Raw genomic sequence first — 48,393 nt, forward strand, 5'->3', positions numbered from 1 at the left:
GTCAACGTCATCTGGGCACTCATCCGTGACCGACGGTGCTACCAAGTGGTACCGCCCGTCACCTCCATGGCTTGACTTCAGCATTGGGAAGCGGTCGGCGGCCGCCCGCTCAGGGGCCGGATTCCCTCGCACCCCGCGCCCCGGAGTGCGACCGTGGTGATGAGGCCTTTACGGCGATCGCGGAGAGTGGTGGGAATCATGGAGATTCCGGTGGTCGTAGGGGTGGACGGGTCGGAAACCGGACTGCGGGCGGTGGACTGGGCCGGGGAGGAGGCGCTGCGCCTGGGCCTGCCCCTGCGCATGGTCTATGCCTGTTTGTGGGAGCGCTACGAGGGAGGCGGCCCCCCGGACCCCGAGCGCCCCTCCGAACGCGTCCTCGCCGATCACATCGTCTCGGCCGCGATGGACCGCGCCCGTCGCCAGGCCCCCGAGATACGGATCTCCTCGCTGATCCGGCCGCAGGACGCCGTGACGGCCCTCCTGGAGGAAGCCCGCTCGGCCACGATGGTCGTCGTCGGCTCGCGGGGCCGGGGCGGGCTCACGGGGCTGCTCCTGGGCTCGGTGAGCCTGTCGCTGGCGGGCCGGTCCCCCTGCCCGGTGGTGGTGGTGCGCACCGCACGGCCCGACCCCGCCGCACAACCGCACGGGGTGGTGGTCGGGATCGGCGGCGCCGCCGAGAGCGGGCAGGCCCTCCGGTTCGCCTTCCGCGAGGCGGAGACGCGCCGATGCCGACTGGTGGCCATCCGGGCCTGGCGGTCCCCGATGCACCGCCCGATGGGCAACCCCCTCTTCACGGGCGACCCGGTGACCGCGCACCGGCGACAGGCCGCGGACATCCTGGACGACGCCCTCGCGGGCTTCCGGCGCAGCCATCCCGACGTGGACGTGTGTCGCGAGACCGTGGAGGGATCAGCGCACCACGCACTGCTGGCGGCGGCCGCCACCGCGGAGCTTCTGGTCGTCGGCGGGCGGCGGCTGTCCGGGCACGGCGGCCTTCAGCTCGGCCGCAGCAACCACGCCGTACTGCATCACGCGCCCTGCCCCGTCGCCCTCGTCCCCGAGAGGGTGTGACGGGCGTCGGCCGTGGGGGCACCGCCCGGTGACGGGGTGCCGTATCCGCCGCCGCCCGGCGTCCGGACCACCAGCACATCGTCCGGCCCCACCTCGACGGAGTCGCACCCGGCCAACGGCACCGTGCTGCCGTCCGCGCGCTCCACGCGGCTCGCGCCCAGGGCGCCCGGGGAGCCGCCGGCCATGCCGTAGGGCGGCACCCGGCGGTGACCCGCGAGCGTGCTCACCGTCATCGGCCGGCGGAAGCGGATCCTGCGCACGGCGCCCTCGCCGCCGCGCCACCGTCCCGCACCACCACTGCCGTGCCGCACGGCGAACTCCTCCAGCAGTACGGGGAGGCGCCATTCGAGGACCTCGGGGTCGGTCAGCCGTGAGTTGGTCATATGGGTCTGCACCACGGACGCGCCGTCGAACCCCTCGCCCGCGCCGGAGCCGGAGGCGACGGTCTCGTAGTACTGATGGTGCTCGTCGCCGAAGGTGACGTTGTTCATGGTGCCGGAGCCCTCGGCCTGCACACCCATGGCGGCGTAGAGCGCCCCGGTGATGGCCTGGGACGTCTCGACATTGCCCGCGACCACGGCGGCCGGGTGGACCGGTGCCAGCATCGAACCCGGCGGGATCACGATCCGCAAAGGGCGCAGACAGCCGTCGTTGAGCGGGATGTCGTCGGCGACGAGGGTCCGGAAGACGTAGAGCACGGCGGCCGTCACCACGGAACTCGGTGCGTTGAGGTTCGTGTCCAGCTGAGGTGACGTACCCGTGAAGTCCACCGTCGCCGTGCGGTGTTCGCGGTCCACCGAGACGCGCACGGCGATGACCGCCCCCGAATCCGTCTCGTAGCGGTACGCGCCGTCCTCGAGCGCGTCGACGACCCGGCGCACGGCCTCCTCCGCGTGGTCCTGGACGTGGCGCATATAGGCCCGCACCACGTCCAGGCCGAAGTGGTCGATCATCTTGCCGACCTCCTCCACGCCCTTGCGGTTGGCGGCGATCTGGGCGCGCAGGTCGGCGAGGTTGGTGGCCGGGTCGCGGGACGGGTAGGGCGCCCGGGTCAGCAGCCGCAGTGTCTCGGCCTCCCGGAGCCTGCCGTTCTCGACGAGCAGCCAATTGTCGAACAACACCCCCTCCTCGTGGATCTCACGGCTGTGCGCCGGCATGGAACCGGGGGTCAGCCCGCCGATCTCCGCGTGGTGACCACGGGAGGCGACGAAGAACAGGATCCGCGCGCCCCCGGCCCCCGTCCGGCCGGTCCCGTCGTCGAAGACCGGGGTCACCACGGTCACGTCCGGCAGGTGGGTACCGCCGTGGTACGGATCGTTGACCGCGTAGGCGTCACCGGGCTTCATGGCCCCTTCACGGCGCCGGATGACTTCCTTCACGGTGGTGCCCATCGAACCGAGGTGCACCGGGATGTGCGGGGCGTTGGCGATGAGACTGCCGTCAGGATCGAAGAGGGCACACGAGAAGTCGAGCCGCTCCTTGATGTTGACGGACTGCGCCGTCGACTCCAGCCGTGCGCCCATCTGTTCGGCGATGGACATGAAGAGATTGTTGAAGATCTCCAGGAGGACCGGATCGGCCGTGATCCCGACGTCGGCCTCGGCGGGGGCCGCCACGCGCTCGACGAGCAGGTGCCCCGCCGGGACGGCGGCCGCGTGCCAGCCCGTGTCCACGACCGTGGTGGCGTTGGCCTCCGTGATGACGGCCGGGCCGGTCACGGACGTGCCGGGCCGCAGGCGTTCCCGGCGGTGGAGGGGGACTTCACGCCAGGCACCGTCCGTGTAGAGCGACGCGGTGTCCTCGGCAGTCTCCTCGCCATCGAGCCCGTCGAGCCCACCGAGGTCGGGCTGTGGTGTGAGGCCGGTCGCCTCGACCGACAGGGACTCGACGACGACCGGGCGGTCCATGAGGAAGGAATACATCGCCCGGTGGCTCGCCTCGAATGCCGCGGTCATGCCGGCCGGGTCGGTGAGCTCGACCGGCACGGTGGTGTCGGTTCCGTCGTAGCGCAGTAGCGCGCGCCGCGCGATCCGGATGTGCGCCGCGGGGACGTCCTCGTCGAGGAGTTCGGCGCGCGCCGCCGACTCCAGCTCACCGGCGACCGCGCCGATGCGCTCCATGTGTGCCTCGTCGAGCGGTACCTCCACCGACTGCTCGCGCATCGCCGTGGTGTCGGCGAGGCCGATGCCGAGCGCGGAGAGCACCCCGGCCATCGGCGGTACCAGCACGGTGCGGATACCGAGCGAGTCGGCCACCGCGCACGCGTGCTGGCCGCCCGCGCCACCGAAGGTGGTCAGCGCGTACCCGGTGACGTCATGGCCCTTCTGGACGGAGATGCGTTTGATCGCGCTGCCGATGTTCGCCACGGCGATCCGCAGATACCCCTCGGCGACCTGCTCCGGCGAACGACGGTCGCCGGTACGCGCGCGGATGTCCTCGGCCAGCTCGGTGAACCGCCGCCGCACGATCTCACCGTCCAGGGAACGGTCGCCGTCCGGCCCGAACACATGGGGGAAGTGCGCGGGCTGGATCCGGCCGAGCATCACATTGGCGTCGGTGACGGTCAGCGAGCCGCCACCGCGGTAGCAGGCGGGCCCCGGGGCGGCGCCGGCCGAGTCCGGGCCCACCCGGTAGCGGCTGCCGTCGAAGCGCAGGACCGAACCGCCGCCGGCCGCTACGGTGTGGATGTCCAGCATGGGGGCCCGCAGCCGGACACCCGCCACCTGGGTGGTGAACACCCGCTCGTACTCGCCCGCGAAGTGCGACACGTCGGTGGACGTGCCGCCCATGTCGAAGCCGATCACCTTCTCGAACCCCGCCAGCCGCGACATGCGCACCATTCCGACGATGCCGCCGGCCGGGCCGGACAGGACCGCGTCCTTGCCGCGGAAGTGCCCCGCTTCGGCGAGACCGCCGTTGGACTGCATGAACATCAGCCGCACGCCCCGCAACCGGTCGGCGACCCGCTCCACATAGCGCCGCAGGACCGGCGAGAGATAGGCGTCGACGACCGCCGTGTCCCCCCGGGGCACCAGCTTCATGAGCGGGCTGACCTCGCTTGAGAGCGACACCTGCGGGAACCCGATCCGCTCGGCGAGAGCACCGATCGCCCTCTCGTGCGCCGGGTGCAGATGGCTGTGCAGACACACCACCGCCACCGCGCGGATGCCGTCGTCGTAGGCGCGCCGCAGCTCCGTGGCCAGGGGGCCGAGCTCCGGGGGACGCAGGACCGTGCCGTCTGCGGTGATGCGTTCCGCGACCTCGATCACCCGCTCGTACAGGGCCTGGGGGAGGGTGATCGCACGGTCGAAGATCCGGGGCCGGTTCTGGTAGCCGATGCGCAGCGCGTCACCGAAGCCGCGGGTGATGACCAGTGCCGTCCGCTCGCCCCCGCGCTCCAGAAGGGCGTTGGTCGCCACGGTGGTGCCCATCCGTACGGCCTCCACCGTGCCGCTCGTGACGGCCTGGCCCTCTCGCAGGCCCAGCAGCGTGCGGATCCCGGCCACGGCGGCGTCCTGGTAGCGGGCGGGGTCCTCCGACAGGAGCTTGTGCGTCAGCAGCCCGCCGTCGGGGCGGCGCGCCACGATGTCGGTGAACGTACCGCCCCGGTCGACCCAGAACTGCCACTTCCCACCGGCGCCGTCCGTCAACGTCCGCTCCCTTCACCGCCGGTCGTGACGCGGCCCGCCACGACTCCTACCGCAGGGTGATCTCCTCGCCGATGCCCCGCTCGCGGGCGGCGGCGAGGACCAGCGCCGCGGCGGCCGCGTCCTGCACCGCCACACCCACCGATTTGTAGAGGGTGATCTGCTCCGGCGAGGTGCGCCCCGGCTTGTCGCCCGCGACGAGCTCGCCGAGTTCGGTGTGGACGTGCCCGGCGGTGATGACGCCGTCGCGGATCGGCTCCAGAAGGTCGTTGCTGCCGGTGGGGAAGGGGGCCAGCGCGGTCCGCCGCGACTCGACGCACACCAGGGCGTCGGCGACGGTGGCATCGTCGATCTCCCGGCCCTTCGGGTTGTACCCGACCGAGGTGATGTGCACTCCGGGTGCCAGCCAGGGCCGGCGGACCACCGGATCCGTGGTGTGGGTGGCCGCGGCGGCGATGTCGGCGCCGTCGAGTGCCTCGGCGTAGGTCGGCACCGCCCGTACCTCGGCGTCGAGTACGGACGACAGCTCCTCGGCCAGAGCGGCCGCCTTCGCCGGGTTACGGCCCGCCACCCGGATCTGCCGGATCGGGCGGACCCGGCACATGGCGCGGGCGTGCGAACGGGCCTGCACCCCGGTGCCCAGGACGGCCAGCACGGAAGCGTCCTCGCGGGCCAGGAGCCGCGCCGACAGCGCGGAGCAGGCACCGGTGCGTTCCGCGGTGATGGCCGTACCGTCCAGCAGGCCCACGGGCTCGCCCGTCTCCGGGTCGAACACGACGATCAGTGCCTGGTGGGTGGGCAGCGGCGTTCCCGTGTTGTGGGGAAAGAGGGAGACCAACTTGCTCATGAGCACCCCGGCCGAGGGCACATGGCCGGGCATGGCGGCCAGCAGCGCCTCGCGCTCGGGCACCTGCGCGGCGACCCGGTCCGGCGCCGAGGCGCGGCCCGCACTGAGATCTGCCATCGCCGTCGCCAAGGTGTCGATCAAGTCGTCCAGGTCGAGAAGGGTCTCGACCTGGGTGGGCCCCAGAACCAGCACACGCCTCAGCCTCCCGATTCGCCGTCCCGCCGCGCGGTCGGGGCGTCGGCCCGCAGGCGGGGCCGGTTCGGCCACGAACACACCACGCCGACGGGCACGTTCACCGTTCGTACGCCTCCGAGCGCGTCCGAACGTGTTCGACTGTACGCGTGGTCCGCCTCGTGTCCGTTCCGCCGTGCCCCCGGTTACGGCGCTGTCACCCGCCCGCCTCGGATTCCGGCCGCGGCGCCCGGGGCGCGCGGCGGCGGACGGTGGCGTGCAGAGGGGCGGCGGGCTGGAGCAGCAGGCCGGCCTGGACCGCCGCCTCGCCCGGGTCGACGTCCACGTGGTACCGCAGGCCCACCGTGGCCAGCACCATGGTGGCCTCGACCAGGGCGAAGCGGGCGCCCAAGCAGCTGCGTTGGCCACCACCGAAGGGGAACCAGGCGTGGTCGGGGACGGGATCGGGGGCGTCGGGATCCCAGCGCTGCGGGCGGAAGGCCGTCGGCTCGGGGAACCACCGGGGATCCCGGTGGGTGGACCACTGACTGCACCACACGACCGTGCCGGGTGGCACGGCCGTACCGCCGAGGGTCGATCCCTCCCGGGCGACGGCGGCGAGCAGCCAGGCGGGCGGATACAGTCGCAGCGCCTCCTTGACGACCTGTTGGGTCCAGCTCAGCCGTTCGTAGTCGTCGATGGTGGGCAGCCGCCCGCCGAGCACCCGGTCGAGTTCCTCGTCGAGCCGGGCCCGGGCCTCCGGTGACCTCGACAGGAGGTACCAGGCCCACGTCAGCACGGTGGAGGTGGTCTCCTGACCGGCTGCCCAGAGCGTCACCGCTTCGTTGCGGACCTCCTGGGCGGACAGCGGCAGGCCCCGGTCGTCCCGGGCCGCCAGCAGCCTGCTCAGCAGGTCCTCGCGCGCCTCGGCGCCCGCACCCGCGGCCCGGCGCTCACCGATCAGCCGGTGCACCTCGGCGTCGATGGTCGCGACGGCGGCGAGCAGCCGCCGGCGGGCCGGCGTGCGCACCCAGGACGGCAGGAAGAGAGCGATGCCCCGCAGCTCGGCCCCGACCTCTCGCTGCGCCACGGCCATCGCGTCGCCCAGCGCGCGGGCCTGGTCGCCGATGTCGTTGCCGAACAGCGTCCGCACCACGATCCGCTGGGTGAGCAGCGCCATCTCCCCGCGCACGTCGACGCGCCCGCCGTCCGTCCAGCGGTCGGCCGACCACCGCGCGCAGTCGGCCATGGTCGCGGCGTACGCGCGGACCTGACGGGGGCGCACGGTCGGCTGCACGAGGGAGCGTTTGCGGCGCCAGTCGGCTCCCTGGCTGAGGATGACGCTCCGGCCGGTCACTTGCTTGAGCGCCCAGCCGATCTCGAGCGTGTCGTAGGTCTGCTCCACGGCACCCAACAGCTCGGCGATGTGTTCGGGGTGGGAGACGAACAGGCTGCGCCTCGGACCCAGCGACCACGTCACCGCGTCCCCGAACTCGTCGCGAAGCCGGGTGAGGAAGGTCAGCGGGTCCTGGCCGAAGGCGGGGAGATTCCCCAGCAGCGGCAGACCGCGCGGGCCGGGGACGGGACGGAGCGGCAGAGCGGTCGCGGTCATGACACGACCCCCAGGCAGTACGAAGACCTTCGAAGTGGGTATTCATGATGATTACCCACCGCTCGACCGTGTAAAAGGCGGAATCGGGTGATGTGGTGACGTACTGACAGGGGCCGCCGGGGGCCGCGGCCGTGGCTCGTCGGGCTATTCCGGTGGGCGCGGGCCGGCGGTCAGGGCGAGGCTGCTGGGGAGGGCCGCGCAGGCGTCGCGCACCTGGGCGGCCAGACCGGCGCGGGTGGGCGTGCCCGGCCCGGCCGTCCAGGTGTCCAGGGCGCAGTGGAAGGCGGCGACCAGCATGTCCACGGCCAGCCGGGTGCGCGGGTCCTCGGGGTCGGCCAGATCGAGGCGGCGGTGCAGGATGGCGCGCGCGGCCCGGCCGGTGTCGTGGCAGAAGTGCAGGCCGTGCGCGTCCATCGACGGGGTGACAGCGGCCAGTCGGCGGGAGAGCAGGACGCGGTGGGCCCAACCGTCGGCGGTCATCCGGTCCATCGCGGCCAACAGGGCGTCCCGCAGCATCTCCAGCACCGGGCCGTCCCCGGGCTCGCGCGTCTGAAGGTCCTCGAGGAAGGCCCGCCACAGGTCCTGGGTCGGCGCCATGGCGACATCCTCCTTGCCGGCGAAGTAGCGGAAGAACGTGCGCTTGGAGATGTCCACCGCGTCGCAGAGCTCGTCGAGGGTCACCCCGTTGAAGCCCCGCTCGGTGAACAGCTCCAGGGCGGTGTCGGCCAGGGTCTGCCGCGTGCGCTGCTTTTTGCGTTCGCGCAGCGGGATCCGGTCGTCGGGGTCGCGGGGCGGCAGCGCGTTGCTCATGGCGGCAAGCGTACCCGAGGGGTGAATGCCACTTGCGCGCTTATGCCACTCAGTGGCATAACTGTGTTTCCGATCTTCACCGGCCCGGTCTTCACCGACCCGATCTCCCGTGACGATCCGATCCCCAGTGGTCCGATCCCCAGTGAAAGGTGCACCTCATGCGTGCCCTGCTCGTCGACCGATCCGTTCCCGCCGGCCTCCGCCTCGGACAGGCCCCCGACCCCGAGCCCGCCCCGCACCAGGCCCTGGTGCGAGTGACGGCGGCATCCCTCAACCACGGCGAGGTCGAGTTCGGCCTGAAGGGCGCACCCGAGGGCACCGTCCTCGGGTGGGACGCGGCCGGAGTCGTGGAGCGGGCCGCCGCCGACGGCTCCGGACCCGCGGCCGGTACCCCCGTGGTCACGCTCGGCGCCGACGGCGCCTGGGCCGAACTACGGGCCGTCGACACCGACTTGATAGGGGTCGTCCCGGCGGGAGCCGACCCCGGGGCCATCAGCACGGTGCCCGTGGCGGGCGCCAGTGCCCTGCGCGCCCTCCACCGCGTCGGGCCCCTCCTGGGCAGGCGCGTTCTCGTCACCGGAGCCACGGGTGGCGTCGGCCGGTACGCCGTGCAGCTCGCCCGGCTCGGCGGAGCGCACGTCATCGCCTCCACCGGAGACCCGGGAAAGCACGCTGACGGCCTCCTGGAGCTGGGAGCCCACGAGGTGGTCAACGGACCGCTCCAGGTCGACGGGCCGGTCGACGGTGTCGTGGAGCTGGTGGGAGGGCAGCAACTCGTGGACGCCTACGGCAAGCTGGTCGAGCGGGGCACCCTGGTCGCGGTCGGGCACTCCGCGGGGCAGAGCGAGACGTTGCCGTTCGGCGCGCTCTTCGGTGACCAGGGCCGGCACGACCGCGTGATCACCTCCTTCTTCCTGCTCGGCTGCCCGGGGCTCGCCCGCGACCTGACCTGGCTCGCGGACAAGGTCGCCACCGGCGGGCTCGACCCGCAGATCTCCTGGCGCGGCGGCTGGGACGAGGCCGCCGACGCGATCGGCACCCTGCTCGAACGCCGTCTGCACGGCAAGGCGGTGCTGGACATCCCCTGATACGAGATCAGCCCGTCCGGCGTTTGAGGACAGAGCACAGTAGCCCGTCCGGCGTTTGAGGACGCGCCCACAGGGCACTCGCCGCCGCAGGCGGCACAGTGGTCGGCAGTCGAAGGCCCGCCGGTCAGGCCCACGCGGCGGCGCCGTGCACGGTGTTCGCCCCGAGAACCTCGCAGCCCATCGCCGCCACCGCCCCGAGCACCGCCCGGCGGGCACGCTCACTGTCCCCGGGCGGGAACGCCACCCGGATCTGATGGCCGTACGCCGTCTCGTACGTCAGCCGCCAACCGGTCTCCACGGTCGCGAAGTGGTCCTGGCGGCTGTCGTCGTACACGGAGTGGAAGCTGCCCCGGTCGACGGTGGGCGCCAAGGCCTCACGCAGGATACGCAGCCGCTCCGGGTAGGGCAGGGGGCCTTCCGACAGCGGAACGTACACATGGACCTCCTCGCGCGCCGCGTCGAACCACGGGGCGAGGCCCTCGTCGTCGGGCATGACCTCGGAGACGATCCGGCCGCTGGTCCAGCCCTCGATGAAGTCGGTGGCACAGCAGTGGTATTCCTCGTGGTCGTCGTCGCGCGACCAGACCACCACCGGCCAGGAATCGGGCTCTCCCACGGTCAGCCAGCACAGATGGTGGCCGACATCGGTCAGCCCCCAGGCGAGAAGTCCGCCCGGTTCCGGGAACAGCGGATACGGATAGCGTTCCGGGAACATCTCCCGCGACGAGCCGTAGTCCTCGAGCAGGTCCGCCGAGAGCCGCACCGGGTTGTCCTCCCCGAACGGGGTGCACAGCCCGATGACGTCACAGAACTCCCCCCGGCCGTAGGTGGCGACGAGTGCCTTGAAATCGGACGGCAGACGGGTCCCGAGCGAGGCCTCCGCGGCCGCCCAGTCGCCCTGACCGCCCGTCGGGTGCGCCGGCGGCGGCACCCGCCGGACGAGGTCGGTGAGCAGAGGGCTGGAAAAAGATATGCGGCCACCCTAATCGGGCCGCGGCGCCGCTCCGCCGATAGCCTGGTTCCCCCTCTGTACAGCAACATCTGTACTGCAACCACGCGAAAGGGGTCCGTCATGGTGAAATTCACCGGCGCCGTCCCGGTTCTGACCGCTGTCGACGTGTTGGCCGACGTCGCCTTCTGGGTCGATGCCCTGGGCTTCGAAGAGGACTTCGCGGACCGGGACTTCGCGGGCATCCACCGAGGTGACGTACAGCTGTTCATCAGCCGGACGGAACACCAGGTCGTCGCCGACAACACCTCCGCGTGGGTGGAAGTCGTAGGCCTCGACGCCTTGCACGAGGAGTGGTCGCGGGTGGTCTCCACCGACTACGCGGACGTCTCCGGACCGGCCATGACCGAGGTGGGCGACTCGCCCGCGGGCCGCGAGTTCGCGCTGCGCGACCCCGCCGGGAACTGCGTCCACTTCGCCGCCGAGCGCTGAGACGACGGGCGGCAGCCACGCGGGACCGTGCAGCGCTCCTGCCCGAGCGCTACGAGCAGTCGGAGTGGTAGGCGTAGGGCCGGTCGGGGCACCGGGTGCAGACGAAGAGGTATATGCCGCCCATGTCGCCGAGCATCAGCCCCGGCGGCCCCTGGACCATTTGGCGCTCCTCGTAGGGGAGGTCCCAGATCTCGCCCGCGGCGGGCGTGTCCTCCAAGGGCAGCCAGCCCCGCCACGACTCCCCGTCGAACTCCCTGCTGTTGACCGTCAGCAGATGGTCCATGCGCAGGCCGCATCCGGTGCAGTCGGGCCAGTACGGATCCTGGGTCCACGTCGGGTATCCGCCGACCTTGACGCCGTGTGGCACCGAGAGGTGGGACCAGTACGACCAACCGGTCTCCTCCTCCACCTCCTCGAACCGCTCCTCCAGCGCGTCGGCGATGTCCTCGGGCAGATCCCAGTTCGGGTACTCGGTGACCCGCTCCGGGTGCAGCACGCACGGGTCGGGGAGGTAGTCGTCGTGGGCACCGGCCGGCCGGTGCGGTGCGACGGGGGCACCGTCGCACCGGGCACTGTCCCACCAGTACAGCTCCGGGCGGGGCACATAACCGGCCCTGTGGTCGAAGGGGCACCACAGGACCTGCAAGACGTCCGTTCCGGTGGGAAAGGGCAGCTCGGGCACATCGACGGCGAACAACTGGAGCACCGGCACCAAGGGCAGCGCACCGGCCGCCGGCGGCGGCGCGAACGCCGTCGACGGATGGTCGTCGTCGCAGTGCGGCCAGTCCACCGACCGCGGCCACAGCACCGGCCCGCCCAGCGAACTCTCCCGCACTCCGGGGTTCCCGGGCCGTGGGTGCAGTCGGACCGCGTCCCTGCGATAGGGGACGACTTCGGGGAACAGCGCCTCCACGTCGAGGGGGCGGGGCGGGGTGGTACGAGCCATGGCGGGCACTCCTGACGAACCGGCTCACGCACGGCGGCTCCTGCCGCGGCGAATCGAGAGCCTAACCCCCGGGTAGGACACACCCGCCGATGAACTTGCGTTGAAGCACGCTCCAGCTCATAGCGTCGTGGGCACGACCTCACCGAAGGGAACACCGTGCGATACACACTGTTCGGCAGGACCGGCCTGCGTGTCAGCGAGCTGAGCCTGGGCGCCATGACCATCGGCGACGACTGGGGGTGGGGCGCCGCGAAGGACACGAGCGGGCGCATCCTCGACGCCTACGCCGACGCGGGCGGCAACTTCATCGACACGGCCAACGTCTACACCGACGGCGCCTCGGAGACCATTCTCGGCGAGCTGCTCGACGGTCGCCGCGAGAGTTTCGTCCTGGCGAGCAAGTACACCTGCGCCACCGGCAAGGGCGATGTGAACGCGGCGGGCAACCACCACAAGAACCTCGTGCGATCGGTGGAGGAGAGCCTCGGCCGGTTGCGCACCGATCGCCTCGACATCCTGTGGGTGCACGCCCGGGACAACTTCACACCGGTCGAGGAGGTCATGCGGGCGTTGGACGACCTCGTCCGCGCCGGAAAGGTGCTCTACATCGGCGTCTCCGACTGGCCCGCCTGGGAGATCGCGCAGGCCAATACACTCGCCGAGCTCCGCGGGTGGACCTCGTTCGCGGGCTCGCAGCTGCGCTACAACCTGCTGGATCGCACACCGGAGCGTGAACTGCTGCCGCAGGCCCGCGCCTTCGACCTGGCCGTGCTGGCGTGGAGCCCGCTCGCGGGCGGCAAACTGACCGGCAAGTACCGGCGCGGCGAGACGGGCAGGCTGAACGCACCGGGCTGGGACAGCGGGACGGACCGCAGGGAGGACGAGATCATCACCACGGTTGTGGAGATCGCCGAACAGGGCGGCTGGAGCCCGGCGCAGGTGGCGCTGGCATGGCTCAGGGGCCGTCCCGGCAACATCGTCCCGATCATCGCCGCCACCAAGGAGAGTCAGCTCGCCGACAATCTCGCCGCCGCCGAGGTCGCACTCGACGCGGCCGCCGTCGAACGGCTCGACGCGGTGAGCGCGGTGCCGCTCGGATTCCCGCACGACTTCCTCCGGGAGCCGGGCATCACGGAGAACGTCTACGGCGACCGGTGGGCCGCCATCGAGGACCGACGCTCCACCTGTCGCCGCACGACCGGTGAGGTTCTCTAGGCGGTCAGCCGCTCGAAGCCGGCCGGTGCCGGTGGGGGACCGTGCGGCCGGCGTCTCTACCGGGCCGCTCGGAAGATCAGGACGCTGTTGTGGCCGCCGAATCCGAAGGAGTTGCTGGCGACTGTCCGCAGGGACTGCTCGCGCGGGGCGGCGGCCACGATATCGAGGTCGATGCCGGGCCCTGGACTGTCGAAGTTGGCTGTCGGGGGAATGAGCTGGTCCTGTAGCGCGAGGACGGAGAAGGCCGCTTCAATGGCGCCCGCCGCCCCGAGGGTGTGTCCCGTGACGCCTTTGGTCGAGGTCACCGGGGGAGGGCCGGCAGGGAAGAGCCGGCTCAGGGCCTGTGCCTCGATACGGTCGTTCATGGGAGTGGACGTGCCGTGGGCGTTGATGTGTTCGATGTCGGCCGGATCCATGCCCGCATCGGCCAGTGCCGAACGGAAGGCTCGCTCGATTCCGGCACCGTGGGGGTGGGAAGCCGCGTAGTGGTAGGCATCGGTGGAGGTCCCGTACCCCTGGAAGTAGGCCCGGACCGTCGCGTGCCGTGCGTCCGCGTCCGCTCCTCGTTCGAGGACAAGGATGCCGGCCGCTTCGCCGAGGACGAATCCGTCGCGGTCCTTGTCGAAAGGCCGGCTGGCGCGGGCGGGGTCCTTCACGCGTGGTGAGAGGGCCTTCATCTGGGAGAAGCACAGTGAGGTGACGGGATGACAGGATGCCTCGGATCCGCCGGCCAGCACGATGTCGCAGCGGTCGGCGAGCAGGAGGTCGCGTGCCACTCCCAGGGCGGTGGCACCGGAGGCGCAGGCGGTGCTCACCGCCATGCTCGGTCCCATGATGCCCAGATCGATGGCGACCTCGCCGGCGGCCATGTTCGTGGTCATGCGCGGAACGGTGAGGGGGGAGACGGTCAGCGGCCGTCCGTCGAATTTGCGCTGCATGGCGTCGTCCATGGCGTATTTGCTCTCGGTTCCCACGCCGATGACGACGCCGACGCGGGCTCCGTCCCAGGTTTCGGGGGAGAGCTCGGCGTCGGTGACGGCTTCGCGGGCGGCCGCGATGGCGAATTGCACGAAGCGGTCCATGCGCCATACCTGGGGCCCCAACGTCGCCATGGCGTCGAAGCCGGGTACCCGGCAAGAGAAGTCGACGGGCATCCCCTTCAGTTCGGGGTCCGTGGCGGCGGTGGAAATGCCGATGCGGACGCTGCGCCAGGAGGTGTCCGTTCCCAAACCACCGGGGGTGAGCAAGCCCAGTCCGGTGACCGCGATGTCCGTGCGGTTCACGACGGGGCCTGCGTGGTGGGGGCGGGAGTCTCCGCCCCCGGAGTCGCGGTTCGGTGCTGGAGCTCCTCGAGCGCGGCGACGAACTGGGTGAGGGTCATGGTGGCGATGTCCGCGGGTGGGTCGGTGCCGGCGAGCGGGGCGAGACCGACTTCGTCCTGCAGTACGCAGGAGAATTCCACCAGTGCCAGCGAGTCCAATCCCAGGCCCTCCAGCGTACTTTCGGGGTGGATCTGCCCGGCGTCGAGGTTGAAGTGACGAGTGAGGCAATCCTTCACCGGTTCGTACAGAGGTGACGTCATGGGGGCCTCCTGGTTGGGGCACGGGTCGGGGTAGAGACAGGGGTTCGTTCGGGGCGGGGTGTCAGCCGCGGCGGCTCTCCGTGGACGGAGGGGCCAGCCCCGCCACCTTGGCGCCCCAGTCCGGATCGGGGGTGTAGGCGAGATCACGGCGGGCAGCGGAGATGTCGAACCAGTGGGAGGTGGTGAGTTCCGCCGCGACGAACCGGGTCAACGGCGGCTCGCGTTGCGTCCGCATGAGCCGGTAGAGGAATTCCGCGCCGACGCCGAGCGGCTCGGCGCAGCGCCGGGGCAGATGACGGATGCGCACGGGCCGGCCGAGTACCACCGTCAGCAGGGCGGTCAGTGTCTCGTTGAGGGTGCGGGGGGCTCCTTGGGTGATGAAGTAGGGCCGTCCAGCCGTGGCGCCGGCGGGGGTCAGCCGTTCCAGGGCCAGGGTATGGGCGACGGTCGCGTCGGTGACGTGGACGGTGTCGATGCGGTTCTCCCCGTCGCCGGGGATGGTGATGGTCGCGCCGTGGACGTGCCGGAGGAGGGCCGGAACGAGGTGTGGGTCTCCCGGACCCCAGATCAGGTGGGGTCGCAGGACGGTGGTCGCCAGGTCGGCGCCGTTGGCCGCCAGGACGATCTGCTCGGCGAGTTGTTTGGACCGCGAGTACGGGCTGAGATGGCGCCGGGCATAGGGCAGCGATTCGTCGCCGCCTTCGATGTCGTTCCCGTCGAAGACGACGCTCGGGGAGGAGGTGTGGACCAGGCGGGGGACGCGGTGGGCGCGGCAGGCATCCACCACATGGCGGGTGCCCAGGACGTTGATGTCCCGGAACTCCCGCGCGGCACCCCAGCAACCCACCTTCGCGGCGCAGTGCACGACGCCGTCGCAGTGCGCGACCGCGGCGCGCACCCCCGCGGCGTCACGCAGATCCGCGGTGTGCTGCTCGACGCCGAGGGCTGCCAGGCTCGGCTCACGCCGTCGGCTGAGGGAACGGACGTCGTGGCCGGCGCCGAGGAGCTGGCGGCAGATGGCGCGGCCCAGGAAACCGGTGCCGCCGGTGACCAGGACTTTCATCGGTCCGTCTCCGATCCGGGGCGGGCTCCCCCTGCACCGTGCGGTCGCCGCCGCCCGCACCGCCGCCGCCCGAGCAGGCACCGGGCGGCCCAGCGCGACAGTTCCGTCCGGTCGATCTTGGAGTTGTGGCGGATGTCGACGGGCAGTTTTCTCCGGAACAGCACGAAAGTGATCGTCGCGCCGGACGGCAGGGGTGCCGCGGCCGCCAGGACGCGTACGAGAAGCTCGTGATACCGGCGACGCCGGTAGTGCGCGTCCGGCTGGATGCACAGGACGGGCGTCTGAGCATCCGCCGGGCCGATCCCCACCAGGGCGCAGCGGCTGACTCCGGGCACGGCGTCGAGCGCTGCCTCGATGGGTTCAGCCGCGAGGTAGCCGGTGGCGGTTCGGATGCGGTGGTCGATACGTCCGCAGAACCACAGGCGGCCCGCGCCGTCCATCCAGCCGAGGTCACCGGTGCGGTGAACCACATGACCGGCCTCGGGGACCTTGCTCAGGTCGGTGGCGCGCGTGTTGCCGGCGTAGTGGGAGCTGACGTTCGGCCCGGCCACGGTGATCTCGCCGATCTCCCCGGGCCCGGCCGGCCAGCTCGATGACCACCGGGCCACGGCGCCGGGCCGCACCCGTACGATCCGGACCCGCAAGGGGGACACCGGCCGGCCCAGGCAGACACCTTCGCCGCGCAGGGTGGCCCGGCTCGTGCCGTCCAGGAGTTCACGACTTTCGACCGTGCTGACCGGAAGACACTCGGTGGCCCCGTAGACGCTGTGCAGCCGCGCTGTGGACGGCAGACTCCCGCGTAATTGGGTGAGGACGGGTAGGGGCAGCGTCGCACCGAAGCAGTGCACATCGGTCAGGCCGTCAAGGCGCTCTCCCCGGGCGGCGCAGTGTGCGCTCAGTGCGGTCAGGACGGCGGGCGAGCCCAGCAAGACGGAGGCACAGCCGGCCGTGACGGCTTCGGTGAGCTTCCGGGGATCCGTGCGGCCCGGGCGGGAGAAGTCCATGCGAGGCAGGACGCTGGTGACTCCCAGCAGGGGCCCGAACAGCACGAAGGGCAAGAACGCCGATACCAGCACGGTCCCCGGAGAGATCCCCAGAGCGGAGTGGAACAACTGGAGTTGGGAGCACAGGTGGCTGTGTGTGTACACGGCGCCCTTGGGCAGGCCGGTGGATCCGGAGGTGAAGGCAATGAGGGCCGCTCGGTCCGGGGACGGCTGGAAGGTCACCGGGCTTGGAGGCCGGGTCCGGCGCCGTCCGGCACGGGGAGGGGGCAGAGCGAGGGAAACCGTCGAGCGCGCCCAGCCGAGAGCCAGCCGCGCCAGGTGCGCGAGCCGGTCACCGATGAACACGGTGGGAGCCGCGTCGGCCAGACATCGCTTGACGGCATCACGCGGCAGATGCGGATCGACAAGAACCGGTACGGCACCCAAGGCGATCGTGGCGTAGACGCTGACCAGGAAATCGACGGGAGCCCTCACCAGGATCACGGTGTGCGCGCCGGCTGTGACCCCGGAACTTCCCAGCAGATCAGCAGCCCGCAGACACTCCTCGTGGAATCGGGTGAACGTCCAGGTGGCCGCCCTTCCGGACGAATGATCCACCAGCGCGGCCGTATCCGGTCGCTCGCCCGTACGGCGGGCGAAGATGTCCAGCACGTTGTCCATCAGCTCGGCGCTCCTTTCCTGAAGCGTGTGCCGGAATCGTGGGACGGGGCGCGGCGGGGTAGTCGGGAATCCGACGAGGAAAGGAAGGCTCGCACGTCGTGCACCAGGCGGTCTGCCGCGTCTTCCATCACGTAGTGGCCCGCGTGCGGATACAGGTGCAGCGCCGCCCGCGGCAGCCGCCGCGTCCATTCGGCAAGCACCACATCGTCGAAGACCGGGTCGCGCATGCCCCACCCGATGAACGTGGGCAGGCCGGCGAGGGAGTCCAGATCGTCGCCCAGACGCCGGGCCTCGGTCCAGCCGATGTCGGCCGGCCCCAGTGGAATGTCCTTGACGAAGCGCAGAACAGCGCCGCGGTCCCGCGGACGCCGGTAGGGAGCCAGGTAGGCGGCGCGGACGGCCGTCGGCAGGGGACCGCGTACTCCCAGGCGGACAGCGGCGTGCACGAACCCGTTGGCGTGGTGGGCCAGTCGGCTCAGCGGCCAGTGCCTGATGGCGCGTAGACCCCGAGGCAGCCGGTAGTCGGCAGGCCAGGGGAACCCCACGGTGTTGAGGAAAACGAGGCGCCCCACGGTGCCCGGGCGCAGGCGAGCCAAGCGCAGGCCGATGGGGCCGCCCCAGTCGTGTGTCACCAGAGTCCACCCGTGTTCGGGGGCGCCGTGCTCCTCGACGAGGTGGTCGACGAGGCGGTTCACCTCCGACGCGCGGTGAACGGCGATCGGGGTGCCCACCGGGTCATCGAGCCGGTCCGAGAGCCCCATGCCCATGAGATCCGGCGCGACACAGCGATAGGTGTCACGCAGGCCCAGGACGACGTGCCGCCACAGGTAACTCCACGACGGGTTCCCGTGCAGCATCAGCAGCGGCCGACCGACGCCTTCGTCCAGGTAGTGCTGACGGGCCCCACCCTGGCTGAACCAATGCCCCCGGAAGGGATAGTCGGGGAACCGCCGCGCCTGCTCGGCGGAGAGTCCGATGGCCCGGCTCATAGGCGGATCACACCGATTCCGGCACTGGCACCGGCGGCCAGGCCGATCAGCGCGACCAGGTCACCTGTCTTGACCTGACCGCTTTTCATGGCCTGGGCGAGTTGCAGGGGAAGGGAGGCGGATGCCACGTTCCCGTGGTCCGACACCGTGATCAGAACCCGCTCGGGCGCCAGCCCCAGTCGCTTGCGCACCTCTTCGACCTCTGCCACGGCCACTTGGTGCATGGCCACGAAGTCGAAGTCTTCCCAGGTGAGCCCAAGTCCATCGAGTATTTTCCAGGGGTGGCCATCGAGGCTGCGGAAGGCCTGGCGCATGGTGATGCCGTTCATGGCGAAGAAGGAATGCTCGTCCGCACCACGGGGATGGACAGTTCCTCCGGTGGCGACGGTCGCACACTCCCATACAGCCGACCGGGCCGCGAACTCCGTTCCCAGAACGCCGCGTCGGCCGGCGGACCCGCCCGTGTCGCCCACGCCTTTGTCGCCGACCCACAGCGTGGCGGCGCCGGCGTCGGAGAAACCGTAGGAGGCGAAGGACCGCGCGAAGGCCGCGGCGTCGGGCACCGACCAGCGCACACAGCGCGAGGGCGCTTCCCCGGTCACCACGAGCACTCTTTCGTACTGTCCTGACGCGATCAGCGCCTGGGTGACCTCGATGGCGTTGAGAACACTGTTACAGGCGTTCTTGAGGTCGAAGACAGGACAGCCAAGGCCCAGCTTGGCCGAGACGATGTGCCCGGTGGCGGGCTCGATCATGTCCTGACTCGACGATGCGAAGATCAGCAGGTCGATTTCATCCGGCCGGACGCCGCTGTCGGCCAGCACCTGGGTTGCCGCGGCTGCCGCCAGGTCCGACGCCTGCTGGTCATCGGGGAGGACGTACACGCCTTTCACGCCGGTCAGTTGCGAGATCAGGCCCCGCGGGGGCCGAAAGTCGGCACTGGAGTGCCCGATCGCGCTTTCGATCTCCACCGCTGATACGTAGCGATCCGGGAGATGGACGGCGATCCCTTCCAACAGGGCCCTGGAATCAGGCATGGTGAAGCACCTCCGATGAAAAAACCATCGGTGTTCCCCGGGGATCACGACCGAGAGCCGGGCCGATGAGGAACGGGAAGAAATTCCGGTGGGATGAAGAATCGAGCGAGGAGCCCCGTTGTCGTGGATTCATCTCAGCATGCCCAGACCGGAAGAGGCCCGTCCATCTGTTGTAGGGGGCGCACGGTAGTGAAGACGGGGCTCGCTTAAATCCTGTCAAGAATGCGATCTGTTTATATCTCTTACATGCCTTCTTGTGGCATTCGGCCGGGAGACATACGCTAAGGGCCGTCGGCATGGGCGCAATTGTCACGTTCCCGAAAAGCGCATGCACGCGACAAGCGACGCGGCGCACCGTGACTCCTCGACGTGCCCGGGCGGCAGCGGTGTCAGTCGAACCGGATGTGCCGTGCTCCCGTCCACGCACGGCGCAGCCGGCCGCGGAGCGGACTGTCGGTATTCGGGGCGAGCGTGAGGCCGACGGAGCCCGCGATGTGGTCGGCGACCCGCGCGACCGGCATGTGGTCGGTCCACACATGGTCGGCGAACTCCGCCTCGCGCAGCCGCTCCAGGCAACCGTCGAGCTTCGACACCGCGAAGCTCTCCCGGCGCAAGGGGGCGTCCTTCCCGGCGACGAGCCGCACGGCGTGCCCGAAGCCACGCTCCCGCAGCCGCCGCAGCACCGTCTCCCGCCGGGCCAGGAGCGCGAAGTGCCGGACATCGTGACCCCGTTCCCGCAGCCGGCCGACGGTTTCCCGGAAGTACGCGGGCTCCACGACCGTCATCGGCACGATCACCGTGCCCTCGTACGCGGTGAGTGTCCGGTCCAGCACCTCGTACACGCCCTGCCGCCAGGCTGGAAGGTCCTGGAAGTCCTCGCGCAGGGCCGGGGGCATCATCCGGTGCAGGCCGAAGCCGACGTGTTCGGGGTCGCAGATGACGCTGCCGGGGAGCCGGCGCTGGATCTCGTGCGCGGTCTGCGTCTTTCCCCCACCGAAGGGGCCGTTGATCCACAAGAGCATGGACAAGACCCTACGAGACCGTCTTCCGGTGGCGCGAAACGGAAGCCCGTCCCGGCCGGCCCGGTGTGCTGCCGGGCCGGCCGGCGCGCCTCGCTTCAGCGCGGTTGGTGGGCCAGGACCGGCGTCTGCTGCTCCGCCTTGGCCTCGGCCGCGTACCGGTCGACGTACTCCTGCTCCGACAGCTTCAGGAGCGCGTACATGATCTCGTCCGTGGCCGCCCGCAGCACCTCGCGCCGCTCCTCCATTCCCGCGTAGCGGGAGAAGTCCAGCGGCTTCCCGAAGCGGATGGTGATCGGCGTGAGACGCGGGAGCCGGCGCCCGATCGGCTGGGACTCGAACGTGCCGATCATCGCGCACGGAATCACCGGCGCCCCCGACCGTATCGCCATGGCCGCCACCCCCACCTTCCCCTTGTAGAGCCGACCGTCGTGCGAGCGCGTCCCCTCCGGATAGATGCCGAGCAGCTCTCTCCTGCCCAGCACGCGCAGGCCCTCCTCGACCGCCGCCCGCCCGGCCCCCTCGCCGGACCGGTCCACCGGGATCTGCCCGTTGGCCCGGAAGAACGCCGCGGTCAGACGGCCTTTGAGGCCGCGGCCCGTGAAGTACTCCTTCTTGCACAGGAAGGTGACCCGGCGCTTGATCATCACGGGCATGAGGAAGCTGTCGCAGAACGACAGATGGTTCCCCGCGATGATCGCCGCCCCCTCGTGCGGCACGTGCTCCAGCCCCTCGACTCTCGGCCGGAAGAGCCACCGCAGCAACGGCACCAGCACCACGGTTCTGAACACGTAGTAGAACAAGTCAGTGAGCCTCTCTCCGTCAGCGACCCCCGTGCCGAGGGACGGTAAACCGCCGGAGCGACGAGCGGGAGAGTGCCACTTGAGCCATGAGAGGAACGCCGGGGATGGCCGGAAGTGGTGTCCGTGCACCGTGCCGCGAGCGTGCCCCCCTACTCGGCCGGTTCGCGCACGGCCTCGACGTCGACAATGACGTCGATCATGTCGCTGACGACCACCCCGCCCCGGTCGACCACATCGTTCCAACTGACCCCGAAGTCATGTCGGTTCACCCGCGCCTTGGCCGTGAACCCGGCGCGCCGCCTGGGCCCCGTGTCCCGGCCGTCCTCCCACCAGGGGGTGTCCCACTGCCCCAGATACGACACGTCGAAGGTCACGGGGCGTGTCACTCCGCGTACGGTGAGATCGCCGGTGACCTCGAACCCGGTCGCGCTCACCTGATGGACGCGTGAGGAGACGAACGTCCACGTCGGGTGGTTGTCGACATCGAAGAAGTCGGCACTGCGCAGATGGGTGTCACGCTCGGGCTGCCCGGTGTACACCTGGGTCGCGTCGATCGTGGCCTCGACGCGGGCCTTCTCCGGCTCGTCGGGGTCGACCTCCATCATGCCGCGCACGTTCTTGAGCTGGCCGCGCACGTAGGTGACCATCATGTGCCTGGCGCAGAACTCCGCACCGGTGTGACCGGGCTCGAAGACCCACTTCGTCGTGACCATGGCAGCTCCCTGGCATGTGCCCCTTCAGCCAGCGTAGGACGGGAGCGCGCGGGATTCCTGCGGAGGGAATCCCGGGTACGGTGACCGGGTGGGGAATGTGTTCGGAGGCGGTGGTCACGACCTCTTCATGTCCAACGGCGGTACCGCGGTTTTCGCCGACACGCTGATGCTCGCGGTCACCGCGCTGGCCGTCACGGAGTGGGATTACCGCTTCGCGGCCCTCGTCGCCCGCCAGGACCAGGGTGCGTGCCCGGATGACGGATCACCGCAGGCCCGGCAGGCTCCGCAACTCGCCGATTTCAAAAGCCTTCGCGAGCAGCACGAACAGGCACACCATCGTGACGCCTCCCGCCGCCAGGCTCAAAGCCGGAGCCCACGCGGCCGGGACGGCGGCCGTGGGGCAGGCACGGCCCGCGAGCCAGCCGAGCGTTCCCGCCAGCACCGCGGACGCCGTGAGCTTGCCGTACACGCGGCACAGCCTCCGGCCGTCGAGCCGGCCGTCCAGCCGCCGCCGCAGCACCAGCGCGGTGACCCACAGGCCCACGGCATAGGAGACGGCATAGGCGGCTGCCATGCCGGTGACCGCCCAGCGCGCGGGCAGCAGGACATGGCAGGCGGTGGCCAGGGCGATGTTGACGGCACTGATCCGCAGGGCCATCCGGAACGGTGTACGGGTGTCCTCGAAGGCGTAGAAGCCGCGGAGCAGCAGGTACTGCGCGGAGAAGGGCATCAGACCGAGCCCGAAGGCTTGCAGCATGTGCCCGAGAGGACGGGTGGATGCGGCGTCGGCCGCGCCGTGCGCGAACAGCAACTGCGCGATCTGCGGGCCGAAGGCGAGGAAGAAGAAGGCGGCGGGAACGATGGCGACGCCACTGACCCGCAGCGCCCGGGAGAGGTCACCTCGCAGGTCGTCGAGGCGGTGCTCGGCGACGGCCCGGGTCATCCGCGGCAGCAGCGCCGTGACCAGCGTGACCGTGACGATCGACTGCGGCAGCATCCAGATCGTCTGCGCGTAGGTGTAGGCGGTGAAGCCCACACCGTCGTGGGGCAGTGCCTTGTCCGCCGCGGTGGCGTAGTGCGTCACCACCGTGGTGGCGACCAGGTTGACCAGCACGAACAACAGCGTCCAGCGGGCCGCCGCGACGCTCTTGCGCAATCCCGTGCCGCGCCAGTCGAAGCGCGGCCTGAAGCGGAATCCGGCGGCGCGGACGCAGGGGATCAATGCGAGGGCCTGCACGGCCAGGGCGAGCGTGGTGCCCACCCCGAGCAGCGTCACCTGTGTCGAGGTGATGTCCTCCACCCGGTCCGGGACGGTCATCATGCCGACGTACACGCCGAACATCGCGATCAGGACCACATTGTTGAGGACCGGGGTCCACATCATCGCCCCGAACCTTCCCCGGGCGTTGAGTACTTGCCCCAGGATGCTGAACACTCCGTAGAAGAAGATCTGCGGAAGCAGGAACCGGGCGAAGACCACGGTCAGCTCGAACGCGGCGTGGTTCTCCGGTGAGTCCGTCTGGTAGACGCTGATGATCTGGGGAGCGGCCCACACGGCCAGCAGCGTGCCAATACCGAGCACGGACAGGACGAGCGTTACCAGGCGCTGCTCGAAGGCCAGGCCGCCATCAGGATCATCGGCTCGGGCCCGGACCAGCTGGGGCACCAGCACCGAGTTCAGCGCCCCTCCGATGAACAGGAAGTACAGGCTCGTCGGGACGACATTGGCGTTGTTGTACGTGGTGGCGAGCAGGCCGGTCCCCAGGGCACCGGCCTGGAGTATCTGTCTGATCAGCCCCGTCGCCCGGGACACCACCGTGCCCGCCGCCATCAGCAGGGACGAGCGCCTCAGCCCGCCCGTGCCCGCCTCCGGCTTCCGGGCGGCATGCCGCCGCCTTTGTTGCTCACGCGACCGCGTCGCCGCGGTGTTCTTGCCCTCTGACATGGGCTCAAATCTACGGTGCGGAGATCATTTGCGGCCTTCCGGCTCATCCGGGCAGGCGGGGCGCACCCGGCTCCGGGGGGTGCGGTACCGGTCTCAGGCGCGGGGTCCGCCAAGGGCCGGCCAGGGGTCCACGGGGCGCGGGGCGCCGCCTTCCGCGCAGCAGCGCAGGGCCTCCGCGGCCGCCCTGCGGCCGGCTTTGGCGAAGACCACCTCGTTGGAATCGACCTCGTGCCACTTCGCGTCGTGCAGTCGGACCCGGAAGGCCGTGGTGGGCACCCGGCGGGTACCGGACGCGCAGAGCGTGTGATGGACGCCGTGCTCGAACGCGTCGGCGAACTCGCGCGGCAGACGATCCTCCGGCACCTCCGCGGCGAACTCGAAGAGGAGACCCGAGTCGGCGGGGAGCGGCTCGAAGTCGGTGGTGGCCATGGCGAAGACTCCGCAGGCGGCGGGCGTGACGAGCCGCACGCGCACATCACGGACGGGGCGGCCGGGCACGCTCGGCCGGGGCCCGGGCACGTCGTACTCCGGCACCGGGTGCGTCGCTGTACGGGCGGGCGGCCAGCGAGTGACGTACGGGCGCGGGAGGACGCCCTCATGGATGCAGTGGCCCGCCTCACGGGCGGCACGCCGACCGGCCCACGCGAAGCCGGCGGCGGTCGACTCGCCTTCGCGCCAGCGCGCGTCGCGCAGCCGCACGCGCACCGCGTACGGTGGCACGCCGTTGAACGACCACGCGCGCAGTTCGGTGAGAACGCCCTCGCCGAACGCCGTACCGAACTCCGGCGGCAGCTCGGCGGCGGGCACGTCGTTGACGAACGCGAGGACATCGGTGCCCTCTCCCTCGGGCACCAGCGGTTCGAAGTCCGCCGACGCGAGGGCGTACGGCCGGAGGCCACCCGCGCTCGACAGGAACGCCTGCACGTCGCACACCGGCTGCTTCAGGCGGAGGGGGTAGTCGCGCACTCTGGGCATGGGGCAACCGTAGGTCCTCGCACCGTGCTCGGGGCGGCATCACCGGCTCGCCACGACGGTGTTCCGGATGTGTGACTGTCCGTTCGTCCCCTTACCGTCTCGGGACGCGGCGTACGAAGCCGATCGGTTGCGACGGAACCTGAACGGCCTTGCTCCCGGACGTACGGGAGCGGCCCCGGCCGGGTCGCCGCGGACTGACCGTATGGCCCTTCAACCTCGGCTTCTTAAGATTCAGCAAGAGACCCGGAGAGACACCAAAAATCACCCTTCGCCCAAAAGGGGTCATTCTCTATTACGGATTGGCTCAACGGGCATACTTTCGCCTATCATTTGGACTGTCTTCGAGAAGGGAAAACCGCAATGGCCGTCAAGTTTGTCCAGGTCGACGAATCCGAAAAGGGTGAGCCGGGAGTGGAAGAGGCTGTCACCACTACGGTAGTCGGCGGCCAGACGCTTACGACGACAACCTACGGGCGTCTGCTCCAGCACGACGACCTGAAGCCGGATGTCACCGAGGGTGTTTTCTCGGTCGAGCTTCTGGTGGCAGCCAAGGGCACCGAGGAGTACGACACGGGGGAGCAGAACGAGGACGGCAGCCCGAAGATCGCCATGCGGCCGTGCGTGGTCTACGAGCGCCGGGAGCTGGACATGGGCGAGGACACCTTCAAGGAATACCTTGAGGCTCTTCAGCCTTACGTGGCTGCTTCCCGGGAGGCCCAGCAGGTTCCGGCGCAGGCCCGAAAGCGTCGCGCGAAGACGTCCAAGCCGACCGCGGGCGAGCCTGTATAACGGTTTTTAGCCAGGTGCCCCAAGGGTAATCCGCAAAGGCGGCCACTGAATTCGGTGGTCGCCTTTTTCGCGCCCCTGGTGAAGGGCGCCCCGCATTGCGGCAGTCAAAATCGGAAACGGCAGGGCGCGGATTCGTTCCGGGCCGGCCGTCATTCCCGTAAAAGGCGCCACCCGCACCTCTTTCATGGTGCGGGTGGTCTCTTCCTGTCCTGGCCGTCAACGCCGCGTTTCACCGGCCGAGGAACCGCTCCACAGCCACCGCGAGGGCTTCAGGGGACTCCTCCGGCGCGTAGTGGCCGACGTCCGGGAAAACGTGGAGTTCCGCATGCGGGTACCACCGCAGCCATGTGGACTCCATCGCCTCGCCACCCAGCGCCGGGTCGTGCGCCCCGGCGACGAGCAGCACCGGCACCGGGTTACCCTCCACGCGCTCGTGGAAGTCCTCCCGCGCCCAGGAGTCCAAATACGCGCGGAAGGCGGCCGGCGAAGACCTCTCCACCGAGCGGCTCACCATGGCGTCCAGCCAGGCGTCGTCGCGCCGCCCGCCCGTCGTGTTGTCGATGATCGCCCTGCGGTTGCCGGGATTCTCCGCGGCCCCGGCAAAAAGTCCCCAGGCCGCCTCGTCGAGGGGAAAACCGGACGCGGGCACCGGAGAGACCCCGATGATCGAGCGGACGCGGGACGGCGCGTCCAGCAGCATCAGTTGGGCCGCTTTCGCACCCATGGAGTGGCCGACGACCGAAAACGTCTCCCAGCCCAGATGGTCGGCCACGGCGAGGGCGTCCCCGGCGATCTCCTCCATGGTGAACGCGCCGGCCATGTCCCTCGCCTCGCCGTATCCGCGACAGTCCAGGAACGCGTAGCTGAACGCGTCACCGTTCAGGTACGCGCGCATCGGCTCGAAGCTCGTACGGTCACCGAACCAGTTGTGGAGCAGCAGGCACCGTTCGGAGCCGCCGCCCTGTACCTCGTGCGGAACAACCTGTCCTGTCACTACGTCTCCCGGTCGTGAGGCGGTTGCCCAGTGCTGGTGCTGGTGCTGGTGTCGGCGGCTGCTGGACGGTCCAGTCTCGCGACCTCCGTCGGGCGAGGTCAATACGCCATGCCGTGACGATCGGTGCGGTATTCCGCTACGGCCGGATGGTGGAACTCTGCCATCATGCGACGATGATCGAACATGAGACGACGGACCCCCGGCCGCTCCTTCGACGCCCCGATGAAGGCGAGTTGATAGATGTGGCGGGGGTCGAGCACTTCTTCAAGCTGACCGCCGAGCACACCGGGGGACGGTTCTCCTTCGAGGAGTTCACGTTGGAGCCGGGGATCGTGGGCGCCCGGCCCCACGTCCACCACGGACACGACGAGTATTTCTATGTACTGGAGGGCCAGTTGACCCTTCACAACGGGGACGGCGAGGTGACCGCCGGCCCCGGCACCCTGCTGGCGGCCGTTCGAGGGACACCCCACGGCTTCCGGAACGCGGGCACGGAGACCGCGAGGGCCCTGTGTCTGTACACCCCCGCCGGATACGAAGGGTACTTCCGTGACGTGCACGCCGCGGTGGCCGCGGGCACCGCGGTGACCGACGAACTGCTGGCGGAGTTCCGCGGCCGCTATCGCACGACGTCGAGCTGAGTGCCTCCCCCCCACGCGGGGGAGGCCGACGTGCCCGGGGAGCATTCCGCGTGTGTCGTGTCGTGTGCGCCCGGTTCGACATGCGGGAATGAGATCCGGGAACGAGGAATCGACACATGCGACAGCCCGCGTCTGCGCGCGCCCAGCGCGGTGGAGCGGCGGCGAGCGGAGGAAGCCATGACGGACAAGCCGGCATGCGTCTACGTCACCTACATCGAAAGCACGCCCGAGAAGGTCTGGCAGGCGTTGACCGACGCCGACCTGACGGCGGAATACTGGGGCCACAGCAATGTCTCCGACTGGCAACCCGGCTCCGCCTGGGAGCACCGGCGGACGGACGGTTCGGGGATCGCCGACGTCGTCGGCACCGTGGTGGAGAGCGAGGTGCCCACGCGGCTGGTGACCACCTGGGCCGATCCCCGTGCGGAGCGCTCCGGCGAACCGTCCCGGGTGACCTTCGACATCCAGGCGTACGGCGAGATCGTCCGGCTGACCGTCGCTCACGAGAACCTCGCCGACGAAGCCGAGCGGGAAGCGGCGGCCGCGGGGTGGGCGGCCGTGTTGTCGAATCTGAAGTCCCTGCTGGAGACGGGGAGCGCCCTTCCGCGGGAGCCGTGGCTGATGCCCGACGGCGAGCAGCGCTGAGCCGTGTGCCCGGCCCGGGTCCGTGCCGCTGCCCCGCCGCCCGGCTACCGTCACCGGCCTGTCGTACTCCGGGCACCGGACCTGCGCGGCGGCGCGGGGGCCTCCGGGCTTCGCCGTACCCAGGCGAGCATCACGAGAGCCGCCACCGCGGCGAAGGCGCACCAGGTGGAGATGAACTCCAGTCGCCACAGCGCCGCGCAGATCACCGCCCCGGCCGCGACCAGAACCCCGAGCAGACGCAACAGCGGATCACCGCCGAGCAGCAGAGAGCCGACGGTGGCAAGGAGATAGCCCGCGACGATCAGCGGAGCGTACGGCAGGTCGAGGACGTAGCCGAGCGTGTGGCCGCGGACCTCGGCCGTCACCGGCCGGGTGCAGAGGAAGTACGCGAGGACGCCGGAGGTGACGATCCCCACGACGGCGGGGGCCACCGATCGGCCCCGGACGGAGGGCGGAGCGGCGAGCCACACGCCGAAGGGAACCCATACCGCCAGCAGTGGCAGGGCGATGACGGCCCAGGCCAAGGTCGCGGGGCCCGTACCGCCGCCGGAACGCCAGACGGCGGACTCGACGATCTGATGGGTTCCCAGGAGCAAGGGAAGGGCGCCGAGCGGCACATCACGGGCCCGGCGCAGCCGCACCACACAGACCACCCCGACCGCGGCGATCCCGCTGCCCGCAACGAGGTCCGCCGTCGCATTCCAGCACATGACGCCACCCAAACCCGTTGTCGGCAAACGTGCGACTCGACGCTCCCGGCATGCACACCGAGCGCGCTCGCGCGCGTCGGCACCTGTCGGCCGGAGGACGACTCTCCGCCTTGCGGTCGCACGCTCCACCGGCTACCGCCGGTCGGTGCCCCAAGCCGCTCGCTGAACCACGAAGATCCGCCGGACAGGCCCTGGAGGCGTACGGGTGTGCGGCCGGTGTCAGGTGGTCTTTTCGCGCGGACGGGCGCCCGCCGCGAGGAGCACGGCGACGGTCTCGGCGTGGGGGCCCTGCTCCGCCCACTCCAGCGGGGAGGGGCCCGTGCCGTGGTCTTCACGGAGATTCGGATCGGCGCCGCCGGCCAGCAGCGCGCGCACCGCGTCGGTGTACCCCCAACAAGAGGCGGCACACAGCGGCGTCCCTTCCGTGAGGCCCGTGCTCTCCGTGTCGGGCGAGGCGCCGGCGGCCAGCAACTGCCGGACGATGTCCGCGGCTCCCCGCACGGAGGCTCCGTACAGCGGGGTGGAGCCTTCGGTGTCGGCCTTGTCCGGATGCGCTCCCGACCGCAGGAGAGCGGTCACCTCCGCGGCACTTCCGTAGGACGCCGCCGCGACAAGGCGCTTCGTGAGTTTCTTCTGCTGTCTCCTGTTCACACGCTCCGAGAGTACGCCCGCCCCGGCGGGCCGGGCGCCGGGGACCAGTCGTCCACAGCCCCTCGCGCGCCACCCGGTGACCTGCCATGCTGAGGTCGTGGCGGTGAGCTATCAGGCAATCACTCTTCGTTTCCTGGGTGAGAGTTCGACCACCGGGTGGACGCTTCGCGACGGCGAAACCTGGTGCATGGTCACGCCGCCGCGCCATGTGCCCAGGCAGCAGGGCTGGAAGCTGCACCTGTCCGCGACCCCCGCCTCGGCGGCCCGCGTTCTGGAAGGCGCGGCCCGTGTCCTGGTGGCCCACGCGTGCGCGTTCAAGTTCGCTGCCTCACCACGGGTCACCGCCGACCTCACCTCGGTCCGGGCGCCACGCGCGCAGTCGGGCAAGTTCCTCACCGTCTATCCCCTCGACGACGATCAGTTGCGTGTCCTGACCGGGCAACTCCACGAGGCCACTCGCGGACTCCCCGGGCCGGCGATTCTGTCGGACCGGCGGTACCGGCCGGACAGCCTGGTCCACTACCGCTACGGCTGCTTCGCCCGGCCCCATGAGCTCAACGACGAGGGGCTCTACGAAGGGCGGCTACAGGCACCCGACGGAACGTTCGTAGCGGACGAGCGCAACCCGTGGTTCTCACCACCCCCTTGGGCCCGCCCCCCGTTCGACCCGCCCGTCCGCGTCACCTCCGGGCGGCGCCGCGGCGCCCCCGTCCTCATCGCCGGCCGCTATCTGGTCCGTGAGGCCATCCGGCACTCCAACCGTGGTGGCGTCTACCGGGCGAGCGACCGGCGGACCGGCGACGACGTCCTGCTCAAGGAGGCCCGACCGCACATCGGAGCCACCTCGGACGGCAAGGACGCCCGGTACTGGCTGCGCTACGAAGCCGACATCCTGAACCGGCTCGCGTCTCTTCGCATCACACCGGCCGTCCGCGACGTCTTCGAGTCCGCGGGCCACGTCTTCCTCGTGGAAGACCTGATCGACGGCAAGAGCCTGCAGCGCTGGACCGCCGACCGCCTCGCACGGGACGAACAGGGCCTGATCCCGGTCGCGGCCCTGTGGAAGCCGGCCCGCGAACTCACCCACATGATCGGCCGGATGCACGCGGCCGGATTCGTCCTGCGCGACCTCAAGCCCGGCAACATCGTGATGACCCCCGACGACACACCCGTCCTCGTCGACATGGAATGCGCGGTCCGCGCGGACGAACGGGCCCACGTCGTCGGCACCCACGGCTTCACCGCCCCGGAGTACCTGAACGGCCCCGACCGGGACGGCGACACACCACCACCCGCACCCGGCCCCGAAGCGGATTGCTACAGCCTGGGTGCCACCCTGCTGTACGCCGCCACCGGCATCATCCCGCTGCTCGCCGACGACTCCCCGCCCCGCCGTCCGGCCGGTGACCGGCTCGCGGAGATCGTCGACACCGCCGCACCGGCCGCGCCCGCGCTCCGGGCACTCGCCCCCCTCGTCATCGGCCTCACGGCCGACGGCCCGGCCCGCTGGCCGCTGGAGAAAGCCGCAGCCTTTCTCCGGGCGGACCCCGTCGAGGCACCGGCGCGGGCAGGACCCGCCCCGGCGCGCGGCGCCGTCGATCGACTGCTCGCCGACGGCCTGGCCCACCTCGCGGCCACCGCCGAACCGGACGCCGAACACCTGTGGCCACGGCCGCGATCGGCTCCGCTCAGTGACCCCTGCAACGTACAGCTGGGCGCGGCCGGTGTGCTGGCCGTCCTCGACCGCGCCGTCCGTTCCGGCGAGACCACCGCCGAGCCGGCACTGCGGACGGCGGCCCGGTGGCTGGACCGACGGCTCACCGCGCCGAGCAGGATTCTGCCCGGACTCCACTTCGGCCGCTCCGGCACGGTATGGGCGCTCCACGACGCCGCCCGGACGCTCGGCGACCCGGGAATGGCGGACCGGGCCGTGGAATACGCCCTGCGTATCCCGCTCGACTGGCACAACCCCGACATCTGCCGTGGCCTCGCCGGAGCCGGCCTCGCCCAACTGCACCTGTGGCACGCGACGGGCGATCCACGCTTCGTCGATCGCGCGTCGGAGTGCGCCGACAGGCTCGTTCGACTGACCGCCGGTGCCGAGCACGGCGTGGACTGGCCCGTCGGTCCGGAACACCGCCGCGAACTCGCCGGCTCCGCCCTGTACGGCTTCGGACACGGCGTCGCCGGGAACGCCGCCTTCCTCCTCGCCGCCGGGCGGGACCTGGGCCGAGCGGACCTCGTCGACATCGCGACGGGGGCGGGGCACGCCCTGTGCGCCGTGGCCGAACCGCGCGGTGACGCGGCCGTCTGGCCGAAGGGGCCGGGCCGGACCGAACGGACCGATCTGAACTTCTGGTGCCACGGCGCCTCCGGCATCGGAGCGTTCCTGGTACGGCTGTGGACCGCCACCGGCGACGCGCGCTTTCGCGAGTACGCCGACCGCGCGGCGCGCGCGGTGCACCGCGACCGCTGCCGGATCGGCCCCAGCACCTGCCACGGGGCGGCCGGCAACGCCGAGCTGCTGCTCGACCTCGCCGACGCGACGGGGGAGGAGCACTACCGCTCCCGGGCGGCAAAGACTGCCACCTGCCTGTCCGCTCGGGCGGTCCGGCGCGACGGCCGCCTGCTGGTCCCCGACGACACCCTGCGCGACGTCAGCGCCGGTTATGGCGTCGGCTTGGCCGGCGTGCTGGATTTCCTGCTGCGCCTCAAACACGGCGGCAACCGATCCTGGCTGGTCGACCCGATGACCGGCCGATACCACCACGAAGGAGAAACCCACCATGGAAACCGAGGTCCTGGAACTCCAGGAACTGCCCGAGACGGATGAGCAGTCTCTGGAGCCGATGATGTGCTGCGACACCATCTTCACCACCGACCGCACGGACGGATGCACGGAGCCGCCTCGCTGTAGGTAATAGAACACGACAACGCCAACCCGTTCCGTGCGGTCGGCCGGTACGGCCGCACGGAACCACCCGGACGAGGAGCCGACGTGGTGGGATGGTCGGCCGTACTGCCGCCCGATACGGCCGCCGCGGCCCTCGACCTCGTCACCACCCTGGTGGGTCGGCCGCGCTCCACCCCCACCTGTGTCGCCCCCGACCTCGCCGGCGGCGGAGCGGGGATCGCCCTGACGTACCACCAGCTGGGCCGCTGCATGCCGGGGCTGGGCTGGGACGCCGTGGCCGACGGATGTCTCTCTGCGGCGGTCAAAGGTGCCGAGCGGCTCGGCACGAGCACACCGGCGCTGTTCGGCGGTCTCGGCGGCCTCGCGTTCGCCGCTTGGTCGCTTTCTCCCGGCGACCCGGCGTTCCGTTCCCTCCATGACGGCGTCGTCCGGGAAGCGGGGCGACGGGCCCGAGCCCTCGGCGACTCGCACGGCATGCCTGTCCGGGTCTTCGACGTCATCTCCGGCGTGACCGGTACGGGCGCGTATCTGCTCGGCCGCCGCCATGAACCCGCCGTCCGTGACGCGTTGCGTGGTGTGCTCACCGCTCTCGTGTCGCTGTGCGCTGAACGGGCGGGCACACCCCACTGGTACACCCCCGCCGAGGCCTTGAGGGACGCCCGGACGCGCGAGGAGTTTCCGTACGGCGTCCTCGACTGCGGCCTGGCGCACGGCATTCCGGGACCGCTCGCGTTGCTCTCCCTGGCCCTCGACGCCGGCGTCACCGTCCCCGGGCAGCGGGAGACCGTCGCCCGTGTGGCCGGGTGGCTGGCGGCACACCGCACCGATGACGCGTGGGGCCCCAACTGGCCAGGAATGTTGCCCCCACCCGGTCGGTCCGGCCCCCGGGACCGCCGCACCGCCCGGGCCTCGTGGTGTTACGGCAGCCCCGGCGTCGCCAGAACGCTGTGGCTCGCCGGGACGGCGCTCGACGACGCCTCCTTGCGCGCCCTCGCGATGGAGGCCCTCAAAGCCGCCCTCCGGCGGCCCGCGGCGCGACGCCGCGTCGACGGCACCCCCGGTCTGTGCCATGGAGTGGCCGGGCTGCTCCACATCACGTCCCGCTTCGTGTCGGACACCGGCGACCCCGAGCTCGCGCGGGCCGCGACCGCACTCGCCCAGCAGTTGCTCACCTCACCCGCCGCGCTCTCGGCCGAAGGCCCCGGGTACCTCGAAGGCGCGGCGGGCGTGGTCCTCGCCCTGCTGGCGGCGGCCACCGATGTCGCGCCGACGTGGGACCGGCCCCTGCTCCTGGCGTGAGGGGGGTACCGGGCGCGGCCGCGCCGACAGCCGTGCGGCTACCGCACGAGGTCGCTGGGGTCGGTGTTGGCGCCGCACAACACCACAGCGACCGTCTCGCCGCGACAGGGCGCGTAGGCCCCGGACGTGAGGGCCGCCAGGGCGGTGCCCGCGGCGTGCTCGACCGCGAGGCGCCGGTGGTCCCAGAGCGACTGCCGGGCTTCGACGATGGCGTTGTCGGGCACGAGGACGGCGCGGACGTCACCGTGCTGGGCGGCCTCGAGAGCGGTGCGGGAGACGCGGCGGGCACCCAGGGAGTCCGCGGCGACGGAGTCGACCGCGACGTCGACCGGATGGCCGGCCGCCAGGGCGGCGCCGAGGGCGCGGCAGTTCTCCGGCTCGACCGCCACGACGCGCACACCGTGCTGACGGGCGGCGGTGGCGACACCGGCGAAGAGGCCCCCGCCGCCGACGGCCACGACCACGGTGTCGAGGCCGGGGAGCCGCTGGTGGATCTCCTCGAGGAGGGTGCCGGCGCCGGCCGCGATGAGGGGGTGGTCGTAGGCATGCGAGGAGAGCGCCCCGGTGGCGGCGGCGAAGTCCTGGCATGCGGCGAGCGCCTCGGCGTACTCGGTACCGGTCAGGCGCACGTCGGCCCCGTAGCCCCGGAGCTTGGAGACCTTGACGGCGGGGGCCGTCTCGGGCAGGAATACGGTGGCGGGCACGCCGAGTCGGCGGGCGGCCCAGGCGCAGGCGAGTCCGGCGTTCCCGCCCGACGCGATGGTGACCCCGGCGTCGGGCAGGGCGCCTTCCTCCCGGTGCGCGGCGAGGAAGTTGTGCGCGCCGCGTGCCTTGAAGCTGCCGGTGTGCTGCAGGTGCTCCAGGGCGAACCACATCTCGCACGGCGGACCGCCGGGTTCGCCGGGGTCGGCCGGGGCGAGGGCGACGGGCCGGACATGCCCGGCGACCCGGGTGGACGCGCGCTTGATGTCGTCGTAGGTGAGGCGCTGCACGGTGGGGTTTTCCTTCCGGCGGGGCAGGGCCGAGCGAGGCCGGCCGGTGGTCGTCCTCGCATCCTCGCAGGTCCGGCCATTGCGCCGGTGGGCGGTCCGGCCCAGCACCATGCGACCCGTGCCGGGCCCGCCCGGCCCGAACGAGCAGGCCGAAAATCGACGAACGCTCGTTCAGGATCTCGAAGGTGGGTGTGGTCGATGTGGGGCGGGGATAAACATGCCCGCCCCATACGGGGTAAGAGGGCGATCGGTGGCAGCGAGCCGCATTTTCCGTAGTCATGATGGGCCGCCCATCGGACAATGCGGGAGCTGTGGAGGTCGGGACCGGTGACAAGTCCGCGCGCGGTGGTCATCACGGGATGCTCGTCCGGGATCGGTCGTGCCGTCGCCCTGCGCCTCATCGGCCGGGGGTACGCCGTGTACGCCACCGCCCGAAGTACCGAGCCCCTGGGGGAACTTGTCGCCGCGGGAGCCGAGGTCCTGCCGGTCGATCTCACGGACCACGTGTCCATGGAAGAGTGCGTGCGCCGGGTGGAGAACAGGCACGGGGCGGTCTGGGGGCTGGTGAACAACGCGGGGTACGCCCTGGCGGGCCCGGTCGAGGAGATGGACCTGCGCGACATCCGTCAGCAGTTCGAGGTCAACGTCTTCGGGCACCTGGCCATGGCCCAGTTGGTGTTGCCGGGTATGCGGACGGCGGGGGCGGGCCGCATCGTCAACATCTCGTCCGTCGCGGGCAGGTTCACGCTCCCGGGCGCGGGCTGCTATCACGCCAGCAAGCACGCCCTGACCTCCTTCAGCGACGCCCTGCGGTTCGAGACACGCCCCTTCGGGATCCGGGTCAGCACGATCGAGCCGGGCGCCCTCCGGACCCGGTTCATCGAGTCGGCCCTGCGGCTCCTCGCCGCGCACGAGGCGCGGGACCCCGTCCACACGGCGTTCCGCGACGATCTCGCCCGCTGTTACCGGCGCGTGCAGCGCTCTCCCCGGCGGTACGGGGTCGGCTCGCCGGTGCGCGTGGCCCACGTCGTGGAGCGAGCGCTGAGCGCTCGGTCGCCCCGGTCACGTTATGTTGTCGGTGCGGCGGCCCGGGCGTCACTTGGCCTGCGGCGGACGCTGCCGGGGGCGTTGTTCGACGTGCTGGTCCGCAGCCAGCTGCCCACGCCGTGTCCCAAGCGGTGAGCGGCGTGCGGCGGTGGGGCGTACTCGGTGTCCTGTGCCTGTCCTTGATGTTGCTCGGTGTGGACCAGACGGTTCTCAACGTCGCCCTACCGGGGATGCAGCGTGAGTTGCGTCTGGGCTCGGCGCAGCTGCAGTGGGTCGTAGGCGCCCATATGCTCGCACTCGCCGCCGGGGTACTGGCAGCGGGGAACTGGGGCGACCGGCGGGGGCGGCGCACGGCACTGCTGGTGGGGCTGACGGTTTGCGGCCTGGCATCGGTCCTCGGTGCCCTGGCCGTCGGCGCGGGAGGGATCATCGCGGCCCGTGCGCTGATGGGTGTCGGTGCCGCCTTCATCATGCCGTCCACCCTCTCCATCGTGGTGGAGGTCTTCACGGACGCCGGGCGGCAGCGGCTCGCCATCACCGCATGGGCGACGGTCGCGGGGGCAGGTGTTCTCGTCGGACCCGTTCTCGGTGGATGGCTGCTGGAGTACTACTCCTGGCAGTCGTGCTTCTGGGTCAACGTTCCCTTGGTGGTGGTCGCCCTGGTGGGCGTAACCTTCCTGGTACCGCCCTGTCGGCAGGACGGGGCGCCCGCCGCCGATCCGGTGGGTCTGCTGCTGTCGTGTGCCGGCTTGTTCGCCGTGGTGTGGGCTCTCATCCAGGCGCCGGCGCGGGGCTGGAGCGACGCGACGGTGATGACCGCCGCGGTTGTCGGTCTGGCACTGCTCGTGGCGCTGATCCGGTGGGAACGACGGACACCTGCGCCGATGCTCCCCGTCGAGCTCTTCCGCAATCGCGGTTACGCCGTGTCCGCGGCGGCGCTGTCCCTGCTGTTCTTCACCCTCGTGGGCTCGACGTTCGTCCTCACCTTCTACTTGCAGGGCCTGCAGCGCATGTCACCCGTCGAAGCGGGATCGACCATGCTGCTCGGAGGGGCCGGAGTCGCGCTCGGCGGTCTGCTCTCGGCGGCCGGGGCACGCTGGACCCAGCCCAGAGGGGTCCTGGTCGTGGGCATGGTGCTGTGCGGGTGCGCCTTCGTTCTCCTCGCCGGGACCACCACCGACACCGCCATGGGCCGGCTGCACGCCTTCCTTGTCGTCATCGGCCTCGGTGTCGGACTGGCGGGCGGCCCCGCCACGAGCCTGATCATGCGGGCCGTGCCGACGGAGAAGGCCGGTATCGGCGCCGGGATGAACGACGCGGTGCGCAGCCTGGGCAGCACCTCGGGGGTCGCCGCGATCGGGTCGGTCTTCAACACGGTCTACTCGGCGCGCATGGGCACGACGGCGGACGGAACGGCCGAGGCGGCACCGGGAGCCGCCCGGGACCACTTTCTGCGCGCCGTGTCGGAAGCCGAGCACATGGTCGCCGCGGCCACCGACGGAGACACCGCCCACCGGCTCCACCACCTGGAGCAGGCCCGCCGACTGGTGGAGGACGCGGAAGACGCCTTCGTCGTCGCGCTGCAGACGACGTCCTGGGCCTGCGCCGGTGTCTGTTTCGCCGGCGCGTGTCTCGTACTCATGGCGCTTCCCCGCGAACGCCGTGCGACGGCAACCACCGGCCCCCCGACGGTCGTTCCCTGCGCGGCGACGCGGCCCGGAGCCGGGGAATGACCGCGGTGCGCACCCTGCTCATCGTCAACCCGGTCTCGACGGCCGCCGCCGCGGTCGGCCTCCCGTCGATCACGTCACCGCTCGCCGCTGTGACGAGCCTCGACGTCGCCGTCACCGCGCACCCGGGGCACGCCGGTGAACTGGCGTGTTCCGCACGCCGGGACGGGTTCCACGTGGTGGCGGTGCTCGGGGGCGACGGAACCGTCAACGAAGCGGTCAACGGTCTGCTCGCCGACGGCCCGGGGGCCGGAGTGGAGAGGCGCCCCGCCCTGGGCATCCTCCCCGCGGGAGGCATGAACGTCGCCGCGCGCTCCCTGGGCTTGCCCCCGCACCCCGCACGTGCCGTCCGGCGCCTGGCGGCAGCGGTGAGCCGGGAACGACGGACGGTCGTCAGCCTGGGCAGGGCCGATGACCGCTATTTCCTGACCGGCGCGGGCATCGGCTTCGGCGCGAAACTCATGGCCCGGGTCGACGCGGCGCGTTCGACCGGTGGGCCGCCGCCGACCTGGAGGCGTTATCTGACCGAAGGGGCCCGGGAGTTCCGGCACGCCACCGACGGGAGGGGCCCGGCCCTGCGCGTCGAAGCCGAGGACGGTGATGCGGTCGACGACGTGTGCGCCGTCCTGGTGGCCAACACCTCGCCGTACGCGTATCTCGGTCCGTGGCCCCTGTCCCCGTGCCCGCGCGCCTCCTGGCAAGGGGCTCTGGAAGGGTTCGCGCTCACCACACTCTCGGTGCCTCGCTGCACAGCCCTCATGGCCCGCATGCTGCTCGCCCCACGGCGTGAGCACAGTGGCCGGGCAGTGCGACGCTTCCGGGCGCGACGGACGTTGACGGTCACGGCCGACGCGTCGTTCGCCCTGCACGTGGACGGAGAGCCGCTCCAACGGTGCCGCCGGGTGCGTTTCTCCTCCTGCGAACGCGCGCTGGCCCTCGCGCTCTAGTCCACCTCGACGACATGCCCCACCGCCAGGCCGAACACTCACCACGGGAGTACATGTGCGCTTCACCGGCGTGCCCGATCGGACACTCGCACACCACGGCTTTGCCGCGGCACACGATGGTCACGGTGAGGTTCCCGCGCAAGGCGGCGACAGCGACGGCACGGGGCGCGGGGGCGAGCTGCCGCCTGTGGTGCGCCGGGACATGCTCCGCTTCAGCACCGCCATCGGCGCACACCTCACCGCGCTCTACCCCGACGCGGACGCCTTGGACCCGACCACCACCCGGGACCTGCTCGGGTTGGCGAAGGACCAGCGGCTCGCCCCCGCGCTCGCCGAACACGTCGCGGGCCGGCTGCACGACACCCTCGTGCGGCCGGTGCGCCATCTCATCGACGCGGGCGGACACCGGTGGCGCCCCTACCTGCTGGCCAAGGTCATCGACGTGCTGGGTGGCGACAGTGAGCGGTTCGCCCCGCTCCTGGCCGCCGGTGAGCTCATGCACACCGGGTCATTGATCATCGACGACATCGAGGACGACGCCGGCCTGCGCCGGGGCAGGGCCGCGACACACACCGTGTTCGGGACGGCTGTCGCCCTCAACGCCGGTACGGCGGCCTACTTCGCGTTCGACCGGGCCCTGCACGCCGTCCTCCCCGATGACGTGCCACTGCGCTGCGCCATCCAGGACGCGTATCTGCGGGCCTTGCGGTCCGCCCACGCCGGACAGGCACTCGACATCGTCGGGCTGCGGGAACAGATGGACGCCGCGATCGCCACGGGGGAGGCGGGCCCCCTGCTGGAACAGGTGCGCCTGACGCACCGGTTGAAGTCCGGCATTCCCGTGCGCACCGCCTTCGAGGTGGGTGCCCTGCTGGTGGGGGCGTCCCCGGAGCTGCGGCGCGGCCTCCAGCGGTTCGGGGAGGCGATCGGAACGGCCTACCAGGTGACCGACGACGTATTGGACCTCCGTGGGGTGATGCGCGCGGGAGCGCCGACGAAGACGGTGGCCGAGGATCTGCGCAACGGAAAGGTCACCATGCCACTGGCCCAGGCAGTGGCGCTGCTGCCGCGCGCGGAGATGGCAGACATGTGGCAGCGGATTCGCGGTGGTGCGGTGACCGAAGGCGCGGTTCGCGATGTGGTGTCCGTACTGGAGTCCTGCGGAGCGCTCCACGCCTGTGTGGAGGAGACCGAGCGGATGCTCCAGCCGGCGTGGACGGCCTTGCGGCCGCTGCTGCCGCACACCCGCCCGGCTCTGTTCATCCAGGCCCTGGCCCGGTTCACCGTCCGGCGAGCGCGCGTCGCCTGACGCGGGCCCGGCTAAGAACGCCTGCGCCACCGGGGCCCGACGGCGGTGGGTGCGCTCACCCCGAAGTCGTCCACCGAGTAGTCGTGCTGGGTGCCGGGGTAGCTGCGGACCTTCGGCGGGTGGTCGTAGAAGGACCGGCGCCGTGGGGGCAGGAGGCGCGAGCCGCGGGCTCGCAGGTGAAGTCCCAGCCGGGCGAGGGACGACACGGCACGCGGCTCGGGATAGGCGAACGCCCGGCGCAGCCGCTCGTCCATGAGCCCGATCACCATCGTGCGCATGACCGGCCGCAGCGGGCCGGGGACCCAGTGGCAGGCGACGCCGACCGCGTGATCGGCCACTCGGCGCCCGCCCGGGGTCGGGGCGAACCGCAGCGCCTCGTATTCCCTGTTGTAGCTTTCGAAGTCCGCGTAGTGCCCGGGGATGTCGCGGATGTTCATGCGCAGGCCCACGTTCCGGTAGAAGTGGAAAGCGGCGACGCGTTCCTGTTCGACGAGGGGGCGCCACCCGTACCGTCCGATCCATCTGATGGGTTCGAAGACGAAGGCGGACAGCGTGTACAGCAGATCGGCGTTGTCGATGGCGTACCAGCTGTGAGCCCTGTTGATCGTACTCAGGGCGGTTCTGCCCTCTGGTGAGTCGTAGCCGTACTTGGCCAGCGCCGCCATGAGGACGAGTGTGTCGTCGTAGCGACGTTGTCCCGCGTGCGCGAACTGGCCGGTGGCATCGACGAGTCCACCGATGGCGGGAACGGCGAACGTGCGCAGGAGTGCCAGCTCCAGGGCGCGCTGGTAGTCCCAGGGGAACTCCAGGCCCGAACTGATCCGATAGATGTGCGCATGGTCGCGTTCGGCGTCGAGGTGCCGGGCTCGCGCGTAGCGGTCCCCGCGCAGCACGCCCTGGAAGGCGGCCCGGCGGGACGGGGGATCGAGGTGCCTCGGTGCCATCGCGCATCCCTCTGCTCGGTCTCGCTGTCCGGTGCCGATGCTCCTCGGATCGCTGCACCCGGGGAGCCCCGTTGAGGGGATGACCATACGATCGGGCGAACCGTAGCGGCGGTCGGTCGCGCTCCGTCCGGTCGCGCCGCGGGCGCGTGGCCTGCGGTGCGACCGGACCGGGGCGATGAGCGGCGTGGGCCGCCCCTCTCGACGCCTACTCGATGACGAGATCGACCTTGATGTTGCCGCGGGTCGCGTTGGAGTACGGGCAGACCTGGTGCGCCTGCTCCACCAGGCGGGTGCCCGTCTCGCCCGCGAGGTCGGCCGGGAGCTCGACGCGGAGGGTGACGGCGAGGGCGAAGCCCGGGCCTTCCTTGCCGATGGAGACCTCGGCGGTGACGGAGGCGTCCTTGGTGTCGACCTTCGCCTGGCGACCGACGAGGCCGAGGGCACTGGCGAAGCAGGCGGCGTAGCCGGCGGCGAAGAGCTGCTCCGGGTTGGTGCCCTGACCGTTTCCGCCGAGTGCCGGGGGCATGGCCAGCGCCAGGTCGATCTGCCCGTCCGTGCTCACGGCCCGGCCCTCGCGGCCGTTGGCGGTGGCGACAGCGGTGTACAGCGCGTCCATGGAAGATCCCTTCGAGTCGGTTCGGCGGGCTTGTCCGCCCGCCGCACACCAAAAGCATCGCACACGATTGAGTTGTGCACAATCTAATTGGCTCGGGGCTACCCTGGATCCATGACCACGCCGCCCCTCCCGCTGCCGGACGACGCGGAGCTGCTCCGCCTCGATCACCAGATCTGCTTCTCGCTGCACGCCGCGTCGAGGGCCTTCGGGGGCGTCTACCGCACTGCCCTGAAGGACCTCGCCCTGACCTATCCGCAGTACCTGGCGATGATGGTCCTCTGGGAGCACGGCCCCCAGCCGGTCAAGGCCATCGGCGAGCGGCTGCGGCTCGACTTCGGGACGCTCTCCCCGCTGCTCAAGCGCCTCGAATCGGCGGGTCTGCTGCGCCGCGAGCGCAGCGCCGAGGACGAGCGCTCGGTCACCGTACGGCTCACGGAGGAGGGCGAGGCGCTGCGCGAGAGGGCGCTGTCGGTGCCGCGCCGGATCGCCGAGGCCGCCGGAATGCCGCTGGAGGACATCATCACGCTGCGCGGGCTGCTCGAACGGCTCACCGACAACCTCGACGCCGCGCAGAACGGCCGGCCGCGGTAGCTCCCCGGCCGGGCTCACGGGCGTGGGGCGATGCCAGGGAATTCGCTGGAGCGGGGGTGCGCTGCCCCGGACCCGGACCCCTTCGAATCGGGGCCGACGGGGTCACGGCGCGGGTGAGGACGTCTTCCAGGGGGCGAACGCGTTGTTCACCGACTTCATGGACGAACGCAGCTCGGGGAAGTGCCGCAGGAGCACACTGACCATGCTGTTGTTCTCGATCCAGTCGAGACCGGTCTGTGTGTACACCTGCGGCGTGTAGTCCTTGGTCAGGAAGCGGTCGCTGTTCAACCGGCGGGACGCCATGAGGACGAAGATCCTGAAAGCCGTGTCGCTGAAGGCGAAGCCCTTCGGCCGGGGCTCGGCGAACATCCCCACCATGAGGTCCACACGCTCGATGTCGCCGTCGTACACCCGGCGCAGCTCCTCGGCCCAGACCGGGTTGTCCGTGAGCGAGTCGAAATCCTTCGCGGGGGGAAGATGCAGCCGGCGCCTGAATTCGTTGTACCGCGGTACGCCGAGCTCCCGGATCCGCAGGATGTCGACCGCCCCGAGGTCCAGGAGATTGCCGTCGGGACGCTCGAACTCCTGGAGGAACCGGGGGTAGTTGTGCAGGGTCACCAGGCCCGGGTGCGAGGTGCCGAAGGAATAGAAGAGATCGGGAAGGGCGTGCTTGCCGAGAATCTTGTAGGCGTGCCGCCCCGCCAGATCCCGGAAGGTCGCCTCCTGCAGCAGGGAATCGTCCGTGACCGAGCGGAAGCTCCAGTCGTCGGGGACCAGCGGATGCATCCGGTAGACGGCCACGAACTCCTCGGTGAGGGAGTACGGGACGCCGAAGTGGTCGGTGCGCCCGCCCACGATGCCGCTGAGCACCTCGCTCGAACTGATCCGCCCCAGCAGCCGGTGCACCCGCTCACCGAGGACGCCGAACCAGTTGACGCGCATCCCGGTGACCATCGTCGGATGGCTGATGACCGCCGGCGTCCACTCGATGGTGTGAATCTTGGCGATGAGTGCCGCCGTGATCAGACGCGCCCGCTGGAAGATCTCCTCGTCCGACCAGCCGGGGTACTCGCCGCGCAGTCTGTCGCAGATGGCGTTGTGCTCCAGGATGAACAGCGTGTGCATCATGGCGAGGCCCACCCAGAACCCGGGCACGCTCGCCGGGTCCCGCTCGGGGTCGTCCGGGAACAGCGAACCGTTGCGGGGGACCTTGAGCTTTCCGTCCTCGCCCGTGCGCAGCTGCCGCTGTGCGGCCAGGTCGTCGCCGTAGAGCTGGGACGCGTCCCACCAATGCGACTTCTCGTTGATGTACGTCGGCGGCAGGCCGTCGCCGCCCTCCGGGCGGGTCGGGTCGGGCAGCGTCCGGGGAACGAGCATCGGCCGGGCGGGCCACGGGTCGTCGTCGACCAGCTCGATGTGCCAGGGGCGGTCCACCGTGCCCTGACCATGGCTGACCCAGTCCCGGATCATGAACTGCAACCACGCCGCGACCAAGGCGTTGACGGACTCCGCGGGCACGAATTCATGCCTGGTGAGGACCGCCCGGCTCACCTCGCGAGGGCTCGGCGACATGATCTGCGACTCGGTTTCGGGGGCGTTCGCCTCCGGGGGGACATTGCGTCCGAAGCGCGAACCGGCCATGCCCATACGTGGATCGCTCAGGTCGTTGTACGTGCCGTCGGCTGTGCGCTCGGTGAGGTGCCGCGGTTCCGAGGGCCCGATCGGTGGCGGATTCCGCGTTGGATAGGTGCTGGTGTCGAAGAGGTTCTTCCGACGCAGATTGTTGCGCAGACCGATGAGGGTCAGCATGCCGAGCGACTTCGGCAGGTTCTGCCAGCCGACCTTGTGGTCGACGGCCAACGCCAGCTTGTTGTGCAACTGGACGAACCAGGACGCGGTACCCCGCTCACCGGTCTCACCGGCACCTGCCGGACTCGTGCGGCCCGCTGAGCCGTCGGGAGCTCTGCCCATCGTGGAAATCCTTCCGGCGTCCGGTGCGGGTGTCGATGAAGGCGCGGTCAGTGCGTGCCCGGACGGCAGCAGATCCGCCGCTGGGCCAGAAGCGTGAGGGCGACATTGACCGTCGAGATCGCTGTGGCGGCCATCGCCGGCCGACGGGCGAGAGTCCCCTGCTGCCCGGCCCAGGCGGCTGACAGCGCGTCGCTCGCATGGATGAGCGTGCCGATGCGCAGGGCCCGGTCGAGGTCCAGCGGGTCCTTGGGACAGAGGAGCTCGGCGCCCAGGGCGACGGTGCGTACACCGAACATCCGCAGCACGTGGACCAGCGCCGGCCGGCTCGGGTCCGCCCCCAGCCGGTGGGCCACCACCTGGGGGGCCAGGAGTGCCGCGACGCCGTTGACCAGCCGGATGCCGGCCAGGCCGTAGCGCGCGATGGTGCGCCCATCCAAGGTCGTCGCCCCCTTTCCCGAGGGGTAGTGCATGCCGCGTACGACGCTAGGGCATCTCCTGTCGCTTCGCGCGACGAGTGTGCCCCCGTCACCGCCGACCGCCCTCGCCGGTGGCCGTGCAGAGATAGCCGCGTACAGAGACGAACTGCGGCAGGTCGAGACGGCGGGTGCGTAGGGGCCTTGCCTGTTCGGTGAAGGTGGAGCGATGGTCCGGGCGGGGCGCGACGAGCGGATCGGGCGAGTCGTGGAGCCCGTTGAAGTTCGGGTTGTTCAGCCAGGTGTGCTGGATGAACTCGAACTGGCGCGAGATGTTCGCATTGAGGCAGAGGAAATGCAGCCCGCGCTCGCTCCCGCCCCCCGGACCGCCGTCCGCGTAGGCCCGCCCCCGGCGCAGGATCCGGTGCCGTCTGCCGATCGCGACCGATTCGGCGGAGCCCGGCCGGGGGTCCAGCGAGTCCCGCGGGTTGGCGCGGCGGACGTGCGCGCCGAGGGGGCAGTGCAAGCCGTCCCGGTCGGTGGCGAAATAGCCGAAGTCATTGTCGCCCCTCACGAGCCACCGGGTGCGTGGATAGCCCAGCCCGTTGCTGAAGACGGCGTTGAGGCCCCAGGCGACCTTGTCGATGAAGTCGTCCATGTAGCTTTCCAGGCTGCCGTCGTAGTTGCTCGCGAAGATCACCCGCCGTTTGCCGTCGGTGAACAGCCAACGGGCGAAGTGAATGGTCCCAGGTCAGGTACGCCGATCGGTGAAGTACAGGGAGAAATTGAGGACCCTGTGTCGCCCCCAGTAGACGATTCCCAGGTAGAGACGGGGGCCGATCTGGCGGATCTCGTCACGTATCCGGTGGGCGACGACAGAGGTGCGGGAGTAATCCAGGACGATGCACTCGCCGTCGTCCAGCAGGCTCGAGTTCCGGTAGACCTGCGCGCGTACCGCCCGCACACCGAGGGGCGTGACCCGGTTGCGCAGTCCGCCGCCGTCGCGGTCGAAGACCTTCCCCCGCCACGCGAGGAGACGTGCCAGCGCGGCCACCGCCTTGGACACCTTCGCACCCCGTGCCACCAGCACAGTGCCGCGCCCTTCGCCTCGAGGTATCTCCCCGGGAGGACTGGCGCGGAACAGCCGGTCGAGCTCCGACCGCGACATGGTCAGCAGCTCATCGACGTCCGCCCCCGTGTCGTGGCCCATCACACACCTCCAGGGCGGCCCCACGCATCACGCCGTCCCCTGCCCGCGTCCAGGCGCGGATCGCTCGCCAGCACCATCGTATTTCGGTTCACATTGACCGGCATGTCACAGCCGTCGCTCATCCATGTCGTCCCCTGAAACTGGTAAGACACTACAAAACTTCATGACCCACTTCCGTGGACCGCCGCACATGATCACCCTCAGTTCCCCTGGCAGGGTTGACGATGAGTCGATACCTCCCCGCAAGCATCCGAGCGGGGAGTTGTATCTCTACTACAAGGGGGTTCATCCGTGAACGCTGGCACCAACCATGTGGTGGTCACCGGCCTGGGGGCCACGACGCCGCTCGGCGGGGACGTCGCTTCGACCTGGGCGGCGATGCTGGCCGGGCAGTCCGGGATCAGCCGTATAGCGGAGGAGTGGGCGGCCGACTTTCCCGTGCGGATCGCGGGCAGGCTCAAGGCCGAACCGGCGGAGGTCCTGGACCGGGTGCAGGCCCGCCGCATGGACCGCTGTGAGCAGATCGCGCTCGTCGCCGCCCGTGAGGCATGGGCCGACGCGGGTCGCCCCGACGTCGATCCGGAGCGGCTGGCTGTCGTGATCGGCACGGGCACGGGAGGTGCGTTGACCCTTCTGGGCCAGGACGACATTCTTGAGTCCTCCGGAGTGCGGCGCGTGTCTCCCCACACCGTCCCGATGCTCATGGCGAACGGTCCCGCCGCGTGGGTCAGCATCGACCTCGGCGCCCGCGCCGGGGCCCACACCCCGGTCAGCGCCTGCGCGTCCGGGGCCGAGGCCATCGCGATGGGAATGGACCTGATCCGGCTCGGCCGGGCCGACGTGGTGGTGGCAGGCGGAACCGAGGCCTGTGTCCATCCGCTGCCGCTCGCCGGATTCGCCCAGGCCAAGGCCCACTCGCGGCGCAACGACGATCCCCAGCGGGCGTCCCGGCCGTTCGACGTGGACCGCGACGGCTTCGTCATCGGTGAGGGATCCACCGTGGTGGTCCTGGAGCGCGCCGAGTTCGCCGCCGCCCGGGCGGCCCGCGCCCACGCGACACTTGCCGGGGCCGGCGTCACCTCCGACGCCTACCACATCACCGGCGCACATGCCGACGGCCAAATACGCGCCATACGCCAGGCGTTGACCGCCGCCGGGCTGTCCCCGCTCGACATCGAGCACGTTCACGCCCATGCGACGTCCACGCCCCAAGGCGATCTCGTCGAGGCCGAGTCCATCACCGAAGCCATCGGCACCCACCCGGCCGTCACCGCGACCAAGTCCATGACCGGCCACCTCTTCGGAGCGGCGGGAGCGATCGGCGCCCTCGCCGCGATCCTCGCGGTCCGCGACGGCGTCATCCCCGCTACGCAGAACCTCGACACCCTCGACCCGCGGGTGAAGCTCGACATCGTCACGGGCGGGCCCAGGCGAGGAGGGCTGAAGGCAGCGCTGACGAATTCCTTCGGCTTCGGCGGTCACAACGCCTCGCTCGTCTTCACCCCTGCTCCCTGACCCGAGACGGAAGGCATACTGCGCGGTGCCGAGCTCCGGACGTTTGCGGTCGCCGTCCTTCCAGCGCCGGAAGAGCTCGACCCACTCGTCGGGCCATGGGCCGGCCGCCGTCGTCGAGGCCGGCACCGCCGTCACGTCGAAGCGCGCGGTGCCGGAGGTCGGGTGGTGGCCCGGCGGTCCGTGGCCTCCAGCGTGTCCGGTGGCAGGGGCGTCGGGGTCCGCCGCCGAGCGCGCACGCAGGATGCCGACCGCGTGGATGGATTCACTGAGCTGACCGTCACTCAGTTCGTCGATGTCCTGAAGGCGCTTGGGCATGGTTGTGTCTCTCCAGCCGCGAACGAACCTAGACGAGCCGACGGCAGGTGGGCGGCACGCGTCCGAACGTGGGCGTGGCACCCGGCCCCGGTCTCCCATTGGCGTACTCCACACAGCGCCCGGGCCCGTGGGGGAGTGACGCTTGCAGCACCGACTTGGAGGTGTGCTGTGTCTCAACTACGCAGCAACGGCATCAGGCTGTTGCTCCGCCTTACGGCCCTGACGGTTGCTCTGCTCGCTGTATTGACGTCGCCGGTCTCCCTGGCGGAGGCCACCGGTACGGCCGAACCGGTGGCACGCCAAGCCGCGCCCGCGCGCGGATTCAAGCACCCGGGGGTGTTGGTGAGCAAGGCTCAGCTCGACCGCCTCCGCAAACGAGTCAAGGCAGGCGGTGAGTGGCGGTCGTCGTTCGCCGCGATGCGCCACAGCCGGTACGGGTCGCTCGGCTACACCGCGATGCCCGTCCGGGTCGTGGAGTGCCCGCCGGACGACCGGCCCGGTTACGGGTGCGTCGAAGAACGGCAGGACGCGATCGCCGCCTACACCCAGGCGCTCCTCTGGTACGTCACCCGGGACCGCGCGCACGCCCGCAAGGCCGTGCAGATCATGGACGCCTGGTCCGCCGTGCTCAAGGACCACACCGACGGCAATGCCGGCTTGCAGGCGGCATGGGCCGGCAGCTCCTGGGCGCGGGCCGCGGAGATCATGCGGCACACCTACGGCGGCTGGCCGCGCCACCGGGTGCGGCGGTTCGCCGGGATGCTGCGCACGGTCTACCTCCGCGAGGTGACGGTCACCGCACCGGACTACAACGGGAACTGGGACCTGGCCATGACCGACGCCGCCATGGGGATCTCGGTGTTCCTCGACGACCGGCGCGGTTTCAACCGGGCCGTGCGCAGGTTCCGGGCCCGCGTCCCGGCCTACTTCTACCTCAAGTCCGACGGACCCCTGCCCAAGCGCCCGCCGGGCGGCCACATCAGAACCCCCGACAGGATCAGGGAGTACTGGTTCGGGCAGCGGCGGTTCGTCAACGGCCTCGGCCAGGAGACCTGCCGGAACTTCACCCACGTCGGCTACTCCCTCGCGGCCACCGCCCACATCGCGGAGACCGCCTGGCACCAGGGCCTCGACCTCTACGGCGAGGTCGGCAAGCGGATGCAGGCGGCGCTCACCCTCCACGCCCGGTACCAACTGGGCGCCAATGTGCCGCATTGGCTGTGCGGCGGGAATCTGGACCTCGACATGGGGCCGGACACCGAGGTGGCCCTCAACCACTTCCGCAACCGGCGGGGCATCTCGATGCCCCAGGCCCAGCGGGTCGCCCAGCGACTGCGCGACGAGGGGACGGACGACCTCTTCGTCGCCTGGGAAGCCCTGACCCACGCGAAGAACCGCTGAGCGCGGTCGTTGCTGTCTGGGTGTGCCGGAGGGCGGCGGCACCTGGTGGGTGCTGCCGCCCTTGGGCGTGTGGGGGTCGACTCCTGTGCCGGTTTTTTAGTAGGCGGAGTT

Annotated in this window: 43 protein-coding genes; 16 read left to right on the forward strand and 27 right to left on the reverse strand. The window is 70.8% G+C overall.

Annotation, left to right across the window (positions count from 1 at the left end):
* The first annotated feature begins 198 nt into the window (after window positions 1–198).
* The gene (locus ACZ53N_RS29930; RefSeq protein WP_469143933.1) at window positions 199–1,071 is read left to right on the forward strand and encodes a universal stress protein; all 873 of its coding nucleotides are present in this window, start codon (window positions 199–201) and stop codon (window positions 1,069–1,071) included.
* Here the strand turns inward: ACZ53N_RS29930 and ACZ53N_RS29935 are convergent.
* From ACZ53N_RS29935 to ACZ53N_RS29950, 4 genes are all read right to left on the reverse strand, one after another.
* A complete protein-coding gene (locus ACZ53N_RS29935; protein ID WP_469143934.1) occupies window positions 1,029–4,721 on the reverse strand; it encodes a hydantoinase B/oxoprolinase family protein in 3,693 nt (1,230 codons plus the stop codon). The two genes, ACZ53N_RS29930 and ACZ53N_RS29935, sit on opposite strands and share 43 nt — an antisense overlap.
* Window positions 4,722–4,767: 46 nt before the next feature.
* Window positions 4,768–5,757 (reverse strand): ornithine cyclodeaminase family protein, encoded by a 990-nt coding sequence (locus ACZ53N_RS29940; RefSeq protein WP_469143935.1) that lies wholly within the window; start codon window positions 5,755–5,757, stop codon window positions 4,768–4,770.
* A gap of 196 nt (window positions 5,758–5,953) precedes the next feature.
* Window positions 5,954–7,348: a cytochrome P450 gene (locus tag ACZ53N_RS29945; protein ID WP_469143936.1), complete on the reverse strand. Its 1,395-nt coding sequence runs from the start codon at window positions 7,346–7,348 to the stop codon at window positions 5,954–5,956.
* A 144-nt stretch (window positions 7,349–7,492) separates the two neighbouring features.
* Window positions 7,493–8,158: a TetR/AcrR family transcriptional regulator gene (locus ACZ53N_RS29950; RefSeq protein WP_469143937.1), complete on the reverse strand. Its 666-nt coding sequence runs from the start codon at window positions 8,156–8,158 to the stop codon at window positions 7,493–7,495.
* Between the two features lie 158 nt (window positions 8,159–8,316).
* Here ACZ53N_RS29950 and ACZ53N_RS29955 point away from each other — a divergent pair, with 158 nt between their 5' ends.
* Complete coding sequence (locus tag ACZ53N_RS29955; protein ID WP_469143938.1) at window positions 8,317–9,246, forward strand: zinc-binding dehydrogenase; 930 nt, start codon at window positions 8,317–8,319, stop codon at window positions 9,244–9,246.
* 124 nt (window positions 9,247–9,370) lie between these two features.
* On the opposite strand, the gene ACZ53N_RS29960 is transcribed toward ACZ53N_RS29955, so the two are convergent.
* Window positions 9,371–10,177: an SMI1/KNR4 family protein gene (locus ACZ53N_RS29960; RefSeq protein WP_469143939.1), complete on the reverse strand. Its 807-nt coding sequence runs from the start codon at window positions 10,175–10,177 to the stop codon at window positions 9,371–9,373.
* A 141-nt stretch (window positions 10,178–10,318) separates the two neighbouring features.
* On the opposite strand from ACZ53N_RS29960, the gene ACZ53N_RS29965 reads away from it, so the two are divergent.
* A complete protein-coding gene (locus ACZ53N_RS29965; RefSeq protein WP_432903215.1) occupies window positions 10,319–10,687 on the forward strand; it encodes a bleomycin resistance protein in 369 nt (122 codons plus the stop codon).
* A 49-nt stretch (window positions 10,688–10,736) separates the two neighbouring features.
* On the opposite strand, the gene ACZ53N_RS29970 is transcribed toward ACZ53N_RS29965, so the two are convergent.
* Window positions 10,737–11,633 carry a DUF1963 domain-containing protein gene (locus tag ACZ53N_RS29970; protein WP_469143940.1) on the reverse strand — a complete coding sequence of 299 codons (897 nt, stop codon included), beginning with the start codon at window positions 11,631–11,633 and terminating at the stop codon, window positions 10,737–10,739.
* A 156-nt stretch (window positions 11,634–11,789) separates the two neighbouring features.
* Here ACZ53N_RS29970 and ACZ53N_RS29975 point away from each other — a divergent pair, with 156 nt between their 5' ends.
* Window positions 11,790–12,848 (forward strand): aldo/keto reductase, encoded by a 1,059-nt coding sequence (locus ACZ53N_RS29975; protein WP_469143941.1) that lies wholly within the window; start codon window positions 11,790–11,792, stop codon window positions 12,846–12,848.
* Between the two features lie 56 nt (window positions 12,849–12,904).
* On the opposite strand, the gene ACZ53N_RS29980 is transcribed toward ACZ53N_RS29975, so the two are convergent.
* From ACZ53N_RS29980 to ACZ53N_RS30030, 11 genes are all read right to left on the reverse strand, one after another.
* Window positions 12,905–14,131 carry a beta-ketoacyl-[acyl-carrier-protein] synthase family protein gene (locus ACZ53N_RS29980; RefSeq protein ID WP_469143942.1) on the reverse strand — a complete coding sequence of 409 codons (1,227 nt, stop codon included), beginning with the start codon at window positions 14,129–14,131 and terminating at the stop codon, window positions 12,905–12,907.
* The gene (locus ACZ53N_RS29985; RefSeq protein WP_469143943.1) at window positions 14,128–14,430 is read right to left on the reverse strand and encodes an acyl carrier protein; all 303 of its coding nucleotides are present in this window, start codon (window positions 14,428–14,430) and stop codon (window positions 14,128–14,130) included. The genes ACZ53N_RS29980 and ACZ53N_RS29985 overlap by 4 nt, the downstream gene beginning before the upstream one ends.
* A gap of 61 nt (window positions 14,431–14,491) precedes the next feature.
* Window positions 14,492–15,493 (reverse strand): NAD-dependent epimerase/dehydratase family protein, encoded by a 1,002-nt coding sequence (locus ACZ53N_RS29990; RefSeq protein ID WP_469143944.1) that lies wholly within the window; start codon window positions 15,491–15,493, stop codon window positions 14,492–14,494.
* Window positions 15,490–17,157: an AMP-binding protein gene (locus ACZ53N_RS29995; RefSeq protein ID WP_469143945.1), complete on the reverse strand. Its 1,668-nt coding sequence runs from the start codon at window positions 17,155–17,157 to the stop codon at window positions 15,490–15,492. Before ACZ53N_RS29995 ends, ACZ53N_RS29990 begins: the two co-directional genes overlap by 4 nt.
* Window positions 17,157–18,146: an alpha/beta fold hydrolase gene (locus tag ACZ53N_RS30000; RefSeq protein WP_469143946.1), complete on the reverse strand. Its 990-nt coding sequence runs from the start codon at window positions 18,144–18,146 to the stop codon at window positions 17,157–17,159. Before ACZ53N_RS30000 ends, ACZ53N_RS29995 begins: the two co-directional genes overlap by 1 nt.
* Window positions 18,143–19,183: a 3-oxoacyl-ACP synthase III family protein gene (locus ACZ53N_RS30005; protein ID WP_469143947.1), complete on the reverse strand. Its 1,041-nt coding sequence runs from the start codon at window positions 19,181–19,183 to the stop codon at window positions 18,143–18,145. Before ACZ53N_RS30005 ends, ACZ53N_RS30000 begins: the two co-directional genes overlap by 4 nt.
* 389 nt (window positions 19,184–19,572) lie before the next feature.
* Window positions 19,573–20,205 (reverse strand): AAA family ATPase, encoded by a 633-nt coding sequence (locus ACZ53N_RS30010; RefSeq protein WP_469143948.1) that lies wholly within the window; start codon window positions 20,203–20,205, stop codon window positions 19,573–19,575.
* Window positions 20,206–20,300: 95 nt separating this feature from the next.
* A complete protein-coding gene (locus tag ACZ53N_RS30015; RefSeq protein ID WP_469143949.1) occupies window positions 20,301–21,005 on the reverse strand; it encodes a lysophospholipid acyltransferase family protein in 705 nt (234 codons plus the stop codon).
* A 149-nt stretch (window positions 21,006–21,154) separates the two neighbouring features.
* Complete coding sequence (locus tag ACZ53N_RS30020) at window positions 21,155–21,718, reverse strand: YceI family protein (protein WP_469143950.1); 564 nt, start codon at window positions 21,716–21,718, stop codon at window positions 21,155–21,157.
* Window positions 21,719–21,980: 262 nt separating this feature from the next.
* A complete protein-coding gene (murJ, locus tag ACZ53N_RS30025; RefSeq protein ID WP_469143951.1) occupies window positions 21,981–23,663 on the reverse strand; it encodes a murein biosynthesis integral membrane protein MurJ in 1,683 nt (560 codons plus the stop codon).
* Between the two features lie 93 nt (window positions 23,664–23,756).
* Window positions 23,757–24,638 carry a hypothetical protein gene (locus tag ACZ53N_RS30030; protein WP_469143952.1) on the reverse strand — a complete coding sequence of 294 codons (882 nt, stop codon included), beginning with the start codon at window positions 24,636–24,638 and terminating at the stop codon, window positions 23,757–23,759.
* A gap of 360 nt (window positions 24,639–24,998) precedes the next feature.
* On the opposite strand from ACZ53N_RS30030, the gene ACZ53N_RS30035 reads away from it, so the two are divergent.
* Complete coding sequence (locus ACZ53N_RS30035) at window positions 24,999–25,427, forward strand: hypothetical protein (protein WP_469143953.1); 429 nt, start codon at window positions 24,999–25,001, stop codon at window positions 25,425–25,427.
* Between the two features lie 229 nt (window positions 25,428–25,656).
* Here the strand turns inward: ACZ53N_RS30035 and ACZ53N_RS30040 are convergent, their stop codons facing one another.
* Entirely contained in the window at window positions 25,657–26,421 is a 765-nt protein-coding gene (locus tag ACZ53N_RS30040; RefSeq protein WP_469143954.1) for an alpha/beta fold hydrolase, read from the reverse strand.
* 173 nt (window positions 26,422–26,594) lie between these two features.
* On the opposite strand from ACZ53N_RS30040, the gene ACZ53N_RS30045 reads away from it, so the two are divergent.
* Together ACZ53N_RS30045 and ACZ53N_RS30050 are read left to right on the forward strand one after the other, a co-directional pair.
* On the forward strand, window positions 26,595–27,062 hold the full coding sequence (locus tag ACZ53N_RS30045; RefSeq protein ID WP_469143955.1) for a cupin domain-containing protein: 468 nt from the start codon (window positions 26,595–26,597) through the stop codon (window positions 27,060–27,062).
* Between the two features lie 177 nt (window positions 27,063–27,239).
* Window positions 27,240–27,707: an SRPBCC family protein gene (locus tag ACZ53N_RS30050; RefSeq protein ID WP_469143956.1), complete on the forward strand. Its 468-nt coding sequence runs from the start codon at window positions 27,240–27,242 to the stop codon at window positions 27,705–27,707.
* A gap of 50 nt (window positions 27,708–27,757) precedes the next feature.
* Here ACZ53N_RS30050 and ACZ53N_RS30055 read toward each other — a convergent pair whose 3' ends face one another.
* On the reverse strand, window positions 27,758–28,417 hold the full coding sequence (locus ACZ53N_RS30055; protein ID WP_469143957.1) for a DUF6629 family protein: 660 nt from the start codon (window positions 28,415–28,417) through the stop codon (window positions 27,758–27,760).
* Between the two features lie 219 nt (window positions 28,418–28,636).
* A complete protein-coding gene (locus ACZ53N_RS30060) occupies window positions 28,637–29,068 on the reverse strand; it encodes an ankyrin repeat domain-containing protein (protein ID WP_469143958.1) in 432 nt (143 codons plus the stop codon).
* A gap of 103 nt (window positions 29,069–29,171) precedes the next feature.
* Here ACZ53N_RS30060 and lanL point away from each other — a divergent pair, with 103 nt between their 5' ends.
* Together lanL and ACZ53N_RS30070 are read left to right on the forward strand one after the other, a co-directional pair.
* On the forward strand, window positions 29,172–31,901 hold the full coding sequence (lanL, locus tag ACZ53N_RS30065) for a class IV lanthionine synthetase LanL (protein WP_469143959.1): 2,730 nt from the start codon (window positions 29,172–29,174) through the stop codon (window positions 31,899–31,901).
* A gap of 165 nt (window positions 31,902–32,066) precedes the next feature.
* On the forward strand, window positions 32,067–33,281 hold the full coding sequence (locus tag ACZ53N_RS30070; RefSeq protein ID WP_469143960.1) for a lanthionine synthetase C family protein: 1,215 nt from the start codon (window positions 32,067–32,069) through the stop codon (window positions 33,279–33,281).
* A 38-nt stretch (window positions 33,282–33,319) separates the two neighbouring features.
* Here the strand turns inward: ACZ53N_RS30070 and ACZ53N_RS30075 are convergent, their stop codons facing one another.
* On the reverse strand, window positions 33,320–34,273 hold the full coding sequence (locus ACZ53N_RS30075) for a threonine/serine dehydratase (protein ID WP_469143961.1): 954 nt from the start codon (window positions 34,271–34,273) through the stop codon (window positions 33,320–33,322).
* A gap of 327 nt (window positions 34,274–34,600) precedes the next feature.
* On the opposite strand from ACZ53N_RS30075, the gene ACZ53N_RS30080 reads away from it, so the two are divergent.
* The 4 genes from ACZ53N_RS30080 (at window position 34,601) to ACZ53N_RS30095 (ending at window position 39,306) form a co-directional block, all read left to right on the forward strand.
* Window positions 34,601–35,455 (forward strand): SDR family NAD(P)-dependent oxidoreductase, encoded by an 855-nt coding sequence (locus ACZ53N_RS30080; protein ID WP_469143962.1) that lies wholly within the window; start codon window positions 34,601–34,603, stop codon window positions 35,453–35,455.
* 5 nt (window positions 35,456–35,460) lie between these two features.
* Window positions 35,461–37,053, forward strand: a complete 1,593-nt coding sequence (locus ACZ53N_RS30085) for an MFS transporter (RefSeq protein WP_469143973.1) — start codon at window positions 35,461–35,463, stop codon at window positions 37,051–37,053.
* A complete protein-coding gene (locus ACZ53N_RS30090) occupies window positions 37,050–37,997 on the forward strand; it encodes a diacylglycerol/lipid kinase family protein (protein WP_469143963.1) in 948 nt (315 codons plus the stop codon). The genes ACZ53N_RS30085 and ACZ53N_RS30090 overlap by 4 nt, the downstream gene beginning before the upstream one ends.
* A gap of 202 nt (window positions 37,998–38,199) precedes the next feature.
* Entirely contained in the window at window positions 38,200–39,306 is a 1,107-nt protein-coding gene (locus ACZ53N_RS30095) for a polyprenyl synthetase family protein (RefSeq protein WP_469143964.1), read from the forward strand.
* Between the two features lie 11 nt (window positions 39,307–39,317).
* Here ACZ53N_RS30095 and ACZ53N_RS30100 read toward each other — a convergent pair whose 3' ends face one another.
* Both ACZ53N_RS30100 and ACZ53N_RS30105 read right to left on the reverse strand, forming a co-directional pair.
* On the reverse strand, window positions 39,318–40,250 hold the full coding sequence (locus tag ACZ53N_RS30100; RefSeq protein ID WP_469143965.1) for an oxygenase MpaB family protein: 933 nt from the start codon (window positions 40,248–40,250) through the stop codon (window positions 39,318–39,320).
* A gap of 205 nt (window positions 40,251–40,455) precedes the next feature.
* Window positions 40,456–40,866 carry an organic hydroperoxide resistance protein gene (locus tag ACZ53N_RS30105; protein ID WP_184737562.1) on the reverse strand — a complete coding sequence of 137 codons (411 nt, stop codon included), beginning with the start codon at window positions 40,864–40,866 and terminating at the stop codon, window positions 40,456–40,458.
* A gap of 111 nt (window positions 40,867–40,977) precedes the next feature.
* Here ACZ53N_RS30105 and ACZ53N_RS30110 point away from each other — a divergent pair, with 111 nt between their 5' ends.
* The gene (locus ACZ53N_RS30110; RefSeq protein ID WP_469143966.1) at window positions 40,978–41,457 is read left to right on the forward strand and encodes a MarR family winged helix-turn-helix transcriptional regulator; all 480 of its coding nucleotides are present in this window, start codon (window positions 40,978–40,980) and stop codon (window positions 41,455–41,457) included.
* A 102-nt stretch (window positions 41,458–41,559) separates the two neighbouring features.
* Here the strand turns inward: ACZ53N_RS30110 and ACZ53N_RS30115 are convergent, their stop codons facing one another.
* From ACZ53N_RS30115 to ACZ53N_RS30130, 4 genes are all read right to left on the reverse strand, one after another.
* The gene (locus ACZ53N_RS30115) at window positions 41,560–43,428 is read right to left on the reverse strand and encodes a peroxidase family protein (protein ID WP_469143967.1); all 1,869 of its coding nucleotides are present in this window, start codon (window positions 43,426–43,428) and stop codon (window positions 41,560–41,562) included.
* Between the two features lie 47 nt (window positions 43,429–43,475).
* Entirely contained in the window at window positions 43,476–43,865 is a 390-nt protein-coding gene (locus tag ACZ53N_RS30120) for a hypothetical protein (protein ID WP_469143968.1), read from the reverse strand.
* Between the two features lie 88 nt (window positions 43,866–43,953).
* Entirely contained in the window at window positions 43,954–44,541 is a 588-nt protein-coding gene (locus ACZ53N_RS30125; RefSeq protein WP_469143969.1) for a hypothetical protein, read from the reverse strand.
* A 51-nt stretch (window positions 44,542–44,592) separates the two neighbouring features.
* Entirely contained in the window at window positions 44,593–45,051 is a 459-nt protein-coding gene (locus tag ACZ53N_RS30130; RefSeq protein ID WP_469143970.1) for a hypothetical protein, read from the reverse strand.
* A gap of 291 nt (window positions 45,052–45,342) precedes the next feature.
* Here ACZ53N_RS30130 and ACZ53N_RS30135 point away from each other — a divergent pair, with 291 nt between their 5' ends.
* Together ACZ53N_RS30135 and ACZ53N_RS30140 are read left to right on the forward strand one after the other, a co-directional pair.
* The gene (locus ACZ53N_RS30135) at window positions 45,343–46,566 is read left to right on the forward strand and encodes a beta-ketoacyl-[acyl-carrier-protein] synthase family protein (protein WP_469143971.1); all 1,224 of its coding nucleotides are present in this window, start codon (window positions 45,343–45,345) and stop codon (window positions 46,564–46,566) included.
* 483 nt (window positions 46,567–47,049) lie between these two features.
* Window positions 47,050–48,282: an alginate lyase family protein gene (locus tag ACZ53N_RS30140; protein WP_469143972.1), complete on the forward strand. Its 1,233-nt coding sequence runs from the start codon at window positions 47,050–47,052 to the stop codon at window positions 48,280–48,282.
* Window positions 48,283–48,393: the final 111 nt, after the last annotated feature.

Source organism: Streptomyces sp. NPDC033229 (genome assembly GCF_055576875.1).

Excerpts from the sequence above, each read along its gene's own strand:
- ACZ53N_RS30005 (WP_469143947.1), bottom strand. The coding sequence starts at position 19,183 with ATGCCTGATTCCAGGGCCCTGTTGGAAGGGATCGCCGTCCATCTCCCG.
- murJ (WP_469143951.1), bottom strand. The coding sequence starts at position 23,663 with ATGTCAGAGGGCAAGAACACCGCGGCGACGCGGTCGCGTGAGCAACAA.
- ACZ53N_RS29995 (WP_469143945.1), bottom strand. The coding sequence starts at position 17,157 with ATGGACAACGTGCTGGACATCTTCGCCCGCCGTACGGGCGAGCGACCG.
- ACZ53N_RS30115 (WP_469143967.1), bottom strand. The coding sequence starts at position 43,428 with ATGGGCAGAGCTCCCGACGGCTCAGCGGGCCGCACGAGTCCGGCAGGT.
- ACZ53N_RS30000 (WP_469143946.1), bottom strand. The coding sequence starts at position 18,146 with ATGAGCCGGGCCATCGGACTCTCCGCCGAGCAGGCGCGGCGGTTCCCC.
- ACZ53N_RS29985 (WP_469143943.1), bottom strand. The coding sequence starts at position 14,430 with ATGACGTCACCTCTGTACGAACCGGTGAAGGATTGCCTCACTCGTCAC.
- ACZ53N_RS29930 (WP_469143933.1), top strand. The coding sequence starts at position 199 with ATGGAGATTCCGGTGGTCGTAGGGGTGGACGGGTCGGAAACCGGACTG.
- ACZ53N_RS29970 (WP_469143940.1), bottom strand. The coding sequence starts at position 11,633 with ATGGCTCGTACCACCCCGCCCCGCCCCCTCGACGTGGAGGCGCTGTTC.
- ACZ53N_RS29990 (WP_469143944.1), bottom strand. The coding sequence starts at position 15,493 with ATGAAAGTCCTGGTCACCGGCGGCACCGGTTTCCTGGGCCGCGCCATC.
- ACZ53N_RS30020 (WP_469143950.1), bottom strand. The coding sequence starts at position 21,718 with ATGGTCACGACGAAGTGGGTCTTCGAGCCCGGTCACACCGGTGCGGAG.
- ACZ53N_RS30095 (WP_469143964.1), top strand. The coding sequence starts at position 38,200 with ATGCTCCGCTTCAGCACCGCCATCGGCGCACACCTCACCGCGCTCTAC.
- ACZ53N_RS30090 (WP_469143963.1), top strand. The coding sequence starts at position 37,050 with ATGACCGCGGTGCGCACCCTGCTCATCGTCAACCCGGTCTCGACGGCC.
- ACZ53N_RS30045 (WP_469143955.1), top strand. The coding sequence starts at position 26,595 with ATGATCGAACATGAGACGACGGACCCCCGGCCGCTCCTTCGACGCCCC.
- ACZ53N_RS30100 (WP_469143965.1), bottom strand. The coding sequence starts at position 40,250 with ATGGCACCGAGGCACCTCGATCCCCCGTCCCGCCGGGCCGCCTTCCAG.
- ACZ53N_RS30030 (WP_469143952.1), bottom strand. The coding sequence starts at position 24,638 with ATGCCCAGAGTGCGCGACTACCCCCTCCGCCTGAAGCAGCCGGTGTGC.
- ACZ53N_RS30130 (WP_469143970.1), bottom strand. The coding sequence starts at position 45,051 with ATGGGCCACGACACGGGGGCGGACGTCGATGAGCTGCTGACCATGTCG.
- ACZ53N_RS29955 (WP_469143938.1), top strand. The coding sequence starts at position 8,317 with ATGCGTGCCCTGCTCGTCGACCGATCCGTTCCCGCCGGCCTCCGCCTC.
- ACZ53N_RS30010 (WP_469143948.1), bottom strand. The coding sequence starts at position 20,205 with ATGCTCTTGTGGATCAACGGCCCCTTCGGTGGGGGAAAGACGCAGACC.
- ACZ53N_RS30035 (WP_469143953.1), top strand. The coding sequence starts at position 24,999 with ATGGCCGTCAAGTTTGTCCAGGTCGACGAATCCGAAAAGGGTGAGCCG.
- ACZ53N_RS30055 (WP_469143957.1), bottom strand. The coding sequence starts at position 28,417 with ATGTGCTGGAATGCGACGGCGGACCTCGTTGCGGGCAGCGGGATCGCC.
- ACZ53N_RS30110 (WP_469143966.1), top strand. The coding sequence starts at position 40,978 with ATGACCACGCCGCCCCTCCCGCTGCCGGACGACGCGGAGCTGCTCCGC.
- ACZ53N_RS29945 (WP_469143936.1), bottom strand. The coding sequence starts at position 7,348 with ATGACCGCGACCGCTCTGCCGCTCCGTCCCGTCCCCGGCCCGCGCGGT.
- ACZ53N_RS30105 (WP_184737562.1), bottom strand. The coding sequence starts at position 40,866 with ATGGACGCGCTGTACACCGCTGTCGCCACCGCCAACGGCCGCGAGGGC.
- ACZ53N_RS29950 (WP_469143937.1), bottom strand. The coding sequence starts at position 8,158 with ATGAGCAACGCGCTGCCGCCCCGCGACCCCGACGACCGGATCCCGCTG.
- ACZ53N_RS30050 (WP_469143956.1), top strand. The coding sequence starts at position 27,240 with ATGACGGACAAGCCGGCATGCGTCTACGTCACCTACATCGAAAGCACG.
- ACZ53N_RS29965 (WP_432903215.1), top strand. The coding sequence starts at position 10,319 with ATGGTGAAATTCACCGGCGCCGTCCCGGTTCTGACCGCTGTCGACGTG.